The following is a 57249-nucleotide window of genomic DNA, read 5'->3' as shown; positions in this document are numbered from 1 at the left end:
GAGCCGCTGCGCGAAGGCCCGCACCGTGCCGAGGACGGCGTCCATCGACTCCTGGTCGGGATGCCGCAGCTCGCGCAGCGCCATGTGCAGCGCCGAGGAGACCGGCCGGCGCAGCGACCGGTCCGGCCGCGCCTCGATCTTCCCGGTGCCCCAGCCGCGGCTGATCGCCGCCGACCGCAGCTGGTTGAGCAGCACGGTCTTGCCGACGCCGCGCAACCCGGTGAGCACCAGCGAGCGCTCGGGGCGGCCGCGGGCGATCCGCTCCAGGACGACGTCGAAGGCCGACAGCTCGTCGTCGCGGCCGGCCAGCTCGGGCGGGCGCTGGCCGGCTCCGGGGGCGTAGGGGTTCCGCACGGGGTCCACGTCGAGCACCGTATGGCCCCGTCTAGCGGACGACCTAGAGATCGGTAGAACCGGCTAGCGCGTGTCGTGCAGGCTGTCGAGGTGGGCGGCGAGCACCTGTCGCACGCGCCCGGCCGGCAGGGCGGCCGGGCGGGTGGCGGCGTGCACGGCCAGTCCGTCGAGGACGGCGTACAGGCGCTCGGCCTCCAGTGACGGGTCCGACCCGGGCCGCAGGTCGCCCGCATCGGCCAGCACGGTGAGCACCCACCGGCAGAGCGCGAACAGGTCCTCGGCGGAGCGGTCGCGCAGGGCGGCGAGGGCGGGGGCGGTGAGGGCGCGCGCGGTGAGGGCGAGCCACACCTCGGCCTCGGCCCGCCGCTCGTCGTCGAGCGGGAGGGTCTCCTCCAGCACGCGGAGCGCGAGGGCGCCGTCGGGGACCGCGCCGGCCACCACGGCCTCGACCCGCGCCCGCGCGTGCTCGACCACCAGGGTCATCGCGAAGTGCAGCAGCTCGTCCTGGGTGGCGAACCAGTGCCGGAGCGCGCCCATCGACGTCCTCGCCTCGCGGGCGACGGCGCGCACGGACGCGCCCTGCACGCCGTCGCGCCGGATCACCCGCCAGACGGCGGCGGCGATCTCCCGGCGGCGCTCCGCGGCATCCACGGTCCTCGGCACGGCGCCGTTGTAGCACGGCTGTGCTAGTTTGGCTCTTGACAGCACAGCCGTGCTGCCAAGAGCCGGGAGGCGACGTGGAGCCCGGAGCCCTGCTGGCCCTGACCGGGCTGGCCCTCGTCGACAGCACGAGCGTCGGTACGCTGGTCCTGCCGCTGTGGCTGATGCTCGCGCCGGGCCGCGTCCGGGTGGGCCGGGTACTGCTGTTCCTCTCGACCGTGGCCGCCGCCTACCTCCTGCTCGGCGTCGCGCTCGCGCTGGGAGCAGGGCAGGTGCTCGACCCGCTGCGCACGGCCCTGGAGAGCACCGGCGGCCGGATCGCCCAGCTCGTCGCCGGCATCGTGCTGCTCGTCCTCGGGCTGACCGTCGAGCCGTGGACGCGGGCCGGCAAGGAGGAGCGACGGGCCGCCCGCGCCGCCCGCGGGCCCGGGCGGCTCGCGCGCTGGCGGGACCGCGCGCGCGGCGAGGGCCCGCCCGGCGCGGTCGTGGTCCTCGCGGCGGCCGCCGTGGGCGTCGAGGCGGCGTCGATGGTCCCCTACCTCGCCGCGATCGCCCTCCTCGTGACCTCCGGCGTCGGCGTCGCGCCCACCGTCGCGGTCCTGGCCGGCTACTGCCTGGTCATGGTCCTGCCGGCGCTGGTCCTGCTCGCCGTCCGGGCGGCGCTGCACGACCGCCTCACGCCCGCGCTCACCCGCATCGAGGCGTGGATGTCGCGCAACGCCGGCGAGGCGACGGCCTGGGTCCTGTTCCTGCTCGGCCTCTTCCTCGTCTCCGACGCCCTGCCGCTGCGCTGACCGGCGCGCACGGGCTGGACGCCGGCGGGAGACCGGGGCCATGGTCCCCGGGCATGGACGACGTGGTCCTCCGGGAACTGCTGGCCCTCGAGCGGCGCGGCTGGGACGCGCTGTGCGACGGGACCGCGGCCGCCTTCTACGGCGAGGTCATGACCGACGACGGCGTCATGGTGCTCGCCGACGGCGCCGTGATGGAGCGCGGGGCCGTCGTCGCGGCACTCGGGGCCTCCCCGCCCTGGCACCACTACGACCTCGCCGACGTCCGTCCCGTGCCCGCCGGCGACGACGCCGCGGCGCTGCTCTACACCGGGCGCGGCTGGCGCGACGCGGACGGCGAGCCGTTCACCGCGGTCATGACGAGCCTCTACGTCCGCGACGGCGGCCGGTGGCGGCTCGCGCTCTACACGCAGACGCCGGTGCTGTGACGTGGGCGCCCCGGGTGATCACCACCCGTCCACGGCGGCGTGGGCGACTCCCGGGGCGACCGTGGACGCGCGGTGATCACCGGGGTGCCTGTCGTGGGTCGTCTGCGGGTCTCTAGCTCCGACCCGAGAGACCGCTAGACGAAGGCAGACCGTCGCTCACAGGCTGCGCCGCTAGCGTGTGCCCGTGATCAAGTTCCTGGTCAAGGTCGTCCTCATGGCGGTCGTCTTCTACCTCGTCGCCCGCTACGTGCCGGGCATCGAGGTGCAGACCAACCCCAACGCGGTCCTCGGCATCTCGGTGACCTTCGCCTGGCTGGCCCTGCTGTTCGCGGTGGTCAACGCCGTCGTCGGGCCGATCCTGCGGTTCCTGTCCTTCCCGGCGATCCTGCTGAGCCTCGGGCTGTTCCTGCTGGTCATCAACGCGGCGCTGTTCGGCCTGACGGCGGCGCTGTCGAGCCGGCTGGACGTCGACGGCTTCGGCGCCGCGGTCCTCGGCGGCCTGATCGTGGCGGCCGCGAGCTGGGTGTTCGACCTGCTCCTCGACCGCCGCTGACGGCGGAGGCCGCGTCGTCATGACGCGGCCGCCCGGCCGCACTAGCGTCGGGCGGCATGAGCACCACCGGCGCGGACACCGTCGTCCCCGGCCGACCGGAGGACGTCCCGCCCGCGCTGGTCGCCCTCGAGGAGGCCAACGACCGCAAGCGGGCGCTGCTGGCCGAGGCGGCCGACGCCGCGGCGGGCTCGCTGGACGGGAGCGCCGACGGCCCCGGTCTGCCCGCCGGCTGCGACCCCGCGGACCTCCCGGCCCTGCTGCAGCGCTACTACTGGAGCGAGCCGGCCGCCGAGGTCCTCGGGCACGGGCCGCACGACCTCGCCGCGCTCGCGCTGCGCCACCTGCGCCTGGCCGGGGTCCGTCCGCAGGGCTCGGCCACGGTCGTCGTGGAGCGGCTGGCCGACGGGCGGGGACTGCTGCTCGTCGTCACCGACGACATGCCGTTCCTCGTGGACTCGGTGACCGCCGAGGTCGTCCGGCAGGGCGCCGGCCTGCAGCACGTCGTCCACCCGGTCGTCGTCGTCCGCCGGGACGTCTCCGGCGCGCTGCGCGCCTTCTGCGACAGCCCCGGCACGGCCGCCGCCGGCTGCGGCCCCGACGCGCTGGCCGAGTCCTGGATGGCCGTCGTCCTGGACGGCCCGCTCGACGACGAGGCCGCCGGCGACCTGGTGACCGGGCTGCGCACCGTCCTCGCCGACGTCCGCGCGGTCGACGAGGACGCCCCGCGCACCGCCGCCCGCGCCCTGGAGGTGGCGGCCCGGCTGGAGGAGCGGGGGACCGCCCCCGGAGCGGACCCCGTCACCGACCCGGCCGACGACCCCGCCGAGGCCGCCGCGCTGCTGCGCTGGCTGGCCGACGGCAACTTCGTCTTCCTCGGTGCCCGCGACACCGAGGTCGCCGACACCGTGCGCGCGGTCCCCGGCACGGGACTGGGCGTGCTGCGCAGTGACGCCGCGGCGCTGCCCGAGGCGGCCGGCCCGCTCGGCCCCTCGCTGGTGACCGTCACCAAGGCCGACATCCGCTCGACGGTGCACCGCCGCGCCTGGCTGGACCTGGTCGCGGTCACCGTGCCCGCCGACGGCGATCGCCCGGCCCGCCAGCACCGGTTCGTCGGGCTGTTCCCCAACGCGGCGGCGACCGCCGGCGTCCGCGACGTGCCGCTGGTCCGCCGCCGGGTCGCCGAGGTGGTCGAGGGCTCCGGCGTGCCCGCCGACAGCCACACCGGCAAGACCCTCGTCGACGTCCTGGACACCCTCCCGCGCGACGAGCTGTTCCAGGCGCCGGCCGGCGAGCTGCTGCCCGTGGCGCTGGCCGTGCTCTACCTGCAGGAGCGCCGCCAGACCCGGCTCTTCCTGCGCCGCGACCCCTTCGACCGGTTCTGGTCGGCGCTGGTCTACCTGCCCCGCGACCGCTACACGACCGAGGTCCGGCTGGCGATGCAGCAGCTGCTGCTGTCCCGGCTGGGCGGGCGCGACATCGAGTTCACCGCCCGGTCCACCGAGTCCGTGCTGGCCCGGCTGCACTTCGTCGTCCGGGTGCCGGTGGGCCGGGGCGGGACGCCCGCGCTCCCCGAGGTCGACGCCGAGGCGTTGCAGCAGGAGCTCGCCGCCGTCGCCCGCAGCTGGTTCGACGACCTCGCCGAGGCCCTGGGCGCCCGCCACGGCGACGGCGCCGAGCAGGTGCTCGCCCGCGTCGCCGACGCCTTCCCCGCGGCCTACCAGGAGGACTTCCCGGCGACGACGGCCGTCGAGGACCTCGCCCGCCTCGACGCGCTGGGGCCCGGCGAGCTGGGCCTGCGGCTGCGCCGCCCGAGGGGTGCCGGGGCCGCCGAGCCGCGGCTGACCGTCTACCGGGTGGGGGAGCGGCTGCTGCTGTCCGACGTGCTGCCGGTGCTGCAGCACATGGGCGTCGACGTCGTCGACGAGCGGCCCTACGAGATCGACCGGATCGGCGCCCCGCCGGCCTGGATCTACGACTTCGGGCTCACCGCGCCCGGCGGGGAGCTGCCCTTCCCCGGGTCGCTGCCGGAGCGCTTCACCGAGGCGGTCGCCGCCGTGTGGCGCGGCGAGGCCGAGGACGACGGCCTGGGCGCGCTGGTGCTGCTGGCCGGGCTCAACTGGCGGCAGGTGACGGTGGTGCGCGCCTACGTGCAGTGGCTGCGCCAGGCCGGCCTGCCCTTCGGCCAGCGGTACGTGGAGACGACGCTGGCCGCGCACCCCGACGTCGTCGCCCGGCTGGTGGCGCTGTTCGAGACCCGTTTCTCCCCCGACCGCGAGTCCGGCCGCGCGCGGCGGCAGGAGGACCTCGCCGCCTCGCTGCGGGAGGCGATCGGCCGGGTCGACACCCTCGACGCCGACCGGGTCCTCACCAGCCTGCTGGCCGCCGTCACCGCCACCCAGCGCACCACCTACTACGCGGGCGGGCCGCTGGCGATCAAGCTCGACCCGCACGCCGTCCCCGACCTGCCCGAGCCGCGCCCGGCCCGCGAGGTGTTCGTCAGCTCCCCGCGGGTGATGGGCGTGCACCTGCGCTTCGGCGCGGTCGCGCGCGGCGGTCTGCGCTGGTCCGACCGGCGCGAGGACCTGCGCACCGAGGTCCTCGGCCTGGTCAAGGCGCAGATGGTGAAGAACACCGTCATCGTGCCCACCGGCGCCAAGGGCGGCTTCGTCGTCCGCACCCCCCCGCCGGAGGGCGCCTCCCGCGAGGAGGTCCAGGCCGAGGGCCAGGCGTGCTACCGGCTGTTCATCGGCGCCCTGCTGTCGCTGACGGACGACGTGATCGGTGGCGAGGTGGTGCCGCCGCCGCGGGTGGTCCGCCACGACGGGGACGACGCCTACCTCGTCGTGGCCGCGGACAAGGGGACGGCGACCTTCTCCGACCTGGCCAACTCCGTGGCGCTGGAGCGGGGCTTCTGGCTCGGCGACGCCTTCGCCTCCGGCGGCTCGGTCGGCTACGACCACAAGGCCATGGGCATCACCGCCCGCGGCGCCTGGGAGTCGGTGACCCGCCACTTCCGCGAGCTCGACGTCGACGTGCAGAGCCAGGAGTTCACCGTCGTCGGCGTCGGGGACATGTCCGGCGACGTGTTCGGCAACGGGATGCTGCTCAGCGAGCACATCCGCCTGGTGGCCGCCTTCGACCACCGGCACGTGTTCGTCGACCCCACCCCCGACGCCGCCGCGTCGTTCGCCGAGCGCCGGCGGCTGTTCGACCTGCCCCGCTCGTCGTGGGCCGACTACGACCCCGCGCTGATCAGCGCCGGCGGCGGCGTGTGGCCGCGGACGGCCAAGGCGGTGCCGGTCAGCGAGCCGATGCGGGCGGCGCTGGGCCTCGACGCCGACGTCGACACCCTCTCGCCGGTCGAGCTGATCCGCGCGGTCCTGCTCGCCCCGGTGGACCTGCTGTTCAACGGCGGCATCGGCACCTACGTCAAGGCCGCGACCGAGAGCCACGTCGACGTCGGGGACAAGGCCAACGACGCCGTCCGCGTCGACGGCGGCCGGCTGCGCGTGCGGGTGGTGGGGGAGGGCGGCAACCTCGGCCTCACCCAGCGCGGGCGGGTGGAGTTCGCGCTGGCCGGCGGCCGGGTGAACACCGACGCCATCGACAACTCCGCGGGCGTGGACACCTCCGACCACGAGGTGAACATCAAGATCGCGCTCAACGGGGTCGTGGACGCCGGCGAGCTGGACGCCGGCGGGCGGGCCGCGCTGCTCGCCGACATGACCGACGAGGTCGCCGTCGCCGTCCTCACCGACAACCACGCGCAGAACGCCACGCTCGCCACGGAGGCCACCTCCGCGCGCAGCCTGCTCGACGCGCACGAGCGGTTCCTCCGGGCGCTGGAGCGCTCCGGGCGGCTGTCCCGCGCCGTCGAGGCGCTGCCCGACGACCGCGCGCTGGCCCAGCGGCGCCGCGACGGCCAGGCGCTGACCAGCCCGGAGCTGTCGGTGCTGCTGGCCTACGCCAAGCTGGAGGTGAGCGACGCCGTCCTGTCCTCGGACCTGCCCGACGACCCCGCCCTGGCCCGGCTGCTGCGTGACTACTTCCCCGCCGCGCTGCGCGAGCGGTTCCCCGGGGCGATCGGGACGCACCCGCTGCGCCGGGAGATCGTGGCCACCGCGCTGACCAACCGGGGGGTCAACACCGCCGGGGTGACCGGCCTGTTCCGCCTCACGGAGGAGACCGGCCTGGACCTCGCCGCCGTCGTCCGGGCGCACGCGGTGGCCCGCGCGGTGTTCGACGTCGACCGGCTGTGGGACGCCGTCCGGCCGCTGGACAACCGGGTGCCCGCGCCGGTGCAGGTGGAGCTGCGCACCGAGGCGACCCGGCTGGCCGAGCGGGCGGCGCGCTGGCTGCTGCGGCTGCCCGAGCTCGGCAGCCGGCCCCCGGCCGGGATCGCCGCCGTGACCGACCGGTTCGCCGCGCCCGTCGCGGCGGTGCGGGCCGGCCTGCCGGGCTGGCTGCTCGGCCACGAGGCCGCCGCCTACGCCGAGCGGGCGCAGCAGCTGCAGGCCTCCGGCGTGCCCGCGGAGCTGGCGGGGGAGCTCGCGGCCGCGCCGCTGTTGCCGGCGGCGCTGGACCTCGCGGTGGTCGCCGAGCGGACCGGTGCGCCGATCGAGCTGGTCGGGCGGGTGGCGCAGGAGCTGGCCGAGCGGCTGTCGCTGGTGCCGCTGCGCGACCTGGTCACCGCGCTGCCCCGGGACCGCCGCTGGCCGTCGATGGCGCGCGCCGCGCTGCGCGACGACCTCGCCGCCGAGCAGGCCGAGCTCGCCGTGGAGGTGCTGGCCGTGCAGGGGAGCGGCCCGGCCACCCCTCCGGACGCCGCGTCGCTCGTGGGCGCCTGGGTGGAGGGCTGGGAGCCCGCGCAGCGCCGGGCCGCCGCCCAGCTCGCCGACATCGCCGCCGGCGACCGGCACGAGCTGCCCGAGCTGCTGGTCGCCGTCCGGACCCTGCGGGGCCTGCGCCGCCGCTGAGCCCCCCGCGAGATCCGCACACCCGGGGCCCTCCGGTCCCCGGAGGCCACGGGTGTGCAGATCTCGCGCGCCTCGGTCGAGCCCGGGAGCGGGCTGGCCGGTGGCTGTGAGGATCCGGTCCGTCACGGACCGCCCGGACCGGCCGCAACACGGCCGCCGGACCTCCGCCATCGCCGACCGGTGACGCACCTCACACCCCACGGTGGGGGGCATCTCCCGGCCGGCGTACGCCGAACCGGGGACCGGGCGAGGAGAGGACGGCCATGACCACGACGAGGACAGGACGGGTGCGGACGCTCACCGTGGTCGCGGTGGCGGGCGGCTCGCTGGCGCTGCTCCCGCTCACGGGGGCGTTCGCCGGTGGCGGCGGCCCCGGTGGCGGGGACGGGCATGCCCCCGGCGACGGGCACCCGCGCAGCGTCATCTTCGTCAACGGCGACGGCATGGGCGCCGCCCACCGCGAGGCCGCCCGGCTCGAGCAGGAGGGTTTCGACGGGCAGCTGGCCATGGACCGGCTGCCGATCGCCGGGCTGCAGACCACCGACGCGCGCGACCCGGAGGACACGGTCACCGACTCCGCGTCCTCGGCGTCGGCGTGGGCGACGGGCCAGAAGACCTACAACGGCGCGATCAGCGTCGACGTCGACGGGAACCCGCTGCCGACCATCGGGCAGCAGGCCGAGGAGGCGGGCCTGGCCGGCGGCATCGTGACCACCGCGCAGGTCACCGACGCCTCGCCCGCCGCGTTCTTCGCCAACAGCGCCGACCGCGCCGCGCAGGACGACATCGCCCGCCAGTACCTCGAGGTCAGCCGGCCCGAGGTGATCCTGGGTGGCGGCGAGGACTGGTGGCTGCCCGCCGGGGACGAGGGCACCTACCCGCCCCGGGCCGGTGACGAGGAGGACCCGGAGGTGTCCCGCAGCACGCAGGGCGACCTCGTCGCGCAGGCCCAGGGGCTCGGCTACGAGTACGTCAGCACCGCCGAGGAGTTCGCCGCCGCCGACTCCGACCTGCTGCTCGGGCTGTTCGCCAACGAGGAGATGTTCCAGCAGCGTCCCGAGGGACAGGGCGACGAGTTCGACCCGGTCGTCTCGCTCGCCGACATGACCACGCGGGCGCTGGACGTCCTCTCCCAGGACGAGGACGGGTTCTTCCTCCTCGTCGAGGAGGAGGCCGTGGACGAGATGAGCCACAACAACAACGGCGCCCGGATGCTGGAGTCCATGCGCTCCCTCGACGACGCCGTCGAGGTGGCCCGCGCGTACGTGGCCGAGCACCCCGACACGCTGCTGATCGTCACCGGCGACCACGAGTGCGGCGGGCTGACCATCGAGGACGTCGACGCCGAGGACGAGAGCGGCCCCGGCGGCACGCTCGACCCGTCGATCGCCGGCGGGACCGAGTCCGGTGAGGACGGCCCGTTCGTCGTCGCCGGCACCGGCGGCGCGTACGACTTCGCGCTCGACTGGACGACGACCTCGCACACCGGCGTCCCGACCGTCGTCACCGCGGAGGGGCCGGGCAGCGAGGACCTGACCGGCTACTACCCCAACACCCACCTGCACGACGTGGTGTCCGCGGTGCTGTTCGACTGACGCACTCCCCGGGGCCCGGGGCCGGCGACCGCCGGTCCCGGGCCCCGGCGCGTGCGGGCGGGTTCCCCGGGCCGACCCGTGGTCTCCGCGTCGCCGTCATCCGGCGGACACCTGCACACCCGACCCTGGCGTGCGGACACACCGTCCCGCCGCCGGGAGGACCGATGGACCACGGCACGCCCACCCCCGTCCGCACCCCCGCGCGCAGCGGGATGACCCCCGTGCTCGCCCGGACCGCCGTCCGCGCCGCCACCGCGACCTGGGGCGGGGACCGCCGCCAGCAGCGTCTGCGGGTGTGCACCGCCGCCGACCTGCTCCTGGCGCAGGGCCTGCGCGTGCGGGTCGTGAACCCGCCGGTCGCCTGGCCGCGCGGCCCGCGCCTGGTGGTCGCCAACGCCTCCGGGTGGGCCGACGTGCTGGCCCTGGCCACCGTCGTCCCCGGCACGCCGGTGGTCGACGCCGCGCTGGCCGCCCGTCCGCTGCTGCGCACGCTGGCCCGCCGCGGCGGGCTGCTGGTCGACGACGGCAGCGGCACCGTCCGGGCGCAGGTCACCGCGCTGCTCCGCGCGGGCGCCACCGTGACCGCCTCCCCCGGGGAGGGCGCGACCGCGGACGACCCCGGCCGGTTCCGCGCCCGCGCCCTCGCCCCTGCCGTCGACGCGCAGGCCGCCGTCTGCCCGGTCGCCGTGCGCCCGGCCGGCAGCGGGGTCCTGGAGGTCCACCTGCTGTCCGCGCTGCAGCCGGGGCACGACGCGCGGGCGCTGGCCGCCCTCGCCGAGTACGCGGTGGCCCACGTGCTGGAGTCCGGCGCGCCGGTCCTGGACGGCTCCGGGACTGTCCGCCCGTGGAGGGGGTACGGACGACCCCGTCCGTGACCGGCCCGGAGGGGGACCCGTGCAGCCCGAGACGCTCGCCCACAGCGAGGACGCCGAGACGTTCGACGGGGAACCGTCCCGCACCACCACCGAGGCGCCGAAGGAGGCCGAGGTCCTCGACCTGAGCCGCTGGCGCCTGAACGCCCTCCCCGACGAGCACAGCGACGAGGACTGGGACGACGACCGCCAGCTCTTCGGCCCGGACGGCGAGCTGGTCGAGACCTGGCGCGAGGGCTATCCGTACACCGAGCGCATGGAGCGCCGGGAGTACGAGATCGAGAAGCGCCGGCTGCAGATCGAGCTGCTCAAGCTGCAGGGCTGGGTCAAGGAGACCGGCCAGCGGCTGGTCATCGTCTTCGAGGGGCGGGACGCCGCGGGCAAGGGCGGCACGATCAAGCGCTTCACCGAGCACCTCAACCCGCGCGGCGCCAGCGTGGTCGCGCTGGACAAGCCCTCGGAGCGCGAGCAGACCCAGTGGTACTTCCAGCGCTACGTGCAGCACCTGCCCGCCGCCGGGGAGATCGTGCTGTTCGACCGCTCCTGGTACAACCGCGCCGGCGTCGAGCGGGTCATGGGCTACTGCTCCGAGGAGCAGTACCAGCAGTTCCTGCTGCAGGCCCCCGAGCTCGAGCGGATGTTCGTGGCCAGCGGCATCCGGCTGTTCAAGCTGTGGTTCTCGGTCTCCCGCGGCGAGCAGCGGACCCGCTTCGTCGTCCGCCAGATCGACCCCGTGCGGCAGTGGAAGCTCTCGCCCACCGACCTGGCCAGCCTCGACAAGTGGGACGCCTACACCGAGGCCAAGGAGGCGATGTTCCTGCACACCGACACGCAGCACGCGCCGTGGACGGTCATCAAGAGCAACGACAAGAAGCGCGCCCGTCTCGAGGCGATGCGGCACGTGCTGTGCCGGCTGGACTACGACGGCAAGGACTGCGACGTCGTCGGCGACCCCGACCCGCTGATCGTCGGCTCGGCCGCCGACGTGCTGGAGGAGTCCTCCGACGCCCCCGTCGCCCCGCCTCGGCCCCGCGTGGTCCGGACCGGATGACCTCTCGTCTGCGGCTCTCTGCTCCCGGAGCCAGAGAGCCGCAGACGACGTCAGAGCGAGGGGAGGCGCGCCGGTCCGGTGACCTGCTCGATCGCGGCGGCCACCTCCAGCAGGCGCAGGTCGGCGCGCGGCGCAGCGATGACCTGCAGGCCCACCGGCAGGCCGTCGGCGGTGGAGCCGCCGGGCAGTGACAGCGCGGGGCACCCGGTGGCCGAGACCAGCGTGCAGGAGCGCATCCAGCCCAGGTAGTCCTCCTGCGGCACGCCTGCCACCTCCGTCGGGTACTCCTGCTCGACCGGGAAGGGCAGCACCTGGGTGGTCGGCGCCAGCAGCACGTCGTAGCGGTCGAAGAACCCGACCACCTGCTCGTGCAGCCGGGTGTGGGCGAGCTCGGCGCGGGCGACGTCGGCTCCGCTGAGCGCCGCGCCGCGGGCGGCGTTGCGCCGGATGGCCTCCTTGACCTTCTCGGGCGAGCGGCGGACGACGTCGCCGAACGTGGCCTCGAACAGCCACGCCCGCAGCGTGCCGAACACCTCGTCGGCCTCGCGCAGGTCCGGGCAGGCCTCCTCGACCACGGCGCCGTGCGCCTCCAGCTGCGGCAGCAGTTCGGCCAGCACCCGCGGGATCACCGGCTCGACCGGCACCAGGCCGCCGAGGTCCGGTGCCCAGGCCACCCGCAGCCCGCGCAGCTCCGCCGGGCGCGGGGCGGCGAAGGAGGCGCCGTCCTCGGACAGCGCGATGGGCACCCGCGGGTCGGGGCCGGCCATCGCCGACAGCGTCAGCGCGACGTCGCCGACCGTGCGGCCCATCGGGCCCTGCACCGACAGCGTCGCCCAGCCCAGGCCCGCCGGCCAGGTCGGCACCCGGCCCGGCGAGGGCCGCAGCCCGACGACGCCGCAGAAGGCCGCGGGGTTGCGCAGCGAGCCACCCATGTCGCTGCCCTCGGCCACCGGCACCAGTCCCGCGGCCAGCGCGGCCGCCGCGCCGCCGCTCGAGCCGCCCGCCGACAGCCCGTGCCGCCACGGGTTGTGGGTGGCGCCGAAGAGCGGGTTGAACGTGTGCGAGCCGGCCGCGAACTCCGGCACGTTGGTCTTGCCCACCCGCACCGCCCCCGCGCGGCGCAGCCGCTCGACGACGAGCTCGTCGCGGGCGGGGACGGTGTCGGCGTGCAGCGGCGAGCCCCACGTCGTCCGCATGCCGCCGGTGGCGTGGGTGTCCTTGTGCGCCACCGGCAGGCCGTGCAGCGGGCCGACCTCCTCCCCGGCGGCCAGGGCGGCGTCGGCGGCGTCGGCCGCGGCCCGCGCGCCCTCGGCGTCGAGGGTGACGATCGCGTTGACCTGCGGGTCGATGCGCTCGATGCGGGCCAGGTGCGCCTCGATCAGTTCCCGCGCGGAGACCTCCTTCGCGCGCACGAGCGCGGCCAGCTCGGTGGCCGGGCGCAGGCAGAGGTCGTCGTCGGGGGCTCTCGAGGTCACCGGGGGAGGGTGCCACGGACGGCCGCGCGGGGCGGCACGATCGGTGCGTGGAGCCGGTCATCGAGGTGACGACGAGCGAGGACCCCGCCCTGCTGGGGCTGGTGGCGGCACAGGAGCGGGAGGTGATGGCCCGCTACGGCGTGGACGACGCGGGCCCGGGTCTGTCCGCGGGCGCCGTGTGCCTGCTCGCGCGCCTGGACGGTCACCCCGTCGGGTGCGTGGCCCTCGGGTCGCTGGAGGACGGCATCGGCGAGGTGAAGCGGATGTACGTCGACCCCGGGGCGCGGGGGCACCGGATCGGACGGCTCCTGCTCGAGCGCGTCGAGGAGCTGGCCGCCGCGCGCGGTCACCGGCTGCTGCGTCTGGAGACCGGCACGGAGCAGCCGGAGGCGCTGCAGCTCTACCGGAGCGCCGGCTGGCGGGAGATCCCGTGCTACGGGTACTTCAGGGACCACCCGGGCACCGTCTGCTTCGAGAAGCCCACCGCCCTCCGCGGGCGCGTCCCGGGTGCCTGACGACCACCCCGGTCCGACCCCGGGGTCCGCGCCGTCCCACGCCTCGGGGGACCATCAGGACATGACCAGCGACGTGGGCACGGCGGCCGCTCGGGACGAGCGGACGGCGCCCGGTGGGGACGAGGAGACGGCGACCTTCGCCGACCTCGGGCTGCGTCCCGAACTGCTCGCCGCGCTCACCCGGCTCGGCTACGAGGAGCCCACCCCGATCCAGCGCGAGGCCGTGCCACCGATGGTCGCCGGGCGCGACCTGCTCGGCCAGGCCGCCACCGGCACGGGCAAGACGGCGGCCTACGCGCTGCCGGTGCTGCAGCGGCTGCCCGACGAGCGCCCCGGCGGCGACCCGCTCGCGCTGGTCCTCGTGCCCACCCGCGAGCTGGCCATCCAGGTGTCGGAGGCGCTGCACCGCTACGGCCGCGACCTCGGTGCCCGCGTCGTGCCGGTCTACGGCGGCCAGCCGATCCCGCGCCAGCTGCGGGCGCTGGAGGCCGGGGTCGACGTCGTCGTCGCCACCCCCGGGCGGGCGCTGGACCTGCTGCAGCGCGGCAGCCTGCGCCTGGGCGGCGTCGCCACCGTGGTCCTCGACGAGGCCGACGAGATGCTCGACATGGGCTTCGCCGAGGACCTCGAGGCGCTGCTCGCCGAGGTGCCCGAGGAGCGGCAGACGGTGCTGTTCAGCGCCACGATGCCGCGCCGCCTCGACAGCATGGCCCGCCGGCACCTGCGCGACCCGCTGCGCATCCAGGTGGCCCGCGAGGTGCCCACCGAGGGCCAGGCGCCGCGGGTCCGGCAGACGGCGTTCGTCGTCGCCCGCGCGGCCAAGCCCGCGGCGCTCGGCCGCGTGCTCGACGTCGAGAGCCCGACCGCGGCCATCGTCTTCTGCCGCACCCGCGACGAGGTCGACGACCTCACCGAGACGCTCAACGGCCGCGGCTACCGCGCCGAGGCGCTGCACGGCGGCATGAGCCAGGAGCAGCGCGACCGGGTCATGGGCCGGCTGCGCGGCGGCACCGCGGAGCTGCTGGTGGCCACCGACGTCGCCGCCCGCGGGCTCGACGTCGAGCAGCTCACCCACGTCGTCAACTACGACGTCCCGGCCGCGGCGGAGACCTACGTGCACCGCATCGGCCGGGTCGGCCGGGCCGGGCGCGAGGGCGTGGCGATCACGCTGGTGGAGCCGCGGGCGCACCGGATGCTCAAGACCATCGAGCGCGTGACCGGGGCGCCCATCCACGTCGAGCGGGTGCCCACGGTCGCCGACCTGCGCGCCCGCCGGCTGGAGCTGACCCGCGCCGCACTGCGGGAGAGCCTGCTCGGCGACGACCTCGAGCGCTTCCGCGCCGTCGTCGAGACGCTCACCGACGAGTTCGACGTCATGGAGGTGGCGCTGGCGGCGGTCAAGCTCGCGCACGAGGCCACGAACGGCCCCGACGACGACGAGGAGATCCCCGAGGTCGCGCTGCGGCCCGAGCGCCCGCAGCGCGAGGGGAGCGGCGACCGGGGCCGGCCGTCGCGGCCGAGGCCGGGCGGCGGCGACACCGCGCGGCTGTTCATCGGCGCCGGCCGCAGCGCCGGCGTGCGCCCCGGTGACCTGGTCGGGGCGATCGCGGGGGAGACCGAGCTGCGCGGCCGCGACGTGGGCTCGATCGAGATCGCCGAGCGGTTCAGCCTGGTCGAGGTGCCCGCGGGCTCGGCCGAGGAGGTCATCACCGCGCTGCGGGCCAGCACGATCAAGGGACGGAAGGTCACCGTCCGCCGGGAACGCCCCCGGCCCTGATCGAAGGACCCCCTGCCCCCCGTCACTCGCTCCGCTCGCGCCGGGCCCCTGCGGGGGGCCGACGGTCAGATCGGGATCGGGCCCACACGCTCGTCGGGGACGACGTCGGGGACCCGGTTGGGGCCGGCCTCGGGCGGGCGCGGCCGGTCCTGCGGGTGCAGCCGCACCGCCACCAGCGCGACGTCGTCCTCGGGGCGGCCGTCGACCAGCCGGTGGAGCACCTCGTCGAGCAGCTCCTGCAGCGGCAGGCCGGCCAGCTCGCGCAGCGCCTCCCGCAGCCGGGCCATGCCGGCGTCGAGGTCGGCGTCGCGGCGCTCGATGAGCCCGTCGGTGAACAGCAGCACGGTGGCGCCCCGGTCGAGGGTGACCACCGACTCCTCGCGGGCGGCGGCGGGGTCGACGCCGAGCAGCAGGTCGCCGCGCCAGGTGGCGAGCTCGGTCACGCTGCCGTCGGGGGTGACGACCAGCGGCGGCAGGTGTCCGGCGTTGGCCCAGCGCATCCGGGTGACGCCGCGCCGGTGCTCGTCGTCGGTCTGCTCGAAGCGGGCGACGGTGGCCGTGGCCAGCACGTGGGTCTGCAGCACGGCCATCGAGGCGTCCAGGCCGCGCAGCACCTCGCCGGGGCCGGCGTCGCTGTAGGTGGCGATGCCGCGCAGCAGCGCCCGCAGCTGACCCATGGCGGCGGCGGCCTCGGTGTCGTGGCCGACGACGTCGCCGATCACCAGCATCGTCGACCCGCCCGGCTGCAGGAACGCGTCGTACCAGTCGCCGCCGACCCGCGCGGCCTCGGCCGCGGGGAGGTAGCGGACGGCGATCTCGGCGTGGTCGGGCTCGGGCGGCTCGGTGAGCAGGCTGCGCTGCAGCCCCTCGGCGAGCGCACGCTGCTGGCCGTAGAGCCGTGCGTTGTCCAGCGCCAGGCCGGCGCGGTCGGCGACGTCCTGCGCGGTGGCCAGGTCCTCCTCGCGCGGCACCCAGCCCCGGCGGTGGTACAGCGTCATCACGCCCAGGGTCCGGTCGCGGCCCCGCAGCGGGATGCAGATCGCCGACTCGGGGTCCAGCGCGGTCAGCACGTCGCGGGCCTCGCCCTCGGTCAGCACGCCGCGTACGGCCTCGGTGCGCTCCATGACCGCCTCGCCGGTGAGCAGCGCGCGCATGAGGGGCGCGGTGGCCGGCATGGCGTCGAGCCGGACCGCGGCGTAGCGCTCGACCAGCGCCCGGGACGAGGGGACGGCATGCCAGTGCCCGACGTCGCGCGGCCGGCCGTCGGGGTCGACGACGGTGACGATGCACCAGTCGGCCAGTGCCGGGACCACCAGCCGCGGCAGGTGTGCCGTGGCCGTCTTCGGGTCCAGGGCGCCGGCGAGCTCGGCGCTGACCTGGGCCAGGAGCGCCAGCCGCTGCGCGCCGCGCTCGGCGCGGTCCTGCACGCGGCGGCGCTCGGTGACCTCGAGGAAGTAGACCGTCAACCCCTCCGGGCTGGGCCAGGCGCGCACCTCGTACCAGCCGTTGAGCGGTGAGGGGTAGTGCGCGTCGAACTGCACCGGCGTGCCCGTGCGGACGGCGCTGCGGTAGTTCTCCTCGAAGACGCTGTTCACCGTGGCGGGGAACGCCGTCCACAGGTCCTGGCCGAGCAGGTCGTCGCGGCTGCGGCCCAGCAGGCGCTCGGCCTCGGCGTTGACGTGCGTGAACCGCCACTCGCGGTCCAGGGAGTAGAAGCCGGCCGGCATCGCCTCGAGCACCCGCGTCACCCGCAGGCCGGCGGCCCGTTCGGCGGTCGTGTCGTAGGCGGCGCCCAGCACGCGCGTGGCCGCGCCGTGCTCGTCGGCCAGGGTGCGCCCGCGGGCCTGCACCCAGCGGGTGTCCCCGTCCGGCCAGACGACGCGGTACTCGGCCTCGTAGTCACCGCAGGAGGCGATGCTCGCCTGCAGGGCGTCGGTCACGCGCGGCAGGTCGTCGGGGTGCAGACGCGCGTTGAAGTCGTCGATGGTGCCGCCGAACTCCCCGCCGGAGTACCCGAACATCTCGATCAGGCGGGCGTCCCAGGTCAGCTCGCCGGTGTGCAGGTCCCAGTCGAAGGTGCCGATCCCGGCGGCGTCGACGGCCAGGCTCCAGCGCACGCGGTCGCTCTCGTACTCGGCGCGCAGCGCGGCCAGCTCCAGCTCGCTGACGGCGGCCGCGGCGAGCTGGCGCAGGGTGGCGAGGTCGGTGTCGGACCAGGGGCGGGGCGTGGGGGCGGCGACGCAGAGGACGCCCACGGTGTGGCCGCCGGTGTCCACGAGCGGCACGCCGAGGTAGGCGCCCACGATCCCGGCCCGGACCTGCGGCAGGTCGGCGGCCCGGGGCTCGGCGTGGACGTCGGGGACGACGACCGGCGCTCCCTCGGCGGCGGGCACCGCACAGGCGGTCGCGTCGAGGGGGGTCTCGCGGCCCACGGTGCCCGGGGGCAGGCCGGTGCCCGCGACGACCACCTCGACGTCGTCGAGCAGGGAGATCTGGGCGATCGGTGCGCCGACCAGCCGGGCGGCGAGCTCGGCGAGGCGGTCGAGGACGACGCTGGCGTCGCGCAGCCGCAGCCGGCGGGCCGCCGAGGCGCGGGGACGGTCCGCCCGCAGCAGGACCGCGGCGGCACGGGGACCGGCGACCTGCGGCTCCCGGGGGAGCCCAGGCGTGTCGTCGTCCACCGATCCCCTTCGCCCGGCCGACGGCCGATCCAGCGTGCAGCGACGCCCCGGCCGGGGCTGGGTCCGGGCGCCGCGTACAGCGTAAGCGACACCCGAGACCGTCGACAGGCTCACGGCGAGGTTCTCGTCGATGACCTACCGTGACGGCGCGCACTCTCCGGGCGGCGGCAGGACCAGCGTGAGGGCGCTCGCGCCGTCGTGTTCCACGTGCAACCCCGCCCGGCGCAGGAGCGCCCGCACCCGGACGGCGTCGTCCGGTTCGGCCGTGGTGGTCGCGAGCAACCGCGCCACCCGCCCCTTGTGTGCCTTGTTCGCGTGGCTCACCACGGCCCGGCTGCCGTCGGGGCGCTCGCTGAGCACGTCGACGGTCACCGCGCCCGGGACCGGCGCCAGCGCCTGGTACGCCCCGCTGCGCAGGTCGACGACGAGCTCACCGGAGGCCACGAGGACCGGGCCCAGCGCCGGCCGCCAGAGCGTCCGCAGCGTCGGCAGCCCGGGCAGGACCGAGCCCGCCGACAGCCGGTAGGCCGGGATGGCGTCGGAGGCGCTCACCAGCCCGAACAGTGCCGAGCCGACGGCGAGCCGCCGGTCGGCGCGGGCCCGCTGCGCGCGGGTCAGGGTGCGGACGCCGAGGGCGTCGTAGAGGACGCCGGTGTAGCGCTCGAGCCCGGGCTTCGTCGGGCTGGTGCAGAGCGCGGCGTTGCGGGCCAGTTCGACGTCCTGGGCGGGGGACAGGCCCAGCGCCGTGCGGGCGGCGGGCGGGTCGGCGGCCAGCCCGATCAGCGCCTCGACCAGCTGCGCGCGGACCGGCGTCAGCTCCGGGGTGGAGAGGGTCGCGAGGTCGAGCGGGGCGCCGTCACCGTCCGGGGACTTGGTCTCCGAGGGCGGGAGCAGCACGAGCACGACCGGCGACGGTACGTGGCAACGTGCCGGGTCCCGCCGACCGACCAGGGGAGTCGCCGGTTCCGGGAGGTGACCCGGGCCACACTCGGCCCCCCGCGCCGACCGGCGCGGGTGGGGGATGACGTGCCCGGCGGGCCGTCGGGCACGTCGCCGAGAGGAGGCGCGTCCGTGGCAGGTAACAGGGCGGTCATGTACATGGGTCCGGGCAAGGTCGAGGTCGCGGACCTGGACTACCCGGGGCTCGAGCTCAAGCAGGGGCCGGGGGTCAACCCGGCCAACGTCGGCCGCAAGACCCCGCACGGGGTCATCCTCAAGACGGTGGCCACCAACATCTGCGGCAGTGACCAGCACATGGTCCGCGGGCGCACGACGGCGCCCGAGCGGCTCGTCCTCGGTCACGAGATCACCGGCGAGATCGTGGAGAAGGGGTCCGACGTCGAGTTCCTCGAGGTCGGCGACATCGTCAGCGTGCCGTTCAACATCGCCTGCGGCCGCTGTCGCAACTGCAAGGAGGGCAAGACCGGCATCTGCCTCAACGTCAACCCCGACCGCCCCGGCTCGGCCTACGGCTACGTGGACATGGGCGGCTGGACCGGCGGGCAGGCCGAGTACGTGCTGGTCCCGTACGCGGACTGGAACGCGCTGAAGTTCCCCGACCGGGACCAGGCGCTGGCCAAGATCCGCGACCTCACGATGCTGTCGGACATCTTCCCGACCGGCTACCACGGCTGCGTGACCGCCGGGGTGGGCACCGGCTCGACGGTCTACATCGCCGGGGCCGGCCCGGTGGGTCTCGCGGCGGCCGTCTCCGCCCAGCTCCTCGGTGCCGCCGTCGTCATCGTCGGCGACCTCAACGCCGACCGGCTGGCCCAGGCCCGCAGCTTCGGCTGCGAGACCGTCGACGTCTCGAAGGGCGACCCGAAGGACCAGATCGCGCAGATCCTCGGCGAGCCCGAGGTGGACTGCGGCGTGGACGCCGTCGGGTTCGAGGCCCGCGGGCACGGCGAGGGCTCGGAGCGGGAGGCACCGGCCACGGTGCTCAACTCGCTGATGGACCTCACCCGGGCCGGCGGCGCGCTCGGCATCCCGGGGCTCTACGTGACCGGTGACCCCGGCGCGGTCGACGACGCCGCCAAGGTGGGGGCGCTGTCGATCCGGCTGGGGCTGGGCTGGGCGAAGTCGCACGCCTTCACCACCGGCCAGTGCCCGGTGATGCGCTACAACCGCCAGCTGATGATGGCGATCCTGCACGACCGGGTGCAGATCGCGAAGGCGGTCAACGCCGAGGTGATCCCGCTGGAGGACGCCCCGCGCGGCTACCAGGAGTTCGACCAGGGTGCGGCGAAGAAGTACGTGCTGAACCCCAACGGGATGATCCCGGCGGCCTGAGCGCGGTCGCCTGAGCGCGGCATAGGAAGCTCTCCGCACGTCCCGGGACCCGACACGTGCGGAGAGCTTCCTATGCCTCGGGAGACCTACGTCCAGTAGAGGAAGCGGGCCTGGGGAAGGCGGTCGGCGAGGGCCGCCTCGAACCAGGTGCGCAGCTCGGCCATCGTCTCCTTGGGGTAGACGTGCTTGACCGAGCCGAACTTGCCCCGCTTGGTGGTGCGCCGGGACTCGTCCATCTCCAGCTTGGTGCGCGGGTACCAGTCGAGCAGCGTCTCCTTGCTGCCCGGCGTGAACCGGTGGGTGATGCACTCGACGGTGAGGTCGGTGCCGGCCGGCAGGACCGCGGCGACGGCGTCGAGCAGGGCGCCGTACTCCTCGCGCCAGCCCTCGACCGGCATGATGGGCGCGATGGTCAGGCCCACCGGGTAGCCGGCGCGGGCGACGGCGCCCAGGGCGGCGATGCGCGCGTCGACCCTGCTCGTGGCGCCCTCGAACCGCCGGCCGACCGAGGCGGCGTTGAGCGAGAAGCGCAGCCGGGTGCGCCCGCCGTGCGGGAGGCCGAGCAGGCCGGCGACGTCGTCGAACTTGGTCGTCGCGCGCAGCTGCACCGGGCCGGGCCACGCGTGGGTGCCGAAGTGCTCGACCATGCGCGACAGGCCGCCGGTGAGGTGCTCGATGGCCAGCGGGTCGGTGTAGCAGGAGGCCTCGAACGTCGTCCCCTCGTCGCCGCGCTCGGGCGTGCCGGTGGTGATGCGGCCCTGGCCGACGTAGGGGTCGAGGCCCTCGAGCACCTCGTCGAGGTCGGCCCAGACGCGGGTGATCGGCGGGCCGGACAGCGAGCCGGCGAGGTAGCAGTACTGGCAGTGCGCGGGGCAGCCCTCGGCCAGGTCGAGCCGGAAGTCCGCCGACGGCGGGATGGGCTGCAGCTTCCGCTTCGACGGCGGCGGGACGACCAGCGCCATCGTGTCCTTGGCGGCCATGAACGCCGCGCGGTCGTCCGTGCCGCCACCGCTGCCGCGGAGGTTGGGCAGCCGGTCCCCGGGGAGCAGCTCGACGTCGGAGACGCCGGCGGCCTCGAGGCGGGCCAGCACGCGCTGCCCGTGCGGGCGCTCGGCCGCCGAGCGGGTGACGAGGACGCGCCTGGGCGTCCACAGGCGGGTGGGGGCGGGGGCCTCGAGGGCGGGCGCGGTCATCACCGCGTACAACACCGCGGACGGCCCGCCGATGCCCCTCCGGAGGGCGTCCGCGCAGGTCGGCGGGTGAGGTGGGCCACGACGCCGGTCAGGGGGCGGCCCGCCACCGCGCCCGCCACTCCGGCGCCTCCCAGGCCTCGCCGACGTAGATGGTCTCGCGGGAGACGAGGTCCCCGCGGAACTCGTAGAGCGCCGGGCCGTACAGCCACGCGCCGCCGTCGTAGCGGGCGCGGATCTCGACCACCCAGAAGTCGTCGCGCCCCCGCACGCGGACGACCTCGAGCTCGACCTGCGCGGGGTACTCCCGGCGCCACTCCCGGAAGTTGGCCACGCCCTCGAACCGCTCGCCGGACTGAGGGAACTCGAGGACCGCGTCCTCGGCGTAGATCTCGCTGGCCCGGTCCTCGTCGCCGGCGGAGCTGTGGCGGATGTAGTGCTCCAGCGCCGCCCGGACCGACTGCTCGTCCATGGGCCGATGCTCCTCGCCGACATCCCGGACGTCGATGCCCTCGCGGCCGTGGGTCGGTCGGCCGGCTGCTGCGGGCCCGGGCGCGGGACACGGCCAGGCGCGTCAGCGGCCACGGGCGTGCGGAGGCGGCGCCGTCTGCGGCACCGGGCACGAACGGGTGGACCTGCCGGCCGCCGGCGAGTAGACCGGGATCCTCACTCGATCGGAGGCGCGGGCCATGACCAGTGGCAGCGGCCAGGAGACCGGACAGGTCACCGGCACCCAGGACAAGGACTACAACCTCATCTGGTTCACCGAGCAGTGCCTCAGCAACGCGCTCCGGCTGGAGACCTACGTGCGGGACGCCGAGCGCGACGGCGACAGCGAGCTCGCCGACCTCTTCCGCAAGGCCCAGGCCGAGAGCCGCAAGGGTGCCGAACAGGGCAAGCAGCTGCTCAGGGCCCGGCTCGGCGGCTGAGCGGACGACGGGACCTCGCCCAGGGCCGTCCGGCCCCGTCAGGCCAGCGTGGTCGTGTCCACCACGAAGCGGTACCGCACGTCGGAGGCCACGACACGGTCGAAGGCCTCGTCGACCTGCTCCGCGCCGATGGTCTCGACCACGGCGGCGATGCCGTGCGCGGCGCAGAAGTCCAGCATCTCCTGCGTCTCGCGGATGCCGCCGATGTTGGAGCCGGCGTAGGAGATCCGCCGCACGAGCAGCGAGAAGGCGTTCAGCGACAGCGGGTGCTCCGGGATGCCGACGTTGACCATCGTGCCGTCCACGTCGAGCAGGGACAGGTGGGCGTCGAGGTCGATCGACGCGCTGACCGTGTTGACGACGAGGTCGAACGAGGCGGCCAGGCGGGAGAACGTGTCCGGGTCGCTGGTGGCGAGGTACCGGGTGGCGCCCAGCCGCAGGCCGTCCTCCTGCTTCGCCAGCGACTGCGACAGCACGGTGACCTCGGCCCCCATGGCGGAGGCCAGCTGGACCGCCATGTGGCCCAGCCCGCCGAGGCCGACGACGGCGACCCTCGTGCCGGGACCGGTCCTCCAGTGGCGCAGCGGGGAGTACACGGTGATCCCCGCGCACAGCAGCGGCGCGGCGGCGTCGAGTGGGATGCCGGCGGGGATGCGCAGGACGAAGTCCTCGGTGACGACGATGGCCTCGGAGAAGCCGCCCTGGGTGGGCAGGCCGTCCCGACCGGTGCTCGAGTAGGTCTCGACGTAGCCCTCGGTGCAGAACTGCTCGTCCCCGCGCCGGCAGTACGTGCACTCGCGGCAGGAGTCGACCAGACAGCCGACGCCGACGCGGTCGCCGATCCGGAACCGGGTCACCTCCGGCCCGACCTCGGCGACGATCCCGGTGATCTCGTGGCCGAGGACGACCGGGTACCCGGTGGTGCCCCACTCGCCGCGGGCGGTGTGGATGTCGGAGTGGCAGACGCCGCAGTACCTGATGTCGATGCGGACGTCGCGCGGGCCGACGTCCCGGCGCTCGATCGTCGTCGGGGTCAGCGGCTCCGTGGCGGACGTGGCGGCGTAGGCCTTGACGGTGGTGGGCACGGGTTCCTCCTGCGGGTGCCGGGACGGATGGGGGAGGGGCCCCGGGACGACGGGCAGCCGGCGGGGACACCGCTGGTGTCGGGAGGGGGAACACCCGCTACGGTAATCCCCATGCACCCGGTCGGGATTGTGCGGTTTGCGCTCGTCGAGCGCCGGCACGTCGACCTGCTCCGGTGCGCGAGCGCGCTCTGTCGGGCCTGAGACCCGCCCTCGGCCCCGTCCGCCCGCCCGCACCCACCCCTGGAGACCTCGCATGACCCTGCTCGCTGCTGCCCCCACCACGCCCGCCGTCGACGGCGGCGTCCTCGACCTCGAGCGCCTCGAGCCGACCATCGGCGCCCGCGTCCACGGCGTCGACCTCGCCCGCGCCACCGACGACCAGGTCCGTGCCATCAGGGCCGCGCTCGCCGAGTACAAGGTGCTGTTCTTCGCCGGACAGCACCACCTGCACCCCGACGGCCAGGTCGCGCTGGGCCGCCGCCTGGGAGAGGTCACCGAGTCGCACCCGGTCGTCCCCGGCGTCGACGAGGAGCACCCGGAGATCTACGCGCTCGACAGCTCCACCGGCGGCTTCGCCGACGTCTGGCACACCGACGTCACCTTCGTGCGCCGCCCTCCGCTGGGCTCGGTGCTGCGCGCCGTCGTCCTCCCGCCGGTCGGCGGGGACACCCAGTGGGCCGACCTGGAGCTGGCCTACCGCTCGCTCAGCGAGCCGGTGCAGCGCCTGGCCGACCAGCTCGTCGCCGTGCACGACGGCACCCGCGAGTTCGGCTACTACCTCGCCCAGCGCCAGGAGCGGACGACGTGGGAGGGCGAGGAGTTCCGCGCCCTCGTCCCCGTCTCGCACCCGGTCGTGCGGGTGCACCCGGAGACCGGCCGCAGGGGGCTGTTCGTCAACCCCGGGTTCGTCTCGCACATCGAGGGCGTGTCCGACGCCGAGAGCCGGTACCTGCTCGACCTCTTCTACGCGCACGTCACCAAGCCGGAGCACGTCGTGCGGCACCGCTGGTCGGTCGGCGACGTCGTCATGTGGGACAACCGCTCGACGGTGCACTACGCCAACCGGGACTATGGCGACCAGCGCCGCGTCATGCACCGCATCACGCTCCGCGGGGACGCCCCGGTCGGACCCGCGGTCCCCTGACCCCGGTCCCCACTCGCTCGAGCACGACCGCGCGACGAGGCGCAGGCTGACCCACGAGGAGCCTGCGCCTCGTCGCACGCCCACGTCCGCCGCGGCCCGCCGGGCCCGACGTCCCCAGGGAAGTAGACCTCCATGCAGCGCACGACCCTCCGCCCTCGCGCCTCCGCGGTGGCCCTGACCGCCGTCCTGACCGCCACCGTCGCCGGGTGCACCAGCGAGGAGGCCGGCTCCGGCGGCGGCGGCAGTGGCGGCGGCAGCGGGATCACCGTGCAGACCGCGCAGTTCAGCTGGACCGCCGCGGGCCTGACCAACGGCATCCTCGGCGAGATCGCCGCCGACCACCCCGACCTCGGCGTCGCTTCCCTGGCGACGACGCAGCTGGACCCGGCCGCGGCCTGGGCCGGCGCGCAGCGCGGTGACATCGACCTGCTCACCGAGGTCGCCCTGCCCAACCAGCAGGAGCTGGCCGACTCCGCGAGCGAGCGGGTGGAGATCGTGTCGGAGACCTACGGCGACGCGGCACAGGGCTGGTTCGTCCCGGCCTACGCCGTCGAGGCCGGCGGCCCGCTGCAGGGGCTGACCAGCGTCACGCAGCTGAACGACTACGCCGACGAGCTGGGCGGCCGGTTCTACGACGCCGACCCCGGCTACATCACCACCGAGCAGAACGCCAAGCGGCTCGAGGGCTACGGGATCGACCTGGAGCACGTGGTCTCCAGCGAGGCCGCCGAGCTCGCGCAGCTGGAGAACAGCTACGGCCGCGAGGAGCCGATCGTGCTGTACCTCTACCACCCGCACGCGGTGTTCGCGCAGTACGACATGGTGCAGCTCGAGGAGCCCACGCCCTACAGCGACGGCTGCCTGACCACCGGAGACGGCGCCTGCGCGATGCCCTCCTACAGCGCCAACATCGCCGCCAGCGAGGACCTGCGCGAGCAGGCGCCGGCCTTCGTCGACCTGCTGACCGACCTGCGCATCTCCGTCGAGGAGATGGAGGCCATGCAGAAGAGCGTCGACGTCGACGGCGAGGACGTGTCCACCGTGGCGCGGGAGTGGGTCGACGCCCACGCCGACCAGATCGACGAGTGGATCGGCTGAGGTGGCTCCGCCGGTGCTGCGGGTCTCGGGCCTGACGAAGGTCTTCGGGACGCGGGAGCGGGAGGCACTGCGGCTGGCCGGCGAGGGTCTCGGCCGCGACGAGATCCACCGCCGGACCGGGTCGACGCTGGCGGTCCACGACGTCAGCTTCAGCGTCGAGCGCGGTGAGCTGTTCGTCGTCATGGGACTGTCCGGCTCGGGCAAGTCCACGCTGGTGCGCCTGCTCAACCGGCTCATCGAGCCCAGCGCCGGCACCGTGGAGGTCGAGGGCCGGGACCTGCGGGCGCTCGACGACGCGGCGCTGCGCACGGTGCGCAACGAGAAGATCAGCATGGTCTTCCAGCACTTCGCGCTCCTCCCGCACCGCACGGTGCGGGAGAACGCCGCCTACGCGCTCAAGGTCCGTGGCGCCGGGGCGGCCGAGCAGCGCGAGCGGGCGGACTGGGCGCTGGAGACGGTGGGCCTGCTCGACCGGGCCGGCGCCCGGCCCGACGAGCTCTCCGGCGGCATGCGCCAGCGCGTCGGCCTGGCCCGCGCGCTGGCCGCCGACTCCGAGGTGCTCCTCATGGACGAGCCGTTCTCCGCGCTGGACCCGCTGATCCGCCGCGACATGCAGGACCTGCTCGAGCGGCTGCAGGCCGAGCTCGCCAAGACCATCGTCTTCATCACCCACGACCTCAACGAGGCCATGCGGCTCGGCGACCGGATCCTCATGCTCAAGGACGGCAGGACCGTGCAGCTGGGCACCGGCCCCGAGATCATCTCCGCGCCCGCCGACGACTACGTCGCCGACTTCACCTCCGACGTCGACCGGACCCGGGTGCTCACCGCGGGCGACCTGCTCCGCGAGCCACGGATGACCGCGCGGCTCGGTGACGCCCCCGGGACCGTGCTCCGGGCGCTGGGTGCGGCCGAGGCCAACGGCGTGCTGGTCCTCGACGGGGACGGGCGCCTCGCCGGCGTCGCGCGCGACGACCTGCTCGCCCGCGCCGTGCAGGAGGGCCGGCCCGCGATCGGCCCGCGGGACCTGGTCGCCGACCACGCGACGATCGCGGCCGACCGGCCCGTCGTCGAGTTCGTCCACCTGGTCGGGCGGCACGTGGTGCCCCTCGCCGTCGTCGACGCCGAGGGGCGGCTGCTCGGCGTCGTACCCCGGGCCGCGGTGCTCGACGCGCTGTCGGCCGCCCCGGTCCGGGGGAGGCGCCCGTGATCCCGCACCTCCCCCTCGGTCAGTGGGTCTCCGACCTCATCGACTGGCTGCTCGAGACGGTGCCCTGGCTGTTCGACGCCGTCGCCGCGGTCATGCAGGTGCTCGTCGACGGGCTCACCGACGTCCTGGTGTCGCCGCCGCCGGTGGTCTGGATCGTCGTCTTCACGGTGGTCGCGCTGGTCCTGCGCGGCCCCTGGCTGGCGCTCTACACGCTGCTGGCGTTCCTGCTGGTGGTGTCGCTGGAGCTGTGGTCGGAGACGATGCAGACCCTCGCGCTGGTGCTCGTGGCGGCGGTCGTCGCCACGGCCATCGGGGTGCCGCTCGGGATCCTGGCGGCGCGGCGCCGGGCGGTCAGCGTCGCGGTCCGGCCGGTGCTGGACTTCATGCAGACGACGCCGGTGTTCGTCTACCTGATCCCCGCCGTCTTCTTCTTCGGCGTGGGTGTCGTGCCCGGCGTGGTGGCCACCATCCTGTTCGCCATCCCGCCCGGTGTGCGGCTCACCGAGCTCGGGATCCGGCAGGTGGACCGGGAGGTCGTCGAGGCGGCCCGGGCCTTCGGTGCCCGGCCGGGACAGGTGCTGCGGGAGGTCCAGCTGCCCCTGGCGCTGCCGTCGATCATGGCCGGCGTCAACCAGGTGATCATGCTGGCGCTGTCGATGGTCGTCACGGCCGGCCTGCTCGGTGCCGCCGGGCTCGGGGCGGTGGTCGTGCGGGCGGTGACCCAGCTCGACGTCGCCAGCGGCTTCGAGGGCGGCCTCGCCGTCGTCCTCCTGGCGATCTTCCTCGACCGGCTGACCGGCGCCTTCGGCCAGCGGACGGCCCTCTCCCGCCTGCTGCACCTGCGCCGGCAGACCGAGCGGCAGCAGCGGCCCGTCGGCGGTGCGGAGACGGGGCTCGTGTCCCCGGCCGGCTGACCTGCTCCCGGCCGGCGACCCTGCTCCCGGCCGGCGACCCTGCTCCCGGCCGGCGTCGGCGTCAGCCGATCCGCTCGAACAGGGACACGATGATCCCCTCCGGTCCGCGCACGTAGGCCATGCGCCAGGCGTGCTGGTACTCACCGATGCCGCCGACGAGGCCGTAGCCCTCCGTGGCCAGCCGGTCGACCGCCTCTTGGAGGCCGTCGACCTCGAAGGACACGTTGCGCAGCCCCAGCTCGTTGGCCATCGCGGCGGGCGATCCCGGCTCGTGGTCGGGCCGGACGAAGCGCGCCAGCTCCAGCCGGGCACCTCCGTCGGGCGGCCGCAGCATGACGATCTCGGTGCGGGAGTCGGGGATGCCGCTGACGGTGTCCAGGAAATCGCCCTCGACGAACGTCCGCCCCTCCACCTCGAGACCCAGCCCGACGAAGAACGCCGTCACCGTGTCGAGGTCGGCGACCGTGATGCCGACGTGGTCGAAGCGTCGGATGTGGGACATGGGTGCATCCTCCTGTGCTCGTCCGGTCGTTCAACCCGGGGACGGAGCCGACGGCCGATCCTCGACATCCGGGAACGGCGGGGCCGCTACCCGGACCCGTGCCCCCGGCGATCGACCAGGAACTGGCCCACCGCCACCTGGACCTGCTCGTCGAGGGGCCGCGGCCGTCCCCGGAGCGGCGCGCACCCGGTGGTCCCCGCCTGGAGCGCGCCGACCTCGCGGGTTCCGGGGAGGCTCCGCCGTGACCGGTGCCCCGGACGTGCCTCCGCGACCCGATCAGCTCACTGGTCGGCGAGCTCCACGACGACGGGGGCGTGGTCGCTGGCGCCCTTGCCCTTGCGCTCCTCGCGGTCGATGAGCGCACCGCTCACCCGGCCGGCCAGCGCGGGGGAGGCGAGGGTGAAGTCGATCCTCATGCCCTCGCGGCGGGGGAAGCGCAGCTGCGTGTAGTCCCAGTACGTGTAGACGCCGGGACCGGGGGCGTGCGGCCGGACGACGTCGGCGTACCCGGCCTCGACGACCGCGCGGAACGCCTCGCGCTCGGGCCCGGAGACGTGCGTCGAGTGCGCGAACACCGTCATGTCCCACACGTCGTCGTCCTGGGGGGCGATGTTCCAGTCACCGACCAGTGCCACCTGCGCGGCGGGGTCGGCGCTCAGCCAGCCGCCGGCCGCCGTCCGCAGCGCGGCGAGCCACTCGAGCTTGTAGTCGTAGTGCGGGTCGCCGAGCTGCCGGCCGTTGGGCACGTACAGGCTCCACACCCGCACCCCGCCGCAGGTGGCGCCCAGCGCCCGCGCCTCGGCGGCGGGCTCGGCGCCCTCCTTGGCCGCCCACGTCGGCATGCCGGGGAAGCCCACCTCGACGTCGTCCAGCCCGATCCGGGACAGCACCGCGACGCCGTTCCACTGCGAGTAGCCGACGTGCGCGACCTCGTAGCCGAGCTCGCGGAAGCGCTCCTCGGGGAACTGGTCGTCGCGGCACTTGGTCTCCTGCAGGGCCAGGACGTCGACGTCGCGCCGCTGCAGCCAGGCGGTCACCCGGTCGACCCGGGTCCGGATGGAGTTCACGTTCCACGTGGCGAGGCGCACGGTCCCCGAGCCTATGCGGCGCCTCCGGTCGTCGTCGGAGCGCCGGCGGGCACCCGCCGTGACCAGCGGAGACGCAGGTCACGCCGGATCGGGTGCCGTCACCGGGCAGCGGGTACGCGGACCGGGTGACTGCCAGCCGCGAGTGGGAGCATGGCCCCGTGACCAGGCCGTGGACCCGTGGGAGCGCGACGAGCCGACCGGCCTGCCCGCGGGTGCGTCCGTGAGCGACGACGCGGACGTCACCCGGCCGATCGGCGACGCCCCGGCCCTCCCGCCGGTCCCCGGGTCGCACCGGACGCAGGAGCGCCCCGACCGCCGGCAGCGCCCCGAGAAGCGGTCGCTGGGCGCGGTCCTCGGCCTGACCGCCGCCAACGCCGTCGTCCCCGGCACCGCGTTCCTGGCCTCGGGACGGCGCCGCGTCGGCGCCCTCGTCCTCGTCCTGTTCGCGTTGCTGGTCGCCGGCGGCATCTGGCTGGCCACCGCCGGGCGGCGCACCGCGGCGCGGCTGGCCGTCGACTCCGCGTACCTGAACTGGATCGTCGCCGCCCTGGCCGTGATCGCCGTCGCGTGGGTCGTCGTCGTCGTCACCGGCTACCGGTCGCTGCTGCCGCGGCACAGCTCGGCTCCCCGGCACGTCGTCGGTGGCGTGCTGGTGGCCCTGCTCGTCGCCGGGATCGCCTATCCGGCGTACCGGGTGGGGACGGTGGCGGTCGCGCAGCGCGGCCTGATCGACGGCCTGTTCGCCGACGACCGCGAGTCGGCCACCGTCGAGGACACCCCCGATCCGTTCGGCAACCGGGAGCGGATCAACGTCCTGCTGCTCGGCGGCGACGGCGGCGAGGGCCGCGAGGGCGTGCGCACCGACACCGTGATCGTCGCCAGCATCGCCACCGAGACCGGCGAGACGACGCTGTTCAGCCTGCCCCGGAACCTGGAGGACCTGCCCTTCCCGCCCGAGAGCCCGCTGGCCGCGATCTACCCGGAGGGCTTCGAGTCCGGCAGCGAGAGCGAGAGCCTGCTGAACTCCGTGTACCGCAACGGGCCGGCCGACCACCCCGACGTCCTCGGGCCCACCGACGACCCCGGCGCGGACTTCCTCAAGCTCGGCGTCGGCGAGGCGCTCGGCCTGGACATCGACTACTTCGTGCTGGTCAACCTCGACGGGTTCAGCCGGCTGGTCGACGCCCTCGGCGGCATCACGGTGAACGTCAACTACTACGTGCCGATCAACGGCATCACCGGCCAGGAGCTGCCGGACGACTACATCGCCCCGGGTCCCGACCAGCACATGGACGGCTACACGGCGCTGCAGTTCGCGCGCGGCCGGTACGGGCTGACGGACTACGACCGCATGGACCGCCAGCGCTGCACGATCACGGCGATCATCGACGAGGCCGACCCGATGACGCTGCTCGACCAGTACCAGGAGCTCGCGGCCACCACGCAGGACATCGTGAGCACCGACATCCCCCGCTCGGCGCTCGACGACTTCGTCGACCTGGCGTTCCTCGTCAAGGACGCCGAGATCCGGAGCGTCGTCTTCGACACCAGCCTCATCGACCCGGCCTATCCGGACTACGACCTGATGCGTCAGATCGTGCAGGACACCTTCGCCGGTGCCGGCGGCTCCGGCGGTCCTCCCGGGTCCGCCGGTCCGGCGGCGCCGGAGGCGCCGGCCCCGGGGACCAGCGCCTCCGGAGCCGAGGTGCCCAACGGGTCGCCGCCGGTGCCGGTGGAGGGGGCCGCACCGGCTGCCGAGGTCGGTGACGCCTGCGCCTACGACCCGGTGCAGGCCCAGGCCGCGCTCGACCAGGGGAAGCCGCCGACCCGGAACGACTGACGGACCCCCTCGCCGCTCGCCGGCCCGCGGGCCGAGGACGTCTCACGCTCTTGTGCGTGCGCACGCATATGGACATACTACGTGCGTCCGCACAGAACTTCCTCCGAGAGGACCTCCGATGTCCGCCCTGCTGCACGTCGCCGCCTCGCCCCGCGGCGCCGCCTCCGAGTCCCGCGCGCTCGCCGCGACCTTCCTCGACGCCTTCACCGAGACCCACCCCGACGTCCCGGTCGACACCTTCGACCTCTGGGACGGCACGCTGCCGCAGTTCGGTCCGGCCGCGACCGCGGGCAAGATGGCGATCTTCGCCGGAGGGCAGCCCGAGGGGGAGTCCGCCGAGGCCTGGCGTGCCGTCGAGGCCACCTTCCGCCGCTTCGACGCCGCCGACCGCTACCTGTTCAGCGTCCCGATGTGGAACGCCGGCGTGCCCTACGTCCTCAAGCAGTTCATCGACGTCGTCAGCCAGCCGGGGCTGCTCTTCGGCTTCGACCCGGCGACCGGCTACCGGGGACTGCTGTCCGGCAAGAAGGCCGCCGTCGTGTACACCAGCGCCGTCCACGGCCCCGGCCGCGGCCCGGCCTTCGGCTCGGACTTCCAGAGCACCTTCTTCGCCGACTGGCTGCGCTGGGCCGGCATCGAGGACGTCACCGAGATCCACCTCCGCCCCGACCTCGTCGCCGACGACGTCGACGTCCGCCGGGCACTGGCCCACGCGCAGGCCCGCGACGCCGGCAAGACCTTCTGAGCGCCGCTCAGCGGCAGGGTGTCAGCGGCGCGGTGGCTCCTCGGCCTCGAGCACGCGGGCCAGCGCCCGGGACAGCACGCCGATCTCCTCGTCGTCGAGGTGGCGCGTGTAGTGCTCCTCGATGCCGGCGAGGTAGGCCGGGGCGGCGGCGCGCAGCCGCCCCCGGCCCTCCTCGGTGAGGACGGCGAACAGCGACCGGCGGTCGTCGGGATTGGGCTCGCGGCGCACCAGGCCGGCCCGCTCGAGCTCGTCGACGACCCGGCTGACCCGCTCCCGGCTGAGCACCACCCGGCTGCCCAGCTCGCTCATGCGCAGCCGCCGGCCGGGTGCGGAGTTGAGCTCCAGCAGGACGTCGTACCAGGCCAGCGGGAGCGCGTGCGCCGCCAGCGCCCGCTCCAGCCGGGGGAGCACCGCCGCGTGGACCCGCAGCAGCAGAGCCCACGGGAGCACCCGGTCCAGCGGCTCCGCCACGTCGGCGACCCTAGCCCGGGCGGGCGGTCAGGCCGCCGGGACTCCCGCGATCTGGATGAGGTTGCCGCAGGTGTCGTCGAGGACGGCGGTGGTCACCGGGCCCATCTGCAGGGGCTCCTGGGTGAAGCGCACCCCGAGGGCCTTGAGGCGCTCGGTCTCGGCGTGCACGTCGGCCACGGAGAAGGAGGTGTAGGGGATGCCGTCGGCGGCGAGCGCCGCCTTGAACGGCCGTGCCGCCGGGTGCTCGTCGGGCTCCAGCACCAGCTCGACGCCGTCGGGCGCCTCGGGGGAGACGACGGTCAGCCAGCGGTGCTCACCGAGCGGGACGTCGGTCTTCTCCACGAAGCCGAGCACCTCGGTGTAGAAGCGCAGCGCCTTCTCCTGGTCGTCCACGAGCACGCTGGTCAGGCTGATCCGCACGGGTCCTCCTCGGGGTCGATGCGCCATCGCCGGGTGATGGCGCGCAGCGGTGAGGTGTCCAGGGAGTGGAAGGTGTAGCGCCCCTCCCGCCGGCGCCGGACCAGGCCCGCCTGCTCGAGGACGTCGAGGTGCTGGGAGACGGCCTGGCGTGAGGAGCCGACCCCCCGGTGCAGCAGCCGGGTGCACAGCTCGAACAGCGTCTGGCCGTCCCGTTCCTGCAGCTCGTCGAGCAGAGCGCGCCGGGTCGGGTCGGCGAGGGCCTTGAACACGTCGCCCACACCGGAACGATACGCAAGCGGGCGCTTGCCTGTCCAGCCCGCCGCGGCCGGCGGCCGGCCGTCTGGTTGGCTCGCAGCGACAGCCGGTCGGGGACCGGCAGGGAGCGGAGGCGACATGGGCGGCGGTCCGGCACGGCCCGGGGACGGCGGGACGGCGGCGCGGCGCGAGCGGCTCGTGGCGCTGCTGGTCCTCGGCATCGGCGTGGTGCTGCTGGTGTCCTCGCCGACGTGGTTCGCCAGCGACCGCACCGCCGTCGGCGTCGCCCAGCTGTTCGTGGGCGTGTTCCTGCTCGCCGTCGGCGGGTTCCTGCTGCGCCGGTCCCGCGTTCGACGCTGAGGCGGGTTGCGGCACCGTTGCGCCCGGTTGCCGCTGGTGGGTGACGCGCACCACACTCCGGGGGACCCAGGGGGACCAGGACGGAGGAAGCGCGTGAAGGTGGACAAGCAGGAACTCGTCAAGGTGCTGCACGCCGAAGGTGACAACGACCGCGCCGACCGGCTCGCCGGAGCGGACCTGCCCGACCAGATCGACACCGACCGGGACGCCGACGCGCTGACCGCCGTGGGCCTGGACCGCGCGACCCTGCAGGCCAAGCTCGCCGGCGGCGCCATCGGCGGGAACCTGATGATCTGACGCGGGGACCCCACACGACGACGGGCCGGCACCTCGGCTGAGGTGCCGGCCCGTCGTCGTGGAGCGTCCGTCAGCCGACGTAGGGGCGCTCGCGGGCGAGCTCCTCCTTCGCCACCGAGCGCAGGTGCACCGCGTCCGGGCCGTCGGCGATGCGCAGCGTGCGGGCCGAGGCGTAGAAGCGGGCCAGCGGGGTGTCGCCGCTGACGCCGGCGCCGCCGTGGACCTGGATGGCCCGGTCGATGACGTCGCAGGCGACGTTCGGCGCGATGACCTTGATGGCCGCGATCTCGGTGCGGGCACCCTTGGCGCCGAACTTGTCGATCAGGTCGGCGGTGCGCAGCACCATGAGCCGGGCCTGGTCGATCTCCATCCGCGAGCGGGCGATGGTCTCGCGGATCGTGCCCTGCTCGGCCAGCGGGCGGCCGAAGGCGACCCGCTTCTGCGCGCGGTCGACCATCAGCGCCAGCGCCCGCTCGGCCATGCCGAGGGCGCGCATGCAGTGGTGGATGCGACCGGGACCCAGTCGCGCCTGGGCGATCATGAAGCCGTCGCCCTCGCCGGCCAGCAGGTTGGAGGCCGGTACGCGGACGTCGGTCAGCCGCATCTCCGAGTGGCCGTGCTGGTCCTGGTACCCGAACACCGGGAGGTGGCGCAGGATCTCCAGACCCGGGGTGTCGCGCGGCACCAGGATCATCGACTGCTGCCGGTGCGGAGCGCCGTCGGGGTCGGTCTTGCCCATGACGATGAAGATCTGGCAGCGCTCGTCGGCGGCACCGCTGGTCCACCACTTGCGGCCGTTGATCACGTAGTCGTCGCCGTCGCGGACGATCGACGTCTGGATGTTCCGCGCGTCGGACGAGGCGACGTCGGGCTCGGTCATGGCGAACCCGGACCGGATCTCGCCCTCGAGGAGCGGGTCGAGCCAGCGCTGCTTCTGCTCGGGCGTCCCGAACATCATCAGCGTCTCCATGTTCCCCGTGTCCGGGGCCGCGCAGTTGATGGCCTCCGGGGCGATGACCGGCGACCAGCCGGTGATCTCGGCGACCGACGCGTACTCGAGGTTGCTCAGACCCCCGTACTCGTGGTGGAAGAGGTTCCAGAGGCCGCGTTCACGGGCGACCTTCTTGAGGTCCTCGAGGACCGGCGGGTGCCCGTGGTCGTCGTGGCCGCGGGAACTGCGCCAGGCCTCGTAGATCGACTCGGCCGGGAAGACGTGCTCACGCATGAAGTCCCACATCCGGCCGGTGACGTCCTCGGCTCGGGCGGACAGGGCGAAGTCCATGCACCGGAAGGTAACCCGCCACGTGACCGCCGTCGCACTCGGGTCACCTCGCAGTCGGGTCACCCCGTGCCGGGATCGCGTGCCGGGCCGGGAACGGCAGGAGCCGGGCACCCACCGCGTGGCGGGTACCCGGCTCCTCCGGTGGCCGGCAGATGCCGGTCGCGAGCGTCCTCGGTCAGACGCGCGAGGTGCGGGCGACGCGGTCGTCGACCGGACCGAGCGCGATCACCAGGCCGACGAGGGCGGTGGCGACGTGCAGGACGTTGTCCGCGGTGTTGATGTTGAGGAAGTCCCAGTCCTGGCCCGAGGCGATCAGGCCGTAGACGAAGGCCGCGCCGTAGCCGACGGCGAGCAGCCAGCCGTAGGTGCGGGCGCCGGCCAGCGTGCGGGACAGCAGGATGCCGGCCAGGCCGATGACGATGTGCACGACGTTGTGCAGCGGGTTGATCATGAAGACCAGCAGCGTGTCCATGTTGCCGTCGGTCTGGTTGGCGGTGAACCCGTCGAAGCCGGTGATGAAGAAGCCGACGATGCCGACGAGGAGGTAGACCACCCCGAAGGCCAGCGCGAGCGTCTGGGGCCAGGCCATCCCCGGCCGGGCGCCGGTTTTCCCTGCTGAAGCCATCGTGTTCGTTCCTCCGTGTGTGGTGCGCCGCCGTCGCGGCTGGCGCTGGACCCCGCTACCCCTGGGGATCCCCCGGTAACGGCGCCTCCCCCGTTCAGGGGAGCGTCGTCGCCGGATCGTCACCGTCGGGGTGGCCGTGCACCCGGAGTTCGCTGGTCACGTCCGATCCGGTTCGCTCCTCCCCCGTCCGAGGGGAGGAGCGGACCGGCGGGCGGCTCAGGGACGCGGTGTCCGGACGGGCCGGCGGACGACGAACGGGCCGATGGCCAGCAGGTCGACCGGGGCCGAACCGAAGCACTCGAGGGCGTCGCGCGGGTCGTCGACCATCGGCCGGCCGGCGGTGTTGAGGCTGGTGTTGACCACCACGGGGACGCCGGTCCGGCGCTCGAACGCCGAAATCATCCGGTGCACCAGCGGCTCGGTCCGCGGGTCGATGGTCTGGATGCGCGCGGTGCCGTCGACGTGGGTGACCGTGGGGATGCGGTCCTTCCACTCCGGCGCGACGTCGTGCACGAAGAGCATGTACGGCGAGGGGATGGGGCCGCGGCTGAAGATCTCCGGCGCCTTCTCCAGCAACACCATCGGCGCGACCGGGCGGAACTGCTCGCGGCCCTTGACGTCGTTCATCCGCTCGAGGTTGGCCTCGAAGCCGGGGTGGGCGAGCAGCGAGCGGTGCCCCAGCGCGCGGGGGCCGTACTCGCTGCGGCCCTGGAACCAGGCCACGATGCCGTTGTCGGCGAGCACCTCGGCGACGGCCTCGGCGACGTCGTCGGGACGCTCGTAGTCGACGGCGGCGGTCGTCAGCCAGCGCTCGATCTCGTCGTCGCTCCAGCCGCGGCCCAGCGCCGCGCCGGGCATCGGCTCGGTGCGCTCGCCCAGCTCGGCGGCCACGTGCAGGGCCGCGCCGAGCGCCGTCCCGGCGTCGCCGGCGGCCGGCTGCACCCACACCTGCTCGAAGGGGCTCTCGGCGAGGATGCGGGTGTTGGCCACGCAGTTCAGGGCGGTGCCGCCGGCCATGGTGAGCGTCTTCTCGCCGGTCTGCTCGTGCACCCAGCGGGCGAGGTCGACCAGCACCTCCTCCAGCCGCGTCTGGACGCTGGCGGCGAGGTCGGCGTGGTCCTCGGTCCACTGGTCGCCCGTGCCGAGGCGGGGCGCGAACTCGGTGTAGTCGATCTCCTCGGTGACGAAGCCGCCGTCGCCGGTGGCCCGGATGAGCTCCGACAGCTCGCCGAGGAAGCGCGGCTTGCCGTAGGAGGCCATCGCCATGACCTTGAACTCGTCGGAGCTGCGCAGGAAGCCCAGGTGGTCGGTGAGGTCCTCGTACATCAGGCCGAGGGAGTGGGGGAGCGCCTGCCCGGCGAGGACCTCCAGCTGCCCGTCGACGTAGCGGCCGGCGAGGTGGCTGTGCGCCTCGCCGCGGCCGTCGAGGACGAGCACGGCGTTGTCCCGCTGCGGCGCGGCCTTCCCGGCAGAGGCGGCGTGCGCGACGTGGTGCTTGACGAAGCGCACCGTCGCCGGGTCGAGGCCGGGCAGGGCGTGGGCCAGGAAGTCCGGCGCCATCTCGGCGTACCTCTTGCGCATCGTGTCGCCGTCGTCGAACAGGCCGGAGTCCTCCGGCGTGCCCATGAGCGCGGGGTCGAAGGAGTAGGCGACGGCGTCGAGCTCCTCGGGGCGGATGCCGGCCTCGGCCAGGCACCAGGCCGCCGAGAGCTCGGGCAGCTCCCAGGCGCTCCAGGGCAGCGGGCGCTTGCCGTGCTTGCGCCGGCTGAAGCGCTCCTCCTCGGCCGCGGCCACGACCCTGCCGTCGACGACGAGCGCCGCCGCGGGGTCGTGGTAGATGGCGTTGATGCCGAGGACCTTCACGTGCGATCTCCTCCCGCACCGGGCGACGCGCCCGGCTCTCCGGCCTTGATCATCGACTTCCCCCCGCCGTCCCGCAGGGTGAGCACCCGATGCGGTGGTGCTCCTCCGGGCTACAGGGGCGGGCGCCGGGCGGTCCAGTCGGTCACCGACTCGTAGGCCTGCCCCACGCGGAGGACGCCGACCTCGTCGAACGGCCGGCCGATGACCTGCAGCCCGATCGGGAGCCCGGCCGAGGTGAACCCGCAGGGCACCGACAGCGCCGGCAGGCCGCTGACGTTGCCCGGCGCCGAGTGGCCGACCCAGGCGTCGATCACCGCCTTCCGCCTCCCGCCGGGGAAGGTGAACGTCTCCTGTCCCACCGCGGCCGCGGCGGCGGGCAGGGTCGGGCACACCAGCGCGTCCAGGCCCTCGAAGGCCCGGCGGAACGCCTGCTGCACCAGCGTGCGGACGCGCAGGGCCTTGATGTACTGCGTGGCGAGCACCGTCTCGCCGGCGTCGAGGAACACCCGCACGTCGTCGGTGTACCGGTCGCCCGACTCGCGCAGCATCTCCTGGTGGTAAGCGCTGGCCTCGGGGACGAGCACCCCGAACAGCACGGCTACCAGCTGCTCGGCGTAGGGGATCTCCACCTCCCGCAGCGTCGCCCCCTGGGCCTCGAGGACGGCGATGGCCTCCCGGACTGCCGACTCCACCTCGGGGTCGACGTCGTCGAAGAAGTAGTTGGCCGGGACGCCGAGCGTCAGGCCGCGGACTCCGGCGTCCAGGCCGGCGGTGAAGTCGGGGACCGGCTCCCTGGCCGAGCCCGGGTCGCGGGCGTCGAAGCCGGCGATGGCCTGGAGGGTCAGGGCCGCGTCGCGCACGGTGCGGGTGAGCGGTCCCGCGTGGTCCAGCGACCAGCACAGGGACGTGACCCCGGCGCGGGAGACCCGGCCGTAGGTCGGCTTGAGGCCGACGGTGCCGCACACGGACGCCGGGATGCGGATGGAGCCGCCGGTGTCGGTGCCCATGCCCATCAGGCACTCCCCGGCGGCCACCGCGGCGCCGGACCCGCCGCTCGAGCCGCCGGGCACGTGCCCGGTGTCCCACGGGTTGCGGGTCGTCGGGGTGAGCACGCCGTAGGCGAACTCGTGCGTGTGCGTCTTGCCCACCATGACGGCGCCGGCGTCCCGGAGGCGGGCGACGCAGGCCGAGTCCTCGGTCGGCACGTGCTCGGAACGGACCGCCGAGCTCGACGTCGTCGGCAGGCCCACGGCGTCGTAGAGGTCCTTGATGCCCACCGGGATGCCGTGCAGCGGACCGCGGTACCTCCCGGCGGCGATCTCCGCCTCCGCCTGCCGGGCGGCCTCCAGCGCCTGGTCGGCGGTGACGACGACGAACGCGTTCAGCCGACCCTCGACCTCGTCGATGCGGTCGAGCGCCGACTGGACGAGTTCGACCGGGGACAGCGCGCGCTGCTCGATCTGCCGGGCGGCCTCGGCGATGCTGAGCTCGCAGGGCTGCACGTCCTCACTCCCACCGCGCGTCGAAGGCGGTGGCCGGTGGCGTCTCGCCCACCGCGACCTCGTCGAGGCTGTCGTACAGCCCCAGGACCATGGTCATGGCCGGCCCCGCCGCTGCACGCCGCTCGGTGGTGAGGTCCAGGCGGGCGTGGGCGAGCAGCTGGTCGAGGGCCTCGTCGCCGAGTGGCGACCGTGGTGTCGACGCCATGAGCCATCTCCTCCGGGTCGGGTGGAACGTGCCGCACAGCATGCCGGGCCGCGCCCTCAGGCGCTGCGGACCTGCAATAGGTCGTTGGCCTCCACGGCCCGCAGCGCCAGCGTCTTGTAGCCGACCTCCTCGAACAGCACGACGACGCGGTCGTCCTCCAGCCGCATGACCACGCCGGGACCCCACTCGGTGTGGACGACGGGGGTCTCGGGCGTGAAGGGGGTGTCGGCGCCGTCGCCGGAGGGCTGCTCGTGCGCGGTGCCGGCCGAGCAGTTGTCGCAGTTGCCGCAGGGCTCCTCGAGCTGCTCGCCGAAGTAGCCGAGCAGGTACTGGCGGCGGCACTCGGTCGTCTCGGCGTAGCCGCGCATCATCTCCACGCGGCTCTGGTCGACCCGCTCGTGGTGCTCGGCGAGCTCGCGGGCCGCGGCGGCGGCGTCGCCGGGGCTGGGCGCGCCGTCGGCCGGGTGCGCGGCGCCCTCGTCGTCGAGGACGACGGCCGACACCTGCTCGAGCAGGTTGAGGTCGCGGGCCAGCGGGGTGGCGCCGCGGCCGGTCTCCTCGCGCAGCTGCTTGACGTCGACGCCGTCGTCCACACCGGCCGCGGGCGCGGCGGCGACCAGCCCGGCGACCTGCTGCAGCTCCTCCTCCGCCGGGGCGCCGGCGGCGAAGAAGCGGCGCAGGCCGAGGTCCTCCTGCCGGTAGACCAGCACCGCGAGCGCCGCCTCGCCGTCGCGGCCGGCCCGGCCGATCTCCTGGTAGTAGCTGTCGACGGAGTCGGCGGGCTCGGCGTGCACCACGAAACGCGTGCCGGGCTTGTCGATGCCCATCCCGAAGGCCGTCGTCGCCACCACCACGTCGAGCTCGTCGTCCATCCACGCGCGCTGGGTGTCCTCGCGCTCGCTCCTCCTCAGGCCCGCGTGGTACGGCCGCGCCCGCAGGCCGCGCTCGGTGAGCGCCTCGGCGAGGTCGAGGGTGCCCTTGCGGGTGGCGCTGTAGACGATGCCCGGACCGCGGCCGGCCGCGACCTCGGCCACCGTGCGGTCGATCACCGCGTTCCGCTTCGCGGAGGCGTCGGCGTGCTGGTCGACCTCGAGCCGGATCTCGGGCCGGTCGAACCCGGCGACGACGACCTCGGGGTCGCGCATCGACAGCCGCTCGACGATCTCGGCGCGCACCGGCGGGGCGGCCGTCGCGGTCAGGGCCAGCACCGTCGGGTGGCCCAGCTGCTCGACGACCTGGCCCAGCCGCAGGTAGTCGGGGCGGAAGTCGTGGCCCCACGCGGAGACGCAGTGCGCCTCGTCGACGACGAACAGCGCCGTGCCGGCGTCGCGGACGGCGTCGACCACCTCCGGCTTGGTCAGCTGCTCGGGGGCGAGGAAGAGGAAGCGGACCGTTCCGTCCCCGAGCCCCTCGAGGGCGGCGCGCTGGTCGCCGGCGGACAGGCTGGAGTTGAGCTGCGCGGCCCGGCCGGCCTGCTCACCGAGCTCCACGAGCCGCTCCACCTGGTCCCGCTGCAGGGCGATGAGCGGCGAGACGACGACGACCGGCCCGTCGAGCAGCTGCCCGGCGACCTGGTAGACCGCGCTCTTGCCGGCGCCGGAGGGGAGCACCGCCAGCGTGTCCCGGCCCGCGAGGACGGACTGCATGGCCCGCTCCTGTCCGGGGCGGAAGCCGTCGAAGCCGAGGACGTCGCGGGCGGTCTCGCGCAGCCGGCGGGTGCGGACCGAGGCCGAGCCGCCGGCGGGATTGGCGCTGGGAGTGCGTGACACCGCGTGCCGCTGCCCGGGGGCCGAGATCGGCAAACGGAGCGCCGGTGCCCCGGCCGCCGGGCGGGATCTCACCGCAGGGGGGCGCGGCGGGTGCCGACGTCGGCGGAGTCCGCCGCGGCACGGCCGACCCGGAAGCCCGAGCCGTCGACGGAGGCGCGGCCGCGGCCGCTGCGCACGCGCGGGAACAGCTCGGCGAACGCGTGGTCGACGGCGACCTGCCTCGAGCGCAGGACCGGCAGCAGGTCCACGCCCTGCTCGGCCGCGGCCTCCCGGGTCGCCCGCTCCCGGGCGCTGGTCAGCCGCTCGCCGATGCGGCCCGCGTAGCCGAGCAGGAACGCCCGCCGGAACGCGCGGGACCCCGACCGCCGGCATGCCGCCCGCTCGGCGGCGCCCAGCGCCTGGCCGACCTGCAGCAGCAGCGAGGTGAACAGCAGCTCCACCGTGTCGAGGTCGGTGGCGATCCCGACGAGGGTGGCGATGCCCAGGCCGCGGTACCAGACCAGCCGCACTCCGTTGGCGTCGGCGACCGCGCCGAGCAGCTGGACCTTGGCCAGCACGTACGGGTCGTCGACGTGCACGCGCCGGGTCGCCACGTCCGAGCGCTCCCCAGGGCGGTCGTCGAGCAGGGCCGTGTCGACCGCGTGGCGGGTCATCAGCTCCTGCGCCTTGGCCGTGAGCGCCTCGGCCTCCTCGGGGAACTCCGTCGACTCGGCCTTGGCCAGCAGCGCCCGGATCCGCCGCAGGACGCGGGCGTCGTCGGGGGTGGCGGCGGCCTCGCGTCGCGTGCCCGGGCCCCAGCGGGACGGTGGTGGGACGAGCACCTCGAGGCGCGCGGTGGTCCGCAGCAGCCCGGCCAGGCGCAGCACGATCCGCCACGCGTCCACGGGCGGTCTGCCCTCCCTGCCCTGCCACGCGCCCACCACCCCGGGATCGCCCGCGGCCGGCACCCCGAGCTCCCGCAGCTGCCCGAGCCAGACCTCCGGCGCGCGGGCCGCCGCATCCGTGCGGCGCGCGTCCTCGGCCATCAGTGCCACGAGCAGCGGCACCGAGGCGGCGGTCGCCTCCTTCCGCGCGGCGTGCACCACGTCGGCCGGCTGCCACCCGCGCTCCCACGTGTCGGCGAGAGCGGCGAGCAGCTCGCGCGTGACGGCGCCCGTGCCGTCGACCACCGGGGAGCGTGTGGCCAGGGTGGCCGCGAGCTCCGAGGCCACGCCGGCGTCGGTCAGCAGGCCGCCGCGGGCGCGGAGGAGGTCGGTGAGCCAGGCGTCGTCGAACACCCCCCGATGGTCGCGCCGGTGCCCGTCGGGGTGCGGCACCGCCTGTGGACGCCGGCCCGCCATCCACCGTCCCCGGCGCCGGGCCGGGTCCCGTCGTACCGGCGACTAGGGTCGCGCGGCGTGGGCGCGAGCTACCGGATCGCCGAGGCCGCGGCGCTGCTGGGCGTCAGCGACGACACGGTGCGCCGGTGGATCGACAGCGGCCGGCTGCCGGCGTCGCGGGAGGGCGGGGGCCCGGCGCACGTCGACGGCGCCGACCTCGCCACCCTGGCCACCGCGCTGCACGAGGCGCCCGAGCCGGGCACCACCCGCGGCTCCTCGGCGCGCAACCGGCTGGCCGGCATCGTGACCCGCGTCGTCCGCGACACCGTGATGGCCCAGGTCGAGATCCAGGCCGGGCCCTTCCGGCTGGTCTCGCTGATGTCCCGCGAGGCGGCCGACGAGCTGGGCCTCGAGGTCGGCGTGCGCGCCGTCGCCACGGTCAAGGCGACGCAGGTGAGCGTCGACGTCCCGTAGTCCCCCCGTACCCGCGGGGGATGAGGCACTACTGTTCCGCAGATGCGGAGCAGTCGACTGGTCGCGGTGCTGGCCGTGGTGGCCCTGGGCGTCGCCGGCTGCGGGGGAGGGGACGACGCCGCGGCGTCCGCGAGCGGCCCCAGCGGCACGCTGACCGTCTTCGCCGCCGCCTCGCTCACCGACGTCTTCACCGACCTCGGGCGGCGGCTGGAGGACGACCACGACGGCCTGACCGTGCAGTTCGCCTTCGCCGGCAGCGCCGCGCTGGCCACCCAGATCACCCAGGGCGCCCCGGCCGACGTCTTCGCCTCGGCCAACGGGGCGCAGATGTCCGTGGTCACCGACGCGGGCCTCGCCGACGGCGACCCGACGGTGTTCGCCGGCAACGTCCTGCAGATCGCCGTCCCCCCGGGCAACCCCGGCGGCGTCACCGGCCTGGCCGACTTCGCCCGCGCGGAGCTCGCGCTCGCCGTCTGCGCGCCCGAGGTGCCCTGCGGCGCGGCCGCCGAGGCCGTGTTCGCCGCCGCGGGCGTGACCCCGCGGCCGGACACCCAGGAGGAGGACGTCCGCGCTGCGCTGACCAAGGCCGAACTCGGCGAGGTCGACGCTGCGCTGGTCTACGCCACCGACGTCGCCGTCGCCGGCGACCGGGTCGAGGGCATCCCCTTCCCCGAGGCGGAGGACGCCGTCACCGGGTACCCGCTGTGCACGCTGGCCGCCGCGCCCAACCCCGGCGCCGCGCGGGCCTTCGTCGACCTGGTGCTCTCCGAGGAGGGGCAGCGGGTGCTCGGGGCCGCGGGCTTCCGCGGGCCGTGAGACGGGTCCGCACCCCGGCGCCGCTGCTGGTCCCGGCGGCCCTCGCCGTCGCCTTCCTCGTCCTGCCCCTGGCCGGCCTGCTCGTGCGGACACCGTGGTCGCAGCTGGGCACCTCGCTCGCCGCGCCCGGCGTCGGGCAGGCGCTCCGGCTGTCGCTGGTCTCGGCCACGCTGGCCACCGCGGTCTCCGTCGTCCTCGGCGTGCCGCTGGCCTGGGTGCTGGCCCGCTCGCGGGCGCGCGGGCGGGCGGTGCTGCGCGCGCTGGTCACCGTGCCGCTGGTGCTGCCGCCCGTGGTCGGCGGCGTGGCGCTGTTCCTCGTGCTCGGTCGGCAGGGGATCGTCGGCGGCTGGCTGGCCGAGACCACCGGGATCACCATCCCGTTCACCACGGCCGCCGTCGTCATCGCCGAGACGTTCGTGGCCATGCCGTTCCTCGTCATCAGCGTCGAGGGGGCACTGCGCGCCGCCGACGTCCGGTACGAGGACGCCGCCGCCACGCTGGGCGCGGACCGCTGGACGACGTTCCGCCGGGTCACCCTCCCGCTGGTCGCCCCGGGGGTCGCCGCCGGCGCGGTGCTGTGCTGGGCGCGGGCGCTGGGCGAGTTCGGCGCCACCATCACCTTCGCCGGCAACTTCCCGGGGACGACGCAGACGATGCCGCTGGCGGTCTACCTGGCGCTGCAGCGCGACCCGCAGGCCGCGATCGTGCTCTCCCTGGTCCTGCTCGCCGTCTCGGTGGCCACGCTGCTGCTCCTGCGGGACCGCTGGCTCGGGCGGGGAGCGGCCGCGTGAGCCTGTCGGCGCACGTCCTCGTGCGACGCGGACCGGTCCTCGTCGACGTCGCGCTGGAGGTCGCCGACGGCGAGGTGCTCGCCGTCCTCGGGCCCAACGGCGCGGGCAAGTCGACGCTGCTGCGGGTGCTCGCCGGCCTGCTCCCGCCCGACGGCGGCCGGGTCGCCGTCGACGGGACGCCCTGGGACGACGTCGCCGCGCGGGTGCACCTGCCCGCCCACCGCCGGCCGCTCGGGATGGTCTTCCAGGACCACCTCCTCTTCCCGCACCTGTCCGTGCTGGAGAACGTCGCCTTCGGTCCCCGGACGCGGGGGGCCTCCCGGGCGGCGGCGCGGGCCGCGGCCGCCGCGTGGCTCGACCGGGTCGGCCTCGCCGGCCTGGCGGACCGGCGGCCCGGACAGCTCTCCGGTGGGCAGGCGCAGCGGGCCGCGCTGGCCCGCGCGCTGGTCGGCGACCCGGCGCTGCTGCTGCTCGACGAGCCGCTCTCGGCGCTCGACGCCCGCACCCGGCTCGCCGTCCGCGCCGAGCTGCGCCGCCACCTGGCCGACTACGCCGGCAGCGCGGTGCTGGTCACCCACGACCCGGTCGACGCCATGGCGCTGGCCGACCGCGTCGTCGTCGTGGAGGACGGCCGGGTGGTGCAGGCGGGGACGCCGGCCGACGTCGCCCGCCACCCCCGCACCGACTACGTCGCCCGGCTGGTCGGGCTCTCCCTGCTGCCCGGCACCGCCGACGGGCTCACCGTGCGCCTCGACGGCGGCGGGGTGGTGGCCGTCGCCGCGCCCGCGGAGGGCCCGGTGCTGGTGGCGGTGCGCCCCGAGTCGGTGGCGCTGCACCCCTCGCGGCCGGGGGGCAGCCCGCGCAACGCCTGGCCGCTGACGGTGACCGGCGCGACGCCGCACGGGGCGACCGTGCGCTGCGAGCTCGACGGCGAGGTGCCGCTGCTCGCCGACGTCACCGCGACCGCCTTCGCCGAGCTCGGCCTGGCCCCGGGCTCGCCGGTCTGGGCGGTGGTCAAGGCCTCCGAGGTCACCGTCTACCCGCGCTGAGGTGACGGGAACGGCCACTCCTGCCGCTCTGGCAGGGTGGGCGGGCATGAGCACGGTCGCCGGGCTGGTCCTCGCCGCGGGCGGGGGACGCCGCTACGGCATGCCCAAGGCGCTCGTCGAGTACGGCGGCAGCCTGCTGGTGGAGCGCGCGGTGCGGACGGCGCGGGCGGTGTGCGACCCGGTGCTCGTGGTCCTCGGCGCCCGCGCGGTCGACGTCTGGCAGTCCGCCGACCTCACCGGCGCCACCGTGCTGGCCAACCGCGACTGGGAGACCGGCATGGCCTCCAGCCTGCGCACCGGGCTGGAGGGGCTGCGCGGCTGGCCGGGACGGATCGACGCCGCGCTGGTCACGCTCGTGGACATGCCGGGGATGACGCCGGCGGCGCTCGCGCAGGTCGCCGCGCTCGCCGCCCCGGACGCGCTGGCGGTGGCCACCTACGACGGCGTCCGCGGGCACCCGGTGCTGCTCGGCCGGGACCACTGGGCGGGCGTGGCCGCGACGGCGACCGGCGACGAGGGCGCCCGCCGCTACCTGGCCGCGCACCCGGTCGCCGAGGTCGACTGCACCGGCCTGGCCGACCCGGTGGACCTCGACGTGCCGCCCGGCGGGGTAGCTTCGGCGCCGTGATCGCCGGCCACCTGATCGCCCGAGTCGTGGACGAGCCGCTCTCGGTCGCCGAGCACGAGGCGGCGGTGGCCGACGCCGGTGCCGGCGCGGTCGTCTCCTTCGCCGGCGTCGTCCGGGACTCCGACGGCGGCCGGTCGGTCACCGAGCTCGAGTACGTCGGCCACCCGACCGCCGGGCAGGTGATCACCGAGCTGGCGGAGGAGTTCGCCGCCCGCCCCGGCGTCCGCGCCGTCGCCGTCTCGCACCGGGTCGGCCTGCTGGGCATCGGCGACGTCGCGCTGGCCTGCGCCGTCAGCTCGGCCCACCGCGGCGAGGCCTTCACCGCGTGCGCCGAGCTGGTCGACGAGGTCAAGAGGCGGCTGCCGATCTGGAAGCGCCAGGTGTTCACCGACGGCGGCGAGGAGTGGGTCGCCTGCCCGTAGGGCACGTCCCGTCCCGGTACCGGGCCGGCCCGCTCCCTTGACCGGCGCGGGGCCGCGTGGCACAACGGTGCGGGGCTCCAGAGGTGGGGTGGATCCTCCCGGCGTGCCCGCGGACCGCGGCCGGACGACAGCGAGGTGTCCCGTGCCGGCGGAGCGCGATCCCGTCCTGGAGGCGATGCCGCTCGGCTTCCTCGCCGTCGACGCCGGCTGGCGGATCGCCTACGTCAACGCCGCCGGCGAGGCCGTCGTGGGCCGGACGTGGGACGAGCTCGTCGGCGCCTGCTTCTGGGCGTCCTTCCCGGCCAACCGCGACAGCGAGGCCGGCCGCGTCTACCGCGAGGTCGTGGCCACCGGGCACGCCCGGACGTTCGAGACCTACTACCCCGAGCCCTTCTCCAGCTGGTTCGAGGTGAGCGCCGTCCCGCTGCCGACCGGCCTGGGGATGTACTTCTCCGAGGTCACCGCGCGCCGCACCGCGCAGGACCGGCTGGCGCTGCTGGCCCGGGTCGGCGCCGAGCTGACCGGCACCCTCGACCTCGCCGACGCCGTCCGCCGGATCCCGCGCCTGGTCGTGCCCGAGCTCGGCGAGGCCTGCCTGCTCACGGTGGTCGACGACGACGGCCGGCCCCGCGACCTCGGCTCCTGGCACGGCGACCCCGCCCGCCGCGACCTGCTCGCCCGCTACGCCGGCGTCCGGTTGCCCGGGATGCCGTCCGCCGCCCCGGTGATGCGGGCGCTGGCGGGGGAGACGGTGACCGCCGACGGCGCGGCGGTGCTCGCGGCGATCGACGACGAGGAGGCCGCCCGGCTCTACCGCGAGCTGGGCGCCCCGGCGGTGCTCGCCGTTCCGCTGCCGGGCCGCGACCGGGTCATCGGCGCGCTCACCTTCCTCGCCGGCGATCCCGCCGGCGCCGCGCGCGTGGACCCGCTCACCGCCCGCGAGGTGGCCGGCCGGGTGGGGCTGGCGCTGGACGACGTCCGGCTCTTCGCCCGCCAGAGCCAGCTCGCCGAGGCCCTGCAGCGCAGCCTGCTCACCGATCCGCGCGGCTCCGGTCTGGGCGCGGTCGAGGTCCGCTACACGCCGGCGGCCGAGGCGGCCCGCGTGGGCGGTGACTGGTACGACGCCTTCCCCCAGCCCGGCGGGGCGACCACTCTGGTCATCGGCGACGTCGTCGGGCACGACACCGCCGCCGCGGCGGCCATGGGGCAGCTGCGCTCGCTGCTGCGCGGCGTCGCCGTCTACAGCGGTGCCGGGCCGGCCGAGGTGCTGCGCGGGCTGGACGAGGCGATGGCGACGCTCGGCGTGGACACCCACGCCACCGTCGCCGTCGCCCGCTTCGAGCGCACGCCCGAGGAGGCCGCGGCGGGCCGCACCCGGATGTGCTGGGCCAGTGCCGGCCACCTCCCGCCGCTGGTGCTCGACCCCGACGGCCGGCCGGTCGGACTGCCGGAGCACCCTGGCGACCTGCTGCTCGGCGTCGACCCGGCCAGCGTCCGCGTCGAGTGCACCCTGGTGCTCGAGGCCGGCTCCACGGTGCTGCTGTACACCGACGGCCTGGTCGAGCGGCGCGGCCTCGACCTCGACGCCGGGATGGCCCGGTTGGCCGCCGTCGTCGCCGAGCTCGGCGGGCGCCCGCTCGACGAGCTGTGCGACGAGGTGATCGAGCGGCTCGTGCAGAGCCACCCGGAGGACGACGTCGCCCTGGTGGCGCTGCGCCTCGACCGCTGAGCCCGGACCGCTGAGCCCGGACCGCTGAGCCCGGCGGTCTCAGACCGTGGTGCGGCCGTCCTCGTCGGTGGGACGGGGGTCGCCGTGCCCGTGCGCGGCCTCCTCGGCGCGCTCCTCCTCGAGCTCCACCTCGGCCTCGAGCCGGTGGGCCTCCCCGGCCACCTGGGCGGCGGCGTCGCCGTGCGACTCGCCGTAGACCTCCTCGGCCCGGCCCAGCAGTTCCTCGGCCTTCGCCTTCGCCTTGTCGAGAAAGCTCATCGTCGTCCCGTCCTCCCCGGCTCCCGAACGGGCGCCCTGTGTGCAGCATCGCGGATCTCGCCGACCAGCTCCTCCAGGATGTCCTCCAGGGCCACGACGCCGACCACCCGGCCCGCGTCGGTGACCGCGGCGAACTGGGCGCGGCCGGCCTGCATGACCGCCAGCGTGCGGCGCAGGTCGTCCTCGGCGGCCACCCGGGGCAGGGGGCGGGTGATGTCCCGGACCCGCGGCTCGGGGACGCCGTCGGCCTGCAGCACGTCCTTGACGTGCACGTAGCCGAGCAGCCGGTCGCCGACGGCCACCGGGAAGCGGGAGAAGCCGGTGGTGGCCGCGGCCCGCTCGACGGCGGCGGTGTCGTCGTCCGGCGCGACGACGGTCAGCGCGGCCCGCGGGATGAGCACCGAGCGGGTGTCGCGCTCCTCCAGGCCGAGGGCGCCGGTGAGCAGCTCGTGCCCGCGCTCGTCGAGCAGGCCGCCGGCGCGCGACTCGTCGAGCAGCCCGGCCACCTGGTCGCGGGTGAACGCGCTGGTCACCTCGTCCCGGGGCGTCACCCCGATCAGCCGGAGCACGCCGTTGGCCAGCGCGTTCAGCGTCACGATGACCGGCTTGAGCACCGTCACGACGGCGGCCAGTGGCGGGGCCAGCGCCAGCGCGGCCCGGTCGGGCCCGGCCAGCGCCAGGTTCTTCGGCACCATCTCGCCGATCACCACGTGCAGCGCGACGACGGCGGTCAGCGCGAGGACGAAGGAGATCGGGTGCACCAGCGCCTCGGGGACCGACAGCGCCGCGAAGACGGGCTCGAGCAGGTGCGCCACCGCGGGCTCACCGATGGCGCCGAGGCCCAGCGAGCAGACGGTGATGCCGAGCTGCGCGCCGGCCATCATCAGCGACACCCGCTCCATCGCCGCCAGCGTGGTGCGGGCACGGCGGGAGCCGGCGTCGGCCAGCGGCTCGATGGACGAGCGGCGGGCGGAGATCAGGGCGAACTCGGCACCGACGAAGAACGCGTTGGCGAGCAGCAGCACGACGGCGACCAGCAGGCCGACCCAGTCACCCACGGCCGGTCTCCTCGTCGTCGCCGGTGGTCGCGGACAGCTCGCCCACGACGGCCCGCTCCACGCGGGTGCCGTCGACCTTCTCGACCTCGACCCACACGCCGGCCGGCAGGCCCTCGGCCTCGGCGGCCAGCTCCGGGGGCAGGGCCGGTCGCGCCTCGATCCGGTCGCCGGACTCCGGGATCCGCCCCAGCGCGTGCAGCACCAGGCCGCCGAGGGTCTCCCAGTGCCGGTCGGAGGGGACCGCCAGGCCGGTGGCCGCGGCCACCTCGTCGGGGCGCAGCAGGCCCGAGACCGACCAGGTGCCGTCGCCGCGGTCGACGACGTCGTCGCCGGTCTCCTGGTCGTACTCGTCGATGAGGTCGCCGACGATCTCCTCCACGAGGTCCTCGATGGTCACCACGCCGTCGGTGCCGCCGTACTCGTCGACGACGACGGCCATCTGCAGCCCGCCGCGGCGCAGGTCGCCGAGCAGGTCGTCCAGCCGCCGGGACGTCGGGACGAACAGCGCCGGGAGCATGACCGCCGAGACGGGGGTGTCCGCCCGCCGGTCGCGCGGGACGGCCAGGGCGTGTTTCACGTGGACCATGCCGACGACGTCGTCGACGCCGGACCCGGAGACGACGGGGAACCGCGAGTGCCCCGAGTCGCGCGCGGCGGTGAGCACCTCGGCGACGGGAGCGCCGTCGAGGACGGTGGTCATGCGGGTGCGCGGGGTGGCCGCGTCGCTGGCCCGCAGCTCCCCGAAGGCCAGTCCGCGCTCGAGCAGGGTGGCCGTGGCGGCGGGCAGCGTGCCCTGCCGGCCGGAGCGGCGGACCAGCGAGGTGAGCTCCTCCGGCGAGCGGGCCGAGGCCAGCTCCTCCTGCGGCTCGACGCCGAACAGCCGGCGCAGGATGGCGTTGGCCCAGCCGTTGAGGAAGCGGATGACCAGCGACGTCGCCCGGGTGAAGCCGCGCTGGAAGCCCGACACGGCGCGGGCGGTGCGCAGCGGCTCGCTGATCGCCACGTTCTTGGGCACCAGCTCGCCGAACACCATGGTCAGCGCCGTCGCGAGGACCAGCGCCAGGGTGATCGACACCGACCGGGCGGCACCGCCGGACAGACCCACCGCCTCCAGCGGTCCGCGCAGCAGCGCGGCGATCGAGGGCTCGGCGACGAAGCCGATGGCCAGGTTGGTGACGGTGATGCCGAGCTGGGCGCCCGAGAGCTGGGTGGACAGCGTCCGCATGGCGGCGAGCACGCCGGCCGACCCGCGGACGCCGGCGGCGGCCTCGCGCTCCACGGTGGCCCGGTCGACGGTGACCAGGGAGAACTCGAAGGCCACGAACGCGGCACAGCCCAGGATCAGCACCACGCCGACGAGGACGAGCAGCCACTCGATCATGCGGGGTTCCGGAGCGGGAGGGAACGGGGAGGGCTCGTATGGTGAGGCAGGCTCACGAGGGGGCGGTCATCCTCCGGCGAAGGGGGGCAGCACGTCCACGACCGCCCCGGGTGACAGCTGCAACGACCGGTCGCGCGTCTGCGTTCCGTCGACGAGGAACGAGCAGGCGGTGAGCACCCGGGCGAGGCGCTCGCCGTGGGCCTCGACGATCCGGCCGACGAGCTCCTCGAGGGTGCTCGCCGCGCAGCTCTCGGTGTCGACGCCGCTGGCCGCGCGGGCCCCGGCGAAGTAGCGCACCGTGACGGGTCCGGCCACCGGTCAGCCGCCGATCGCCGACATCGGCCGGCTGGGCTGCAGGAAGCTCGGGTCGTCGATGCCGTGGCCGGGGAGCTTGGCCAGGGTGGCGATCCGCCAGCGGTCGGCCAGCTCGGCGTCGGTGGCGCCCTCGCGCATCGCCGTCCGCAGGTCGGACTCCTCGCGGGCGAACAGGCAGTTGCGGATCTGGCCGTCGGCGGTGAGCCGGGTGCGGTCGCAGGTGCCGCAGAAGGAGCGGGTGACCGAGGCGATGACCCCGACGGTCGACGGGCCGCCGTCGACCAGCCAGCGCTCGGCGGGCGCCGACCCGCGCTCCTCGGTGTCGGGCGTCAGCTCGTGCGCCGCCGACAGCCGGCCCAGGATGTCCTCGGCGGTGACCATCTCGCCGCGGGTCCAGGCGTGGTGGGCGTCGAGCGGCATCTGCTCGATGAACCGCAGCTGGTAGCCGTGCTCCAGGCAGAAGTCCAGCAGCGGGACGGCGTCGGCCTCGTTCATGCCGCGCAGCAGGACCGCGTTGACCTTCACCGGGGTGAGGCCGGCGTCGGAGGCGGCGCGCAGCCCGGCGAGGACGTCGTCGAGCCGGTCGCGGTGGGTGAGGGCCTCGAACCGCTCGCGGTCGAGGGTGTCGAGGCTGACGTTGATCCGGTCCAGCCCCGCGGCGGCCAGCGCGGGCGCGACGCGGGCCAGGCCGATGGCGTTGGTGGTGAGGCTGACCTCCGGGCGCGGGGACAGCGCGGTGGCCGCCTCGACGATGCCCACCAGGCCGGGGCGCAGCAGCGGCTCGCCGCCGGTGAAGCGGACCTCCTCGATGCCCAGCTGCTCGACGCCGATGCGGACCAGCCGGACGACCTCGTCGTCGGTGAGCTGCTCGACCTTGGGCAGCCACTGCAGGCCCTCGGGCGGCATGCAGTAGGTGCAGCGCAGGTTGCAGCGGTCGGTGAGCGACACCCGCAGGTCGGTGGCGACCCGGCCGTGCCGGTCGACCAGCCCGCCCCTGCCGGGCGCGGTGGCGGGCGGCGCCGGACGGCGCACCACCGGGTCGGGCAGCGGGCTGGACTGGGTCACGAGGACGAATGTAGTGGCGGTCGCCCGGTCCGTGCCGTTCCCCGGGACGCCGAGGGGGCGGCCCGCACCGCGGACCGCCCCCGGGGGGAGTGCTGGTTCAGCCGATCGGGACCGGGTTCGTCGGGTCCGGCGGCACGGTCACCGAGCCCTGGATGCGGTTGCGGGCCTGGCAGTCGCTCGTGCAGTTGGTGGCGCCGGCCGAGAGCTCGATCGAGTCCTCGCCGAGCACCCCGCCCATGCGGCCGCCCGAGGCGACCGACCAGCGGGTCGTGGTGGCGGTCTGCTCCAGCTTGGTGGCCACCTGCGGGCTGTCCTTGCCGAGCAGCATCTGGTGCGTGCCGTCGGCCGGGACGCCGTCGCCGAAGTTGACCTTGCCCGTGTACTCGTTGACGAAGTAGAAGAGGCCGGCGCCGAGGGTGTGCACGTACTCGACGGCGGTGCCGAACTCCTGCTCCATCTGGAAGATGCCGCCCTGCGGGGCGTCCTTCGCCTGGACCTTGAACTTGCCGCCGGAGGCGGTGGTGAAGATGACGACGAGGACGTCGTCGCGCAGCCGCAGCTCGCTGATCCGGACGCCGCGCAGCTGGGCAGCGGTCAGCACGGGCACCTTGGAGGCGAAGACGACGGTCGGGGCGGTGACCATGCGCTGCGCGTCCGGGGCGCCGGTGAGCGTGTAGTCGTACACGCCGAGGGTGGCCGGGTCGATCCGGAAGGTGACGTGCCGGCCGCGGACGGCGATCGGTGCGGTGGGCGTGGTGTCGCGCAGGCGGTACTCGTTGCCGGCGGCCGGGTTCGACGTGCGGCCGTTGACGGTGACGGCGAAGTCGCCGCCGCTCCTCGCGCCCTCGGTCGCGCCGCCGTCGTCGCCGCCGGAGGCGGAGGCGGTGCCGGGGACGAGCAGGGCGGCGAGCGCGAGCAGCAGGGCGAGGACGGCGCGCAGGGGGCGCGGCCGGGAGGTGGGGGCCACGGGGCTCCTCGGGTCGGCGGATCGGGCGCCGACCAGGGTGCATGAAGGTTCATGCATCTTGCGTGACGACACGCACACGGCCAGTAAACCGGGACGACGGGCCCGCGGACCGTTGTTACGGTCGCGTCGCCACCCGAGAGTCCGGCGGGCAGTCCCGCACTCGCCTGTGGCCAGGAAGCGCGAGAAGCCCGTGTCACCCCGCTCCGTCCTCCGTCCCCTGCTCGGCCCCTACGCCCGGCTGTTCGTCGTCCCCGGCGCCGCGTGGTTCTCCCTCGCCGGCTGGGTCGCCCGGTTGCCGCTGCCCATGCTCGGCCTGGGCGCCGTCCTGCTCGTCGAGGGCGAGTCCGGCAGCTACGCGCTCGCCGGCGCCGTCTCCGGCACGCTCGCCCTGTCCGCCGCGGTGGGCGGGCCGCTGTGGTCCCGGACGATGGACCGGCGCGGCCAGGGGCGGGTGCTGCAGGTCGCCATGGCCGCCTACCTCGTCAACGGCCTGGCCTTCGTCGCCGTCGTCGTCGGCGACGCGCCGCGCTGGACCTGGTTCCTCCTGGGCGCCCTGACCGGCGCCAGCCTGCCGGGGATCGGCGCGATGGTCCGCGCCCGGTGGGCCGCGGCCCTCGAGGACGCCGAGCGGCGGCAGACCGCGTTCGCCTTCGAGTCCGTCGTCGACGAGGTCGTCTTCGTCGTCGGGCCGCCGCTGGTCACCGTCCTCGGCACGCTCGTCGCCCCGGCCGCCGGCTTCACCACCGGGATCGTGCTCGGCACGGTCGGCGGGCTGTGGCTGGCGCGCCAGCGGGACACCGAGCCCGCGCCCGTGCCCGTGGCCACCGGCGGCCCCTCCCGGCTGACCGCCGCGCTCGGGCCCGCGGTGGTCGTCGTGTCCCTCGCCTACCTCGGCGTGGGCACCGTCTTCGGCGCGATGGACGTCGTCGTCGTGGGCTTCGCGGAGGAGCAGGGCGTCCCCGCCCTCGCCGGCCTCGCGCTGGCGCTCTACGCGGGCGGCAGCCTCGTCGCCGGGCTGGCCTACGGCGTGGCCCACCTGCGCGGCACCCTCGCCGGGCGCTTCCTCGGCACCGCCGTCGCCTTCGGGCTGGCCGCCCAGGGGCTGTGGGCGGTGTCCTCGCTGCCGCTCCTGGTGGGCGCCGGCTTCCTCGCCGGCCTGGCCGTCGCGCCGGTGCTGGTGTCGGGTGCCTCACTGGTGGAGTCGCGGGTGCCCCGTTCCGCGCTCACCGAGGCGCTGTCGTGGACCAACACCGGCCTGACCCTGGGGGTCACCGCGGGCTCGGCGCTCGCCGGTGCGGCGGTCGACGCGTGGGGCGCCCGGGCGGCCTTCGCCGTGCCCGCGCTCGCCGCGGCGGGTGCCGCGGTGCTGGCGCTGGGCGCCGCGCCCCTGCTGCGCCGCGCGCCCGGGCCCGTCGAGGGACCTGCGCCACGGGTTGGGGACGCGGTCGGCGGGTAGGCGGGCTCCTCGGGGAGCCTGGCGCGCCATGCAGTGGCGCGCCGCCCATCGTCCCCGACCGAAGAGGAGAGCCCGTGGCCACCGTGCCCACCATCCACCTGAACAACGGCGTCCAGATCCCGCAGCTCGGGTTCGGCGTCTACCAGATCCCGCCCGAGCAGACCGCCGAGGCGGTCCGCAGCGCACTCGAGGTCGGCTACCGGCACATCGACACCGCCGAGATGTACGGCAACGAGAAGGAGGTCGGCCAGGCCGTCCGCGAGTCGGGCGTCGACCGCTCCGAGGTCTTCGTCACCAGCAAGCTCAACAACGGCTTCCACCGCCGCGACGACGCGCTGCGTGCCTTCGACCAGACGCTCGCCGACCTCGGCATCGACGTCCTCGACCTGTTCCTGATCCACTGGCCGCTGCCCACGATCGACGTCGACTACGTCGAGACGTGGAAGGCCATGGAGGAGATCTACGCCTCCGGCCGCTGCCGGGCGATCGGCGTCTCCAACTTCAACCCGCACCACCTGCGCCGGCTGTTCGCCGAGACCGAGGTGCGTCCGGCGGTCAACCAGGTCGAGGTGCACCCCTACCTCGCCAACGACGAGGTGCGGGCCTTCGACGCCGAGCACGAGATCGTCACCGAGGCCTGGTCGCCGATCGCCCAGGGCAAGGTCCTCGGCGACCCCGCGGTCACCGCGATCGCCGAGACGCTCGGGAGGACCCCGGCCCAGGTCGTGCTCCGCTGGCACGTGCAGCGCGGCGACGTCGTCTTCCCGAAGTCGGTGACCCGCGAGCGCGTGGAGCAGAACTTCGCGCTGTTCGACTTCGAGCTCGACGAGGGCCAGATGGCCACGATCAGCGGCCTCGACCGCGGCGAGCGCACCGGCCCCGACCCGGACACGTTCGACTACGTCCCCCGGTAGACCTGCCCGCCCCTGCCCGACCCCGCGCGATCATGGCGCCGTGACCACCGGAGACCCCTCCGGGCGGTCACGGCGCCATGATCGTCTCGGGGGACTACTCCGCCGTCACGAAGTCGATGAGCTCCTCGACGCGGCCGATGAGCTCGGGCTCCAGGTCGGTCCAGGTCCGCACGCGGGCGAGGACGCGCTGCGCCCACACGTAGCCGGTGTCGTCCTCCCAGCCCAGCCGGCGGCAGACGCCCTCCTTCCACGACTCGCCCTTCGGCACCGTCGGCCACGCCCGGATGCCGACGACGGAGGGCTTGACCGCCTGCCAGATGTCGATGAACGGGTGGCCGACCACCAGCGCGTGCTGCCCGGTGACCTGCTCGGCGATCCGGGACTCCTTCGACCCGCGCACCAGGTGGTCGACGAGCACGCCGAGCCGCCGGCCCGGGGCCGGGCGGAACTCGCGGACGATGCCGGGCAGGTCGTCCACGCCGTGCAGCGGCTCGACGACGACGCCCTCGATGCGCAGGTCGTGGCCCCACACCTTCTCGACCAGCTCGGCGTCGTGCTTGCCCTCGACGTAGATGCGCCCCTCGCGCGCGACGCGGGCGCGCGCCCCGGCGACGTAGGTCGAGCCCGAGGCGCTGCGGGCCGGCGTCGCCGGGCCCTTCGGGGTCGGCCGCACGAGCACGACCGGCCGGCCCTCGACCCAGAAGCCCGGGCCGAGCGGGTACGCCCGGACCCGGCCGAAGCGGTCCTCGAGGTGGACGACGTCCTTCTCGCAGCGCACCACGGCGCCGACGAACCCCGAGCTGGGGTCCTCGACGACGAGATCGCGCTCGGCGGCCACCTGCGGCGGTGGCTTCTTGACCGTGCGGGGGTGCACCAGGTCGTCATAGGGGGAGCGAGGCGGCACGGTCCCAGGAGAGCCGATGACGGCGCCCACGCCCGGGAGACGCGCCGGGGGAGGGCTGCGGGAACGGGCGCGACACGCCCGGGCGACGACGTCGTCGCGATGCGTGACGGTTCGTCGCGATCGGTCGACGGCGACCGAAGACGACCGACACCTGGCCTGACCTGCGAGTTCGTCCCGATCGCACGGGTACCGGCCCGGGACCGTCTGCTCCACGCTCAGCGACCGAAGTGTACGAGTCGATCACCGTCGTTTCGCTCCGGCTCACGTGGTCACTGATCCAGAGACCGCGACACCAGAGCTCAGATGGGAGCGACACGACGATGATCGGCACCGACACCATCAGCCGCGTGATCGGGCAGGACGTCTACGACGAGTCGGGCGAGAAGATCGGCTCGGCCTCCGAGGTCTACCTGGACGACGAGACCGGTCAGCCGGAGTGGGCCACGGTGCGCACCGGGCTGTTCGGCACCAAGGAGTCCTTCGTCCCGCTGCGGGACGCCGACCTGACCAACGACGGCCTGCGCGTACGCGTGAGCAAGGCCCAGGTCAAGGACGCCCCGAAGATCGACACCGACGGCCACCTCTCCCCGCAGGAGGAGCAGGAGCTGTACCGGTACTACGGCCTCGGCTCGGGCACGCAGACGCAGACCACCACGACGGACACCGGCACCGCGGGCACCTACGCGACGGACCAGACCCGCTCGCAGCAGGACCTGACGACGGCCGGCACCGGCACCGTGGGCACCGCCGGCTACACCGACCGTGACCGCGACGGTGTGCGCGACGACCTGGAGACCCGCGGCACCGTCGGTCACGACACCTCGGGCCCGACGACCGACAACGCCATGACCCGCTCCGAGGAGCACCTCAACGTGGGTGTCCAGCGGGT

56 protein-coding genes and 1 pseudogene (1 of these 57 only partly in view) are annotated in these 57249 nt (G+C 75.1%); 30 read left to right on the top strand and 27 right to left on the bottom strand.

Translation table 11 applies throughout. The features are described 5' to 3' along the window. Both HLV61_RS22485 and HLV61_RS22480 read right to left on the bottom strand, forming a co-directional pair. On the bottom strand, nt 1–363 hold the start of the coding sequence (locus HLV61_RS22485) for an AAA family ATPase (RefSeq protein WP_369259557.1). Its footprint begins 825 nt before the window's first position; the window shows 363 of its 1188 coding nt (coding positions 1–363); it begins with the start codon at nt 361–363; its stop codon lies beyond the left edge, outside the window. Between the two features lie 54 nt (nt 364–417). Next, nucleotides 418–1017: a TetR/AcrR family transcriptional regulator gene (locus HLV61_RS22480; protein ID WP_369259555.1), complete on the bottom strand. Its 600-nt coding sequence runs from the start codon at nt 1015–1017 to the stop codon at nt 418–420. A gap of 74 nt (nt 1018–1091) precedes the next feature. Here HLV61_RS22480 and HLV61_RS22475 point away from each other — a divergent pair, with 74 nt between their 5' ends. From HLV61_RS22475 to ppk2, 7 genes are all read left to right on the top strand, one after another. Next, nucleotides 1092–1808 (top strand): GAP family protein, encoded by a 717-nt coding sequence (locus HLV61_RS22475; RefSeq protein ID WP_369259553.1) that lies wholly within the window; start codon nt 1092–1094, stop codon nt 1806–1808. Nucleotides 1809–1861: 53 nt separating this feature from the next. Next, a complete protein-coding gene (locus HLV61_RS22470) occupies nt 1862–2233 on the top strand; it encodes a nuclear transport factor 2 family protein (RefSeq protein ID WP_369259551.1) in 372 nt (123 codons plus the stop codon). A gap of 184 nt (nt 2234–2417) precedes the next feature. Further along, the gene (locus HLV61_RS22465) at nt 2418–2786 is read left to right on the top strand and encodes a phage holin family protein (RefSeq protein ID WP_369259549.1); all 369 of its coding nucleotides are present in this window, start codon (nt 2418–2420) and stop codon (nt 2784–2786) included. 56 nt (nt 2787–2842) lie between these two features. Further along, on the top strand, nt 2843–7762 hold the full coding sequence (locus HLV61_RS22460) for an NAD-glutamate dehydrogenase (protein WP_369259547.1): 4920 nt from the start codon (nt 2843–2845) through the stop codon (nt 7760–7762). A 263-nt stretch (nt 7763–8025) separates the two neighbouring features. After that, a complete protein-coding gene (locus HLV61_RS22455) occupies nt 8026–9357 on the top strand; it encodes an alkaline phosphatase (protein WP_369259545.1) in 1332 nt (443 codons plus the stop codon). 164 nt (nt 9358–9521) lie between these two features. Further along, on the top strand, nt 9522–10232 hold the full coding sequence (locus HLV61_RS22450) for a hypothetical protein (RefSeq protein WP_369259543.1): 711 nt from the start codon (nt 9522–9524) through the stop codon (nt 10230–10232). Between the two features lie 19 nt (nt 10233–10251). Continuing rightward, entirely contained in the window at nt 10252–11280 is a 1029-nt protein-coding gene (gene ppk2, locus HLV61_RS22445) for a polyphosphate kinase 2 (protein WP_369259541.1), read from the top strand. Nucleotides 11281–11330: 50 nt separating this feature from the next. Here the strand turns inward: ppk2 and HLV61_RS22440 are convergent, their stop codons facing one another. Further along, nucleotides 11331–12755 (bottom strand): amidase, encoded by a 1425-nt coding sequence (locus tag HLV61_RS22440; protein WP_369259539.1) that lies wholly within the window; start codon nt 12753–12755, stop codon nt 11331–11333. A gap of 47 nt (nt 12756–12802) precedes the next feature. Between HLV61_RS22440 and HLV61_RS22435 the strand changes: the two genes are divergently transcribed. Then, nucleotides 12803–13270, top strand: a complete 468-nt coding sequence (locus tag HLV61_RS22435) for a GNAT family N-acetyltransferase (protein ID WP_369259537.1) — start codon at nt 12803–12805, stop codon at nt 13268–13270. A gap of 61 nt (nt 13271–13331) precedes the next feature. Next, nucleotides 13332–15047 carry a DEAD/DEAH box helicase gene (locus HLV61_RS22430; RefSeq protein WP_369259535.1) on the top strand — a complete coding sequence of 572 codons (1716 nt, stop codon included), beginning with the start codon at nt 13332–13334 and terminating at the stop codon, nt 15045–15047. Nucleotides 15048–15112: 65 nt separating this feature from the next. Here HLV61_RS22430 and HLV61_RS22425 read toward each other — a convergent pair whose 3' ends face one another. Next, complete coding sequence (locus HLV61_RS22425) at nt 15113–17728, bottom strand: SpoIIE family protein phosphatase (RefSeq protein ID WP_369259533.1); 2616 nt, start codon at nt 17726–17728, stop codon at nt 15113–15115. Between the two features lie 135 nt (nt 17729–17863). Further along, nucleotides 17864–18631 carry a peroxide stress protein YaaA gene (gene yaaA, locus HLV61_RS22420; protein ID WP_369259531.1) on the bottom strand — a complete coding sequence of 256 codons (768 nt, stop codon included), beginning with the start codon at nt 18629–18631 and terminating at the stop codon, nt 17864–17866. A gap of 168 nt (nt 18632–18799) precedes the next feature. Here yaaA and fdhA point away from each other — a divergent pair, with 168 nt between their 5' ends. Continuing rightward, entirely contained in the window at nt 18800–20020 is a 1221-nt protein-coding gene (gene fdhA / locus HLV61_RS22415; protein ID WP_369259529.1) for a formaldehyde dehydrogenase, glutathione-independent, read from the top strand. 86 nt (nt 20021–20106) lie between these two features. On the opposite strand, the gene HLV61_RS22410 is transcribed toward fdhA, so the two are convergent. Then, the gene (locus tag HLV61_RS22410; protein ID WP_369259527.1) at nt 20107–21213 is read right to left on the bottom strand and encodes an SPL family radical SAM protein; all 1107 of its coding nucleotides are present in this window, start codon (nt 21211–21213) and stop codon (nt 20107–20109) included. A gap of 88 nt (nt 21214–21301) precedes the next feature. Further along, complete coding sequence (locus HLV61_RS22405; RefSeq protein ID WP_369259525.1) at nt 21302–21682, bottom strand: nuclear transport factor 2 family protein; 381 nt, start codon at nt 21680–21682, stop codon at nt 21302–21304. 217 nt (nt 21683–21899) lie between these two features. Here HLV61_RS22405 and HLV61_RS22400 point away from each other — a divergent pair, with 217 nt between their 5' ends. Beyond that, nucleotides 21900–22139 carry a hypothetical protein gene (locus HLV61_RS22400; protein ID WP_369259523.1) on the top strand — a complete coding sequence of 80 codons (240 nt, stop codon included), beginning with the start codon at nt 21900–21902 and terminating at the stop codon, nt 22137–22139. Nucleotides 22140–22177: 38 nt separating this feature from the next. Here the strand turns inward: HLV61_RS22400 and HLV61_RS22395 are convergent, their stop codons facing one another. Then, nucleotides 22178–23224, bottom strand: coding sequence for an NAD(P)-dependent alcohol dehydrogenase (locus HLV61_RS22395; protein ID WP_369259521.1), 1047 nt, complete (start codon nt 23222–23224; stop codon nt 22178–22180). A 253-nt stretch (nt 23225–23477) separates the two neighbouring features. On the opposite strand from HLV61_RS22395, the gene HLV61_RS22390 reads away from it, so the two are divergent. The 4 genes from HLV61_RS22390 (at nt 23478) to HLV61_RS22375 (ending at nt 27590) form a co-directional block, all read left to right on the top strand. Next, nucleotides 23478–24368: a TauD/TfdA dioxygenase family protein gene (locus tag HLV61_RS22390; protein WP_369259519.1), complete on the top strand. Its 891-nt coding sequence runs from the start codon at nt 23478–23480 to the stop codon at nt 24366–24368. Nucleotides 24369–24500: 132 nt separating this feature from the next. Continuing rightward, nucleotides 24501–25466: a glycine betaine ABC transporter substrate-binding protein gene (locus HLV61_RS22385; RefSeq protein ID WP_369259517.1), complete on the top strand. Its 966-nt coding sequence runs from the start codon at nt 24501–24503 to the stop codon at nt 25464–25466. Between the two features lie 13 nt (nt 25467–25479). Continuing rightward, nucleotides 25480–26676 carry a quaternary amine ABC transporter ATP-binding protein gene (locus tag HLV61_RS22380; protein WP_369259515.1) on the top strand — a complete coding sequence of 399 codons (1197 nt, stop codon included), beginning with the start codon at nt 25480–25482 and terminating at the stop codon, nt 26674–26676. Further along, complete coding sequence (locus HLV61_RS22375; protein WP_369259513.1) at nt 26673–27590, top strand: ABC transporter permease; 918 nt, start codon at nt 26673–26675, stop codon at nt 27588–27590. The genes HLV61_RS22380 and HLV61_RS22375 overlap by 4 nt, the downstream gene beginning before the upstream one ends. Before the next feature lie 61 nt (nt 27591–27651). Here the strand turns inward: HLV61_RS22375 and HLV61_RS22370 are convergent, their stop codons facing one another. Together HLV61_RS22370 and HLV61_RS22365 are read right to left on the bottom strand one after the other, a co-directional pair. Next, nucleotides 27652–28092 carry a VOC family protein gene (locus HLV61_RS22370; RefSeq protein WP_369259512.1) on the bottom strand — a complete coding sequence of 147 codons (441 nt, stop codon included), beginning with the start codon at nt 28090–28092 and terminating at the stop codon, nt 27652–27654. A 281-nt stretch (nt 28093–28373) separates the two neighbouring features. Next, nucleotides 28374–29180, bottom strand: coding sequence for an exodeoxyribonuclease III (locus HLV61_RS22365; RefSeq protein WP_369259510.1), 807 nt, complete (start codon nt 29178–29180; stop codon nt 28374–28376). A gap of 220 nt (nt 29181–29400) precedes the next feature. On the opposite strand from HLV61_RS22365, the gene HLV61_RS22360 reads away from it, so the two are divergent. After that, entirely contained in the window at nt 29401–31020 is a 1620-nt protein-coding gene (locus HLV61_RS22360) for an LCP family protein (RefSeq protein ID WP_369259508.1), read from the top strand. 118 nt (nt 31021–31138) lie between these two features. Continuing rightward, the gene (locus tag HLV61_RS22355; protein ID WP_369259506.1) at nt 31139–31765 is read left to right on the top strand and encodes an FMN-dependent NADH-azoreductase; all 627 of its coding nucleotides are present in this window, start codon (nt 31139–31141) and stop codon (nt 31763–31765) included. Nucleotides 31766–31786: 21 nt separating this feature from the next. Here HLV61_RS22355 and HLV61_RS22350 read toward each other — a convergent pair whose 3' ends face one another. Genes HLV61_RS22350 through HLV61_RS22340 form a run of 3 tightly spaced genes read right to left on the bottom strand, consistent with a single transcriptional unit; the run spans nt 31787 to nt 32934 of the window. Next, nucleotides 31787–32236, bottom strand: a complete 450-nt coding sequence (locus HLV61_RS22350) for a MarR family winged helix-turn-helix transcriptional regulator (RefSeq protein WP_369259504.1) — start codon at nt 32234–32236, stop codon at nt 31787–31789. Nucleotides 32237–32263: 27 nt separating this feature from the next. Beyond that, entirely contained in the window at nt 32264–32656 is a 393-nt protein-coding gene (locus tag HLV61_RS22345) for a VOC family protein (RefSeq protein WP_369259502.1), read from the bottom strand. Continuing rightward, nucleotides 32641–32934: an ArsR/SmtB family transcription factor gene (locus tag HLV61_RS22340; protein ID WP_369259500.1), complete on the bottom strand. Its 294-nt coding sequence runs from the start codon at nt 32932–32934 to the stop codon at nt 32641–32643. The genes HLV61_RS22345 and HLV61_RS22340 overlap by 16 nt, the downstream gene beginning before the upstream one ends. Nucleotides 32935–33049: 115 nt before the next feature. On the opposite strand from HLV61_RS22340, the gene HLV61_RS22335 reads away from it, so the two are divergent. Both HLV61_RS22335 and HLV61_RS22330 read left to right on the top strand, forming a co-directional pair. Beyond that, nucleotides 33050–33271 carry a hypothetical protein gene (locus HLV61_RS22335; RefSeq protein WP_369259498.1) on the top strand — a complete coding sequence of 74 codons (222 nt, stop codon included), beginning with the start codon at nt 33050–33052 and terminating at the stop codon, nt 33269–33271. Between the two features lie 93 nt (nt 33272–33364). After that, entirely contained in the window at nt 33365–33568 is a 204-nt protein-coding gene (locus HLV61_RS22330) for a hypothetical protein (RefSeq protein WP_369259496.1), read from the top strand. Nucleotides 33569–33638: 70 nt separating this feature from the next. Here the strand turns inward: HLV61_RS22330 and HLV61_RS22325 are convergent, their stop codons facing one another. The 7 genes from HLV61_RS22325 to HLV61_RS22295 all read right to left on the bottom strand — a co-directional run bounded on the left by HLV61_RS22325 (nt 33639) and on the right by HLV61_RS22295 (nt 42091). After that, nucleotides 33639–34850, bottom strand: coding sequence for an acyl-CoA dehydrogenase family protein (locus HLV61_RS22325; protein ID WP_369259494.1), 1212 nt, complete (start codon nt 34848–34850; stop codon nt 33639–33641). A gap of 175 nt (nt 34851–35025) precedes the next feature. After that, complete coding sequence (locus tag HLV61_RS22320) at nt 35026–35475, bottom strand: DUF4383 domain-containing protein (RefSeq protein WP_369259492.1); 450 nt, start codon at nt 35473–35475, stop codon at nt 35026–35028. A 216-nt stretch (nt 35476–35691) separates the two neighbouring features. Beyond that, on the bottom strand, nt 35692–37338 hold the full coding sequence (locus tag HLV61_RS22315; protein ID WP_369259490.1) for a carbamoyltransferase family protein: 1647 nt from the start codon (nt 37336–37338) through the stop codon (nt 35692–35694). Nucleotides 37339–37448: 110 nt separating this feature from the next. Then, complete coding sequence (locus tag HLV61_RS22310) at nt 37449–38840, bottom strand: amidase (protein WP_369259488.1); 1392 nt, start codon at nt 38838–38840, stop codon at nt 37449–37451. Nucleotides 38841–38844: 4 nt separating this feature from the next. Beyond that, nucleotides 38845–39045, bottom strand: coding sequence for a hypothetical protein (locus HLV61_RS22305; protein ID WP_369259486.1), 201 nt, complete (start codon nt 39043–39045; stop codon nt 38845–38847). Between the two features lie 56 nt (nt 39046–39101). Then, a complete protein-coding gene (locus tag HLV61_RS22300; protein ID WP_369259484.1) occupies nt 39102–40814 on the bottom strand; it encodes a RecQ family ATP-dependent DNA helicase in 1713 nt (570 codons plus the stop codon). Nucleotides 40815–40882: 68 nt separating this feature from the next. Then, on the bottom strand, nt 40883–42091 hold the full coding sequence (locus HLV61_RS22295) for a DUF2786 domain-containing protein (protein ID WP_369259482.1): 1209 nt from the start codon (nt 42089–42091) through the stop codon (nt 40883–40885). Nucleotides 42092–42211: 120 nt separating this feature from the next. Here HLV61_RS22295 and HLV61_RS22290 point away from each other — a divergent pair, with 120 nt between their 5' ends. The 8 genes and pseudogenes from HLV61_RS22290 to HLV61_RS22260 all read left to right on the top strand — a co-directional run bounded on the left by HLV61_RS22290 (nt 42212) and on the right by HLV61_RS22260 (nt 48042). Further along, entirely contained in the window at nt 42212–42607 is a 396-nt protein-coding gene (locus HLV61_RS22290; RefSeq protein WP_163478131.1) for a TOBE domain-containing protein, read from the top strand. Between the two features lie 42 nt (nt 42608–42649). Further along, a complete protein-coding gene (gene modA / locus HLV61_RS22285) occupies nt 42650–43423 on the top strand; it encodes a molybdate ABC transporter substrate-binding protein (RefSeq protein WP_369259480.1) in 774 nt (257 codons plus the stop codon). Next, complete coding sequence (locus HLV61_RS22280; protein WP_369259478.1) at nt 43420–44214, top strand: ABC transporter permease; 795 nt, start codon at nt 43420–43422, stop codon at nt 44212–44214. The genes modA and HLV61_RS22280 overlap by 4 nt, the downstream gene beginning before the upstream one ends. Before the next feature lie 29 nt (nt 44215–44243). After that, nucleotides 44244–44687, top strand: a pseudogene (locus HLV61_RS23245) (ATP-binding cassette domain-containing protein); the annotation flags it as partial. A 120-nt stretch (nt 44688–44807) separates the two neighbouring features. Beyond that, a complete protein-coding gene (locus tag HLV61_RS23240; RefSeq protein ID WP_440285319.1) occupies nt 44808–45263 on the top strand; it encodes a TOBE domain-containing protein in 456 nt (151 codons plus the stop codon). Between the two features lie 46 nt (nt 45264–45309). After that, a complete protein-coding gene (locus HLV61_RS22270; RefSeq protein WP_369259474.1) occupies nt 45310–45891 on the top strand; it encodes a nucleotidyltransferase family protein in 582 nt (193 codons plus the stop codon). Continuing rightward, on the top strand, nt 45888–46313 hold the full coding sequence (locus HLV61_RS22265; protein WP_369259472.1) for a molybdenum cofactor biosynthesis protein MoaE: 426 nt from the start codon (nt 45888–45890) through the stop codon (nt 46311–46313). The genes HLV61_RS22270 and HLV61_RS22265 overlap by 4 nt, the downstream gene beginning before the upstream one ends. 142 nt (nt 46314–46455) lie before the next feature. Further along, the gene (locus tag HLV61_RS22260) at nt 46456–48042 is read left to right on the top strand and encodes a SpoIIE family protein phosphatase (protein WP_369259470.1); all 1587 of its coding nucleotides are present in this window, start codon (nt 46456–46458) and stop codon (nt 48040–48042) included. Nucleotides 48043–48081: 39 nt separating this feature from the next. Here the strand turns inward: HLV61_RS22260 and HLV61_RS22255 are convergent, their stop codons facing one another. From HLV61_RS22255 to HLV61_RS22230, 6 genes are all read right to left on the bottom strand, one after another. Further along, nucleotides 48082–48300: a hypothetical protein gene (locus HLV61_RS22255; RefSeq protein WP_369259468.1), complete on the bottom strand. Its 219-nt coding sequence runs from the start codon at nt 48298–48300 to the stop codon at nt 48082–48084. Then, nucleotides 48297–49358, bottom strand: a complete 1062-nt coding sequence (locus tag HLV61_RS22250; RefSeq protein WP_369259466.1) for a hemolysin family protein — start codon at nt 49356–49358, stop codon at nt 48297–48299. Before HLV61_RS22250 ends, HLV61_RS22255 begins: the two co-directional genes overlap by 4 nt. Then, nucleotides 49351–50739, bottom strand: coding sequence for a hemolysin family protein (locus tag HLV61_RS22245; RefSeq protein WP_369259464.1), 1389 nt, complete (start codon nt 50737–50739; stop codon nt 49351–49353). The genes HLV61_RS22250 and HLV61_RS22245 overlap by 8 nt, the downstream gene beginning before the upstream one ends. A gap of 66 nt (nt 50740–50805) precedes the next feature. Next, nucleotides 50806–51054 (bottom strand): MoaD/ThiS family protein, encoded by a 249-nt coding sequence (locus HLV61_RS22240; RefSeq protein WP_369259462.1) that lies wholly within the window; start codon nt 51052–51054, stop codon nt 50806–50808. Between the two features lie 3 nt (nt 51055–51057). Next, on the bottom strand, nt 51058–52119 hold the full coding sequence (gene moaA, locus HLV61_RS22235) for a GTP 3',8-cyclase MoaA (RefSeq protein WP_369259460.1): 1062 nt from the start codon (nt 52117–52119) through the stop codon (nt 51058–51060). Between the two features lie 97 nt (nt 52120–52216). Continuing rightward, nucleotides 52217–53086 carry a hypothetical protein gene (locus HLV61_RS22230; protein WP_369259458.1) on the bottom strand — a complete coding sequence of 290 codons (870 nt, stop codon included), beginning with the start codon at nt 53084–53086 and terminating at the stop codon, nt 52217–52219. Nucleotides 53087–53276: 190 nt separating this feature from the next. Between HLV61_RS22230 and HLV61_RS22225 the strand changes: the two genes are divergently transcribed. Beyond that, nucleotides 53277–54542, top strand: coding sequence for an MFS transporter (locus HLV61_RS22225; RefSeq protein WP_369259456.1), 1266 nt, complete (start codon nt 53277–53279; stop codon nt 54540–54542). Nucleotides 54543–54616: 74 nt separating this feature from the next. Further along, nucleotides 54617–55456, top strand: coding sequence for an aldo/keto reductase (locus tag HLV61_RS22220; RefSeq protein WP_369259454.1), 840 nt, complete (start codon nt 54617–54619; stop codon nt 55454–55456). Between the two features lie 94 nt (nt 55457–55550). On the opposite strand, the gene HLV61_RS22215 is transcribed toward HLV61_RS22220, so the two are convergent. Beyond that, the gene (locus HLV61_RS22215) at nt 55551–56360 is read right to left on the bottom strand and encodes a DUF3097 domain-containing protein (RefSeq protein WP_369259452.1); all 810 of its coding nucleotides are present in this window, start codon (nt 56358–56360) and stop codon (nt 55551–55553) included. Nucleotides 56361–56680: 320 nt separating this feature from the next. Between HLV61_RS22215 and HLV61_RS22210 the strand changes: the two genes are divergently transcribed. Beyond that, a partial coding sequence (locus tag HLV61_RS22210) for a PRC-barrel domain-containing protein (RefSeq protein WP_369259450.1) occupies nt 56681–57249 on the top strand: 569 nt, incomplete at its 3' end.

The organism is Geodermatophilus amargosae, assembly GCF_041028265.1.
Classification (GTDB): Bacteria; Actinomycetota; Actinomycetes; order Mycobacteriales; family Geodermatophilaceae; genus Geodermatophilus; species Geodermatophilus amargosae_A.
This window is presented reverse-complemented; position numbering and strand designations above follow the sequence as displayed.

What these genes read in the sequence shown, in the direction of transcription:
- HLV61_RS22255 (WP_369259468.1), bottom strand. Translation starts at nt 48,300, where the DNA reads ATGAGCTTTCTCGACAAGGCGAAGGCGAAGGCCGAGGAACTGCTGGGC.
- HLV61_RS22355 (WP_369259506.1), top strand. Translation starts at nt 31,139, where the DNA reads ATGTCCGCCCTGCTGCACGTCGCCGCCTCGCCCCGCGGCGCCGCCTCC.
- HLV61_RS22320 (WP_369259492.1), bottom strand. Translation starts at nt 35,475, where the DNA reads ATGGCTTCAGCAGGGAAAACCGGCGCCCGGCCGGGGATGGCCTGGCCC.
- HLV61_RS22270 (WP_369259474.1), top strand. Translation starts at nt 45,310, where the DNA reads ATGAGCACGGTCGCCGGGCTGGTCCTCGCCGCGGGCGGGGGACGCCGC.
- HLV61_RS22385 (WP_369259517.1), top strand. Translation starts at nt 24,501, where the DNA reads ATGCAGCGCACGACCCTCCGCCCTCGCGCCTCCGCGGTGGCCCTGACC.
- HLV61_RS22470 (WP_369259551.1), top strand. Translation starts at nt 1,862, where the DNA reads ATGGACGACGTGGTCCTCCGGGAACTGCTGGCCCTCGAGCGGCGCGGC.
- HLV61_RS22335 (WP_369259498.1), top strand. Translation starts at nt 33,050, where the DNA reads ATGGGCGGCGGTCCGGCACGGCCCGGGGACGGCGGGACGGCGGCGCGG.
- HLV61_RS22455 (WP_369259545.1), top strand. Translation starts at nt 8,026, where the DNA reads ATGACCACGACGAGGACAGGACGGGTGCGGACGCTCACCGTGGTCGCG.
- HLV61_RS22430 (WP_369259535.1), top strand. Translation starts at nt 13,332, where the DNA reads ATGACCAGCGACGTGGGCACGGCGGCCGCTCGGGACGAGCGGACGGCG.
- HLV61_RS22450 (WP_369259543.1), top strand. Translation starts at nt 9,522, where the DNA reads ATGGACCACGGCACGCCCACCCCCGTCCGCACCCCCGCGCGCAGCGGG.
- HLV61_RS23240 (WP_440285319.1), top strand. Translation starts at nt 44,808, where the DNA reads ATGGCGCTGGCCGACCGCGTCGTCGTCGTGGAGGACGGCCGGGTGGTG.
- HLV61_RS22410 (WP_369259527.1), bottom strand. Translation starts at nt 21,213, where the DNA reads ATGACCGCGCCCGCCCTCGAGGCCCCCGCCCCCACCCGCCTGTGGACG.
- HLV61_RS22390 (WP_369259519.1), top strand. Translation starts at nt 23,478, where the DNA reads ATGACCCTGCTCGCTGCTGCCCCCACCACGCCCGCCGTCGACGGCGGC.
- HLV61_RS22400 (WP_369259523.1), top strand. Translation starts at nt 21,900, where the DNA reads ATGACCAGTGGCAGCGGCCAGGAGACCGGACAGGTCACCGGCACCCAG.
- HLV61_RS22405 (WP_369259525.1), bottom strand. Translation starts at nt 21,682, where the DNA reads ATGGACGAGCAGTCGGTCCGGGCGGCGCTGGAGCACTACATCCGCCAC.
- HLV61_RS22305 (WP_369259486.1), bottom strand. Translation starts at nt 39,045, where the DNA reads ATGGCGTCGACACCACGGTCGCCACTCGGCGACGAGGCCCTCGACCAG.
- modA (WP_369259480.1), top strand. Translation starts at nt 42,650, where the DNA reads ATGCGGAGCAGTCGACTGGTCGCGGTGCTGGCCGTGGTGGCCCTGGGC.
- HLV61_RS22460 (WP_369259547.1), top strand. Translation starts at nt 2,843, where the DNA reads ATGAGCACCACCGGCGCGGACACCGTCGTCCCCGGCCGACCGGAGGAC.
- HLV61_RS22370 (WP_369259512.1), bottom strand. Translation starts at nt 28,092, where the DNA reads ATGTCCCACATCCGACGCTTCGACCACGTCGGCATCACGGTCGCCGAC.
- HLV61_RS22245 (WP_369259464.1), bottom strand. Translation starts at nt 50,739, where the DNA reads ATGATCGAGTGGCTGCTCGTCCTCGTCGGCGTGGTGCTGATCCTGGGC.
- HLV61_RS22325 (WP_369259494.1), bottom strand. Translation starts at nt 34,850, where the DNA reads ATGGACTTCGCCCTGTCCGCCCGAGCCGAGGACGTCACCGGCCGGATG.